This is a genomic window from Bacillus sp. FSL L8-0099, from assembly GCF_038006385.1.
GTDB lineage: Bacteria > Bacillota > Bacilli > Bacillales > Bacillaceae_G > Bacillus_A > Bacillus_A toyonensis.
The window spans coordinates 1,141,812-1,199,482 of the sequence record NZ_JBBOVC010000001.1 but is presented as its reverse complement, the minus strand read 5'-3'; the positions used below and the strand labels follow the sequence as shown (position 1 = coordinate 1,199,482).

The window sequence follows — 57,671 nt, the reverse complement described above, 5'->3', positions numbered from 1 at the left end:
GAAACTGATAAAGTCAATGTAGAAATCATTGCAGAAGATTCAGGTATTGTATCAAAGTTACTAGGCGAGCCTGGGGATACAGTTGAAGTTGGCGCAACTATCGCAATTTTAGATGCAAATGGCGCACCAGTGGCTGTAAGTACACCTGCACCAGTGGCTGAGCAACCAAAACAAGAAACAGCTGAAGCACCGAAAGCTGCTGCTCCAACTGCTGAACAAGCTACGGCTCTACAAGGTTTACCAAATACGAACCGTCCTATCGCATCACCAGCTGCTAGAAAAATGGCTCGTGAATTAGGAATCGACTTAAACGACGTACGTAGCACAGATCCACTTGGACGTGTGAGACCACATGATGTACAAGCTCATGCTGCAGCACCAAAAGAAGCACCAGCTGCTCCAAAAAGTCCAGCTCCTGCTCCAGTTGCAAAAACGGAATTTGAAAAACCAGTTGAGCGCGTGAAAATGTCCCGCCGCCGTCAAACAATTGCAAAACGTCTTGTAGAAGTACAACAAACATCTGCAATGTTAACAACATTTAACGAAGTTGATATGAGTGCAATCATGGAATTACGTAAAGAGCGTAAAGATGCTTTCGAGAAAAAACATGATGTACGTCTTGGCTTTATGTCATTCTTCACAAAAGCAGTTGTTGCAGCATTAAAACAATTCCCATTATTAAATGCTGAAATTCAAGGCGACGAGCTTATCATTAAAAAATTCTATGATATCGGTATTGCAGTAGCAGCTCCAGATGGATTAGTTGTTCCAGTTGTACGCGATGCTAACCAATTAAACTTCGCTGAAATCGAAAGCGAAATTCGTAATTTAGGTATGAAAGCACGTGATAATAAACTTTCATTAAAAGAGCTACAAGGTGGTACATTTACAATTACAAACGGTGGTGTATTCGGTTCTCTAATGTCAACACCAATCCTAAACAGCCCACAAGTAGGTATTTTAGGAATGCACAAAATCCAAGTAAGACCCGTTGCAATTGATGCAGAGCGTATGGAAAACCGTCCGATGATGTACCTTGCACTATCTTACGATCACCGTATTGTTGATGGTAAAGAAGCAGTTAGCTTCCTTGTTGCTGTTAAAGATATGCTTGAAGATCCAAAATCATTATTATTAGAAGGTTGATAGACTAATAGTCTATTAGAGGCTGTAGAATAAATCATTCTACAGCCTTTTTTTATTGCGTTCATACGGGACAAATTTCATGACATAAGCTAATAATGTATGCTTAAAACGTAAGGAGGATTAAAATGAATAACCTTCCAGCTCATGCAAAGCTTAAAGCAAATAAGGATACTTTCTTCCTTCCCGACTCAAACGGGGGTGTCTATTTTCGAAATAACGCCAGTTCATTCCGCATGGACGGTGATGGAATTTATAACTGGATTGAAAAATTAATGCCTATGTTTAATGGTGATCATTCTTTAGCAGAAATAACCGATGGTCTTCCTCTCCCCTATCAACATCGTGTATTTGAAATTGGAGAGATTTTATATGAAAATGGTTTTGTTCGTGATGTAAGTCAAGATGCACCTCATGAATTAAACAGTGCATTACTCGATAGGTATGCTTCGCAAATTGAATTTCTAGAAGCTGATTCTCATTCAGGTGCTTTAAAATTCCAGACGTACCGCGCAGCAAATGTCCTTATACTTGGTTCTGGGGATATGCTTACTTCCTTAGTTTCTTCTTTACTAGAATCCGGATTACCTACATTTCATTACCTTGTCACAGATTATATGGAAACAAATTACGACCGAATTCATGAACTAGTAGAACGTGCATATGAAGTTGATGACAATGTACTTGTTCAAGAAATAGATACTACAATTGACCGCCCCCTGCATGAAGTGTTCGAACCCTTTGACTGGATTTTATACGTTTCTCAAAATGGAGACATTGAAGGCTTAAGAACAGTTCACACGATTTGCAAGGAAGTAGGAAAGAACTTCATACCCGCCATTTGTTTATCAACATTCGGTTTGGCTGGTCCTGTCGTAACAGCTGATCGTGAAGAATGCTGGGAATCAGCTTGGCATCGTCTACATGAAGCTACTTTGCAAAATGAAAATGCATCAGCTCCTTTTTCACCAATTACTGGCGCAATGTTAGCAAATATAATTGTTTTTGAATTATTTAAACACGTCGCTGATGATTCATATCGAGAAAAAGAGCCACAATTCTTTTTATTAAACTGTGAAACACTCGAAGGGACATGGCATCCTTTTATAAAACATCCTCTCGCAACTGATGAAAGTTTTACAATTGATACAATAGAAAATCTTACCGAAAAACTTGTGCAGCGGTCCAACCAACATACTTCAACTGAATTGTTCCGTTTTTTCGACTCATTAACTTCTAAAGAAGCTGGTATATTCCATGTGTGGGATGAACAAAATTCATATCAACTACCGTTATCACAATGCAATATTCAAGTAGCTACACCACTATCCGATGGTCCCGCTTCCCTCCTGCCTCTTATGACTTGCGCTGGTTTGACTCATAATGAAGCTCGCCGTGAAGCTGGTTTAACAGGAATTGAAACATATGTAGCTGAAATCATTCATCGCCTTATTCCTGAACATAACGATATCGGTATTGGTGCTGGGGAAACGATGACAGAAGGTGTATACCGGGCACTACAACAACATTTAAACAATAAACTATATGAGCGGCAATCACATATGCTAGAAGAAATTACAACGATCGACCTAGCTGAAATTCATGATACACATTGTAAGTTTTATTACGATGCTCTCTCTACAATTCATGAAGCACCTAAAATAGCAATGAGTGAAGAGATTCTTAGTTTTCCAGTCGTTTGGGTCGGTGTAAATGATAGATGGTATGGCGCATCCAGTATTAATATGACGTTAGCGTTACGTAACGCACTACAACTATCTCTTCTTCACATTCAAAATGAAGAAACTCCATACAGAGCTACTGTTTTGCCTGAATCATCTATTATTTTATATGACACTGATTCTTTTCGAATAGAAATACAAGCGGACGAAGAAATCCCAGATGTGCAATCTTTACAGCTTGCCTTGCAGCATTTAGGAGAACATAATTTTTATCCATTCGTGTTTGATTTAGCGATTGAATCATTTTTGAAAGAAAATTTAGATGGTGTGTACGGGGTATTAATTGCAAAGGAGGACGGTCTATGACTCAAAATATATTGCTTATAGGAGATGGCCTACTTGCAGACTATGTACATGATCAATTACGCAAACAATATTCCATCATTCGCCAACATACAATTACAGACGAACTCCCTGAAAATATCAACCTCGCTCTCGTATTACATGACGGCTCTCCTTCTACTATTCATCATGATGCTGAGCTTGTTTTTCGTTCCAATCATATTCCGTGGCTACGTGCGTTTACTTCATTTGGTGAAGGTGTTATCGGACCTTATATTCATCCTCTTGCAACGGGATGCACCCATTGTGCCGATGGACGACGCTTTATCGCCGGATTTGATCAACAAGAAATGTGGGAATTACAGCGGAAATATGCGTTGAAATCAGAGCACGTAACGAGGCGTGATGTACGCGCCACCCAAAATGGCATTCTGCAAATGTGCCAGCTCATTCATGCTGAAACGGAGAAAATATTAGCTCACGGACATTCTTCTTTAGAAAATGAACTCATTTTACTAAACTTACAAACACTGCAATGTACGCGGCATTCTTTTCTTCCAGATCCTCTCTGTCCTATATGTAGTAATTTACCTGCTGATACTGCGGATGCGGCACAGATTTCTTTACAACCGAGCTTAAAAACAAGTGCTGAAACGTATCGCTGTCGTTCTATTCATGAACTAAATACATTTTTAACGAGAGACTATTTAGATTACCGGGTTGGTATGTTGAATGGAAAAATGCAGCATTCTTTATTACCATTCGCTGACGTCATTATAAACATGCCGTTAATGTTTGGGAATGAAGGTGTTGCAGGTCGAACCCATTCATTTGCACTGAGTGAAGCAACTGCTATTTTAGAAGGTTTAGAACGATATTGTGGTATGTCACCTCGAGGAAAAAAGACAAATGTGCATGGTAGTTTTCATGATTTAGAGGATCATGCACTGAATCCCCTCACACTCGGTGTACATGCAAATGAACATTATAATCGTGATAGTTTTCCGTTTAAGCCGTTTGATCCTGACTATGAACAAAACTGGGTATGGGGCTATTCTTTATCACAAAACAAGCCACTTTTAGTTCCAGAATCAATCGCTTATTATAGCCTCGGTCATCGGGATGCTTTCGTATATGAAACATCCAATGGTTGTGCAATTGGTGGTAGTTTAGAAGAAGCAATTTTTCACGGCATTTTAGAAATTGTAGAGCGTGATGCCTTCTTGCTCACTTGGTATGCTGAATTACCTCTGTCCCGCCTTGATCTTAGCTCAGCAAACGATACGGAATTACAATTAATGATTCAGCGGTTACGCACGATTACCGGGTATGAATTACACGTTTTTAACGCGACGATGGAACACGGCATCCCGAGTTTATGGGTAATTGCGAAAAATACGCGTGCAAATGGAATGAACGTTGTTTGTGCAGGGGGCTCTCATTTAGATCCTATTCGAGCTATAAAAAGTGCAATTCACGAAATAGCAGGCATGTTACTAATAGCAGATGATGAGCTCGAGCAAAAAAGAGAGTACTACGAAAAATGCTTACAAGATCCTTATCTCGTTAATAAAATGGAAGACCATAGTATGCTGTACGGATTAAAAGAAACGGAAGAACGTCTTCATTTCCTTTTACGTGACGATGCTCCGGTGCAATCGTTCCAAGAAATGAATGCATTACAATCGTTTGATATGGATTTGACATCTGATCTTCATCAACTTTTAAATCGTTTGCATCAATCTGGGCTCGAAGTAATCGTTGTAGATCAAACCGTCCCCCTTATAGAGCAGAACGGATTACATTGTGTAAAAGTCATGATCCCAGGCATGCTACCGATGACGTTCGGTCACCATCTCACTCGTGTTACCGGACTGGATAGAGTTTACACTGTACCGATGACACTTGGATATAGGGCTGAGCCTTTAACAAACGAACAATTAAATCCACATCCTCATCCATTTCCATAGTAAAGGGGGGATTTCATGCAGCTAGATACTTTTTTACATCATCTCCATTTCACTATTGATGAAATTATGCCGAATCATGAGGTAAACTGGGAAGACGCACCGCTTCCTTATAAGTTATATCGAAATGTACCTGTCATCCCTCTCTCTTCAGAAATCCCAATATCTTTGCCGAACTCTTCTACTACACCTACTTTGGATGAGATTGGTCCTTACCTTTTGTATTCATTTGGTATAACCCAATTATGTCAGCTAAATAGCGAGAGGAATTTATTCCGGAGATCTATCCCTTCAGGTGGTGCTTTATATCCGAATGAATTGTATATATATTTAAAATTGGATCATTATCCAGACGGCATTTACCATTATGACGCTGCGCATCACCGACTTATCTTACTTCGCGAAGGAAATTTCGATTCTTATCTTACAGACGCACTCGGCAATCGCTGTAACATACATTCTTGCTTTGGTGCTGCATTTGTATCCACTATGTTTTGGAAAAACTTTTTTAAATACAATAACTTTTCGTATCGTCTGCAAGGATTAGATAGCGGTGTTCTCATCGGTCAATTACTCGAATGTGCGAAACAATTCGGTTACACAAATGGCGTATACTTTCAATTTCTAGACCGTGCAATCAATCATTTACTCGGACTGACCGAAGGAGAAGAAAGTGTGTATGCTGTTATTCCTTTAAGTACAGAACCGAATATAGATTGGTTCCACGATGATTATCGTAAAAATAAAACCGTTACTTCTCATGACTTATTGCAACAAATTCCACCTTTAGCACATGAGCATTTCGTTCGTTCCAAACATGTGGAAGGATATCCAATGATAACAAAAATAAATGAAGCATCTATGATTGAATCGACAGAACACTTCCAAACACTAGCTCATGAAGAGTACTATCAGCATCATGCGCACACTGTACAGCTACCGAAAGTAGAGCGTTTATCGTATGATTTCTTACAACTTTGTAAAGAACGGTACTCCCCTAACGATGACTTTACTTTAACGAAATGGGATGCAGCTGAGCTTGCTACTTTACTACAAGAAGCGAGCCTCTCCTTCCCCTATTACAACGACCTTGATGGCAAGTATATAAATGAAAATGCACGCGTCTCCTTATATGGATGTTTTTATAACGTAAAAACTATTGAAAACGGGGCTTATGCTTATAACAGTAAAACACATTCCATACACCCAATTCGGTATGGAGACCTTCGTTACCCCCTTCAATCTAGTATGACGATGGATAACGTAAACCTTTTTCAAGTACCACTTTGCTTACATGTAGTTGGAAAGAAGGATTACTACACACGTGCATTAGGCTATAGAGGATATCGCATTCACCAAATGGAAGCTGGTATACTCGTTCATAAACTCGTTTTCGCTGCGACCGCTATGGGGATGGGTGGTCATCCGTTACTAAGTTTTGATACAAATTCTTGTGATCAATTGTACGGGATTGATGGTGGAAATGAAACATCACTTATTCAAATTCCTGTTGGGGCGTATCGAGCGCGGAATTGGTTAAAAGGGTCTTTGCATAATTAAAAGCACGCCGTCCACCGGCGTGCTTTTTACTAGATTACTTTAAAGATACTCTTAATTTGTCTTGCAAATAACCAATTTTTCGTACCATAGTTATCATTTAAACTATCTAAATTGATAGTTTGTCCGTTAGCAAACTTTAATTTTAACGTTGTATTTTTGTCATTTGTTTTTAAATTACTATTTGTAATGGCATCATACTTTAATTTTTCAATCTCAACATATTCGTCTTTTTCTTGTCCGATAACGACATGGTCTTGGAAGAAAAACAATACTTCTACTTTCTTACCGAAGCAAAATACATTTTTCGTATAAATTAATGTCGCATTATCAAGTCCGACACATACTTCTTTCATCTCTTCAACAACGTGTCCAAAATCTTCTTCCTGTCTTGCGTTTGATTCCGCAATCCATTCCTCGATTGTTTTCATGTTAATTGCCATACTGCGCCCCCTGGTTCGTTCATTGCTTTGTTAAAAAACAAATACTATATGACAATATAAGCGATACGTACTTTGTTTTCAAGGGTGAACCTTATATTCAAAATAAAGTGAAACTTTAATCAGTAGGAGGGCTGTTCATCCCCCACTGATTATCAGCCCTCACCAATCGGGCGTTTACGAGCAACCCGACTCCCACAAATAGCGGGATAAAGCTAAATTTCAAAGTAATATACTAGGAACACTTATTTCATTATATTTTAAACGTTTGAACGAGGCATTCTTCATCATCAATCATTTGTTTTCGTTCATCAAATTCAATGTTTAACTCTCTATATACTTTCTTCCAAAACGAAACTGCCGGTACATTTTTTAGAAGTTCGATAACGAAATACTGTCCTCGTTTCTCTTCTAGTAAATTTTCAATAACTTGTTTACCGATTCCTTTTCCCCTATATTGATTCAATATGAAAATGTCATTCATACAAAAATCGTTTTCTTTCTTCAAAAATGGACGTTCTAATAGTAATAAAAATCCTACAATACTATGATCAACCTTTATAAAATACGGAGTGATTCCGTCATTTTTCCAAAACATGTGCAAATCTTCGTATTCAAAAAAACCATCCGCTCCGATAGTTATATTCATAGTGAACTTAGAAAGGTCATGAAGGTATAATGCGTACAAATTACGTAATATTTCTTTTTCTGATTCTTGAATTCTTTGAAGTGCTACAACCATTTTTAAAAATCCCCTTTTCTATATGTAACTATTTCCCCCTCTTTATTATTCAATAAAAAAGATTACTTCCCTTTACAAAAAAAGTAGCACTTTAAAAGTGCTACTCCGCTCTCCTTGCTGCTTGCTGAATTGGATCCCAAACGCTGTTATATGGTGGTGCGTAACTTAAGTCGACGTCTTCTAAATCGTGAATGCTCATTTTATTGAAAAGCGCCATTGCAATCACATCAATACGCTTATCTACACCTTCTTCCCCAATTACTTGTCCACCCAACAATTGCTTCGTATCGGAGCGATATAGCAATTTTAAGTAAAGTGGTTTCGCATTTGGATAATAGCCCGCCATATTTGTTGAATCTACTTTAACTGTTTTATACGGGATATTGAGCCCTTTCGCTTCTTTTTCATTTAAGCCTGTTCTCGCGAGTGTCAAATCCATAAATTTAATAATGCCTGTACCTAACGTACCTTTAAATGATCTTCGTTTATCAACCATATTGAGTCCAGCAAGTCGTCCTTGTTTATTGGCAGTCGTTCCAATTGGAATATGATCATGAATTTCTTTTATAACGTGATAATGTGTCGCGCAATCACCAGCAGCATATACGTCTTGCACATTCGTTTGCATATATGCATTTACTTCAATTGCCCCTTTATAATTTGTACGTATATTGGTTCCTTCAAGAAAATCAGTATTTGGCTTTACTCCGACAGATACTAAAACAAGATCTGCTTTATACGTACCTTTATCCGTTTCAATCTCCTCTACTCGCTCTTTTCCTCTAAACGCTTTTACATTTTCATTCGTTACAATTTCAATATGATGTTTATCCGCTTCTTTATGTATATATTCCGCCATATCTGCATCATAAATCGTACCGATATGATCATTTCGCTCAATCATCCTCACTTTTTTACCGAGTTCAACGAATGTTTCTGCCATCTCCAGTCCAATCGCACCGCCGCCAATAATTGTTACGTCTTCAACTTTGTTCGTTTCTAACGTTTTTAATATACGCTCAGCATCTGGAATTGTTTTTAAAAGATGAATGCCTTGTAACTCTCGTCCTTCCCATTCTGGCATAACAGGACGCACTCCCGTCGCAATTAATAAACGGTCATACGTAAATTCAAAAACATCTTTCGTCTCCGTATGCTTTGCGTACACAATTTTCTTTTCCGTATCTACTTTCGTTACTTCATGTCGCACTTTTGCATCAATTCCGTACTTATCACGAAACGTCTTCACGTTACGCGCAATTAATTTTTCCGTCGAAGCAATAGCACCACTAATGACATACGGTAATCCGCACTGAGCGTATGAATAGATTTCACCTTTTTCTAACGTCACAACTTTTGCAGTTTCATCGTTTCTTACAATTTGCATAGCTGCACTCATCCCAGCTGCATCTCCGCCAATAATGACATAGTTCACTTTACCACTCCTTCTTTTTTACATACTCTTTACGCTTTCCATATTTTACAGAAATAACACCTATTACCATTGTAAAGAAATAATATTTCATCTACAAATTTAGTGCACAAACCTATGCCTGAATAGGTAACCGTCGTGTCTTATAAACAACATGTTTAATATGCTATAACAGTAACAATTGAAAGTAGGTGAAACATATATGTGCGCCGGCCTTCTCGCTCAGCTTCCAGAGGAACCGAAAGAACCGAAAGCCGCCTTGTCGCTTGATCAAGAATTTTCTATTAACGCAACCATTTATAGTGCGCGTGCTTGGTTATCTAATGATGAAACTTTCCCACAAACGATTTGGAAAGGCTCTCGCTTCGCTTCAGCATCACACGCAGGCAAGTCCATCTTACCAATCGGTACTGTCAAAATTTTGAACTTATCTGATGATACAATAACCGTTACTGCATCATCAGAATCAGAGGATACTCTCAAAATAGTCGTCCCCCCTCATTCTGAAGGCGTTTTAACATCTAGTGCATTATCTGATGTGCAAGCAAGTACATCAGGAGGAGCAAGTAAAGTCACATTTCTCTTTCACATCTTTTTCTCAAGAGATCCTGGTCCAGCTAAATAATCATAGAAAAGGTACAGTAATACACACTGTACCTTTTTCACGAACGCTATTCTCTTGATTTAATCAATTCAACATTATAAGCTTCAATATCCGTTAGCTTTCCTGTAAAATACGGATTTTCTCTGTACCAAGACTGTTTTGAAAAATACGCTTGCATATCTTTCGTTTGAAATATATTTCCATGTCTTGCGTATATTTCGTTTCTAGCAATTTTCAACTGTTCTTTCGTTACATACGTTAAATCTGCATTCGTTAATTTTCGAATATCACTATCAGGGAAGATAAAACCATTGTATACATACCCAGTCGTAGGTGGCGGAGTAACATTGTAAACGACTGTTTTTTCTACGCTTTTCTTTTCGAATGGAAGGTTATAAGCCGAAAGTGCTGTTACCGTTTCTACTTTTGTCGTTTCCCTTCCGCTGTCTCCATTGCGTTCTAAATAAATCGTCGCACTTCCATCAGTTGCTACGGGACCCCACGTAATTTCTTCTCCGGTCAATGCGGTAACTGGCTTTTGATTCACATATAATGTCGCACCAGGCGCGTTCGTTTGAACTGTAATATATTGCCCTTGCAACGTTAAATCTATCGTTACATTATTTTGACTTTGTTTCATAAGTACAACTTTTTCCTCGCGTGATAGTTTTACATAGTCATTTTTATATTCCACTTGAAACACTTGAGCTCCTGGAAGAAACGGTCCATATTGCTTCTGAAAATTTTTGTCTTCTGTCTTATCGATTTCTTTTCCGTTCATTTTTAAAGATGCACCTTTTTCATTTGAAAGCAAAGTCGTATAATACGTCCTTGCCTTCAATTTATACCGATCAAATATAAAGTAATGTTTCCCGTCTTTCGTTAAAGAAAAATCCGCTCTTTCAATTCCGTCCCCTTGCTTTTCACCTTGCTTTAAATATTGTTTCAATTCATTCACGTAAGACGGATTTTCTTTTATATATGAAAATAGAGGCTTGAAACTCTCTCTCGTTACAATAACCGATGGGTCATCTGTCGTAATAATCTCAGCTAATTTTTCTCCGTCTCTCTCTTGTAAAATCGTAATCATCCGGTCTACTTGTGCCACCTGCGCATAATACGATGATCCATACAAATACAATCCAACAATCGCTATAACAAGTAGTGCTAAAAGTGTAATGCCAATTTTTGTACCGCTCCCCATTTTCTTCTTCACTACTGGAATTTCTCTCTTTGTACCGCAGTTTTGACAAAATTGCACACCATCTACAAACTGCGTTCCACACTTTGTACATACATTCATCCATTCAACCACCTTTGCATTAGAAGCCAGTTAATCCCTGTGTAAAGGCTTGAATTACAGTGCTAATGTAAGACCAAAGTACAATAAATGTTACGATTCCAATGAAAACATTTGCGATAAGAAGTGTGTAAACAAGATCTAATCCGCCATTATCTAATTTTAATATGGCTACAATTATACTAATCCCTATATAAGTTGTAGCTAACGATAATAATATCGGTAAGAAAAAGATTAATAAGAAACTAAAAAGAAAAGTAAGAACTAATATAGCAATAACCGGCGTTGCTATCGTTCCCCATATGCCGAATACTTCAAGAAACGAAAAAGAGGATTTCATCATCTTACCACTTATAAAAATAATGAATCCAACAAACAAAGTTAAAATTAATAAAAAGAAAAATACCGTTACAGATTCTCCAAAAAATGTAGGAGTATATACTTCTGGCACTAGCGTTCTCGTAACAGCTGCACCAGCACTCATCATTCTATAAAAAATACATGCTCCTAAAAAACAAATAAGAACAAGACTGACAATTCCATTTCGCACTTCGACATTGCCACTTTGCATAATCGCTGTCGGTGCTTGAAATGCCTGTTTAAACAACCGAAAATAGCCACTCGTAAACCGCTTTGCTTGCTCTACCGTTTCATTTGGACGAGTTTCCTTCGCTTGCTCTGCATGCGATGATTGCTGATTTTCTTCTTGGACACCACTTGCTACTACTTCTTCGGTTAACGAATGTCCACAATGCCCGCAAAACTTTGCTTCTACTGCATTTTCTGTATGACATGCTGGACATTTCACGCTCTCATCCCTCCTTAAGCATATATCTTATAGGATGTTACAAGTTCAATATATGACTTTGGACATAAAACATGACTACAAGAAACAGATTATGAAATCCTGCTTTTGAAAGAAAATATATAGACTAGCAATCTAGAAAAATAATGCTATTATGAAACAGAGCAACTAAAGTGAAACTTTAAACAGATTGGATGAAAGGCAATGGAATTTGTAAACTCAATTTTTCAAATACTCCTTACAAGCGTGATCCAGTTATTTTCTTTAATTGGAGTCATCATTGTAATCGGATTTCTATTAGGTTATTTAGAATCTCTCACACGAATGTATTGGTCGAGGGCTTTCGGAAGAAAAGGATTTCTTTTGACTGCGTGGATTGGTGTTCCTATTCATGAACTTGGACATGCCATTATGTGCGTACTATTTCGTCATAAAATTGTAGCAACGCAGTTCTTCCCAACAGATACGAGCCAAGGTGCGTTAGGTTACGTACAACATCAATACAATCAAAAAAGTGTATATCAACGAATTGGGAATTTCTTCATTGGAATTGGCCCTATTATTTCTGGTATTACTGCATTAATCCTTTTCATGCGCTATTTCGTACCAGATTCATATTTTTTATTTAATACAACTCTCGAAAAGACGATTGCATCTACTTCTATTACTTTAGAAATGGTTCAAAACATGCTCTTGTCGACGTTCGTATTATTGAAAAGCTTATTTACAATAAACAATTTATTGAACCCTTCCTTTTGGTTATTTTTATTTATCGCTATTTGTATTTCTGCACATATCGCTTTAAGTAAACCAGACATTAAAGGATCCATTGACGGTGTCATCGTCATGTTTATCGTATTGTTTTTATTTAATATAATAGCAGAACTTTTTCAGTACGACAGTAACCAACTCATTGGGAAAGTAATGAAATATAATATGTATCTCATTGCATTTTCTAGTGTGGCACTGCTGTTCTCTTGTATTTCTACACTTGTTAGTTTTGGGTTTTATAAAATAAGAGGAGGGCGTTCATTGTGAAATGCCCCCGTATTAAAAAAGCGCAACTAAGCAACCTGAGTTCTATATTTATATGGACTCAGGCTGCTTAATTTTTTTGAAATCTTTGATAGTTATACAAGTGCATATATTTGCGCACAGCAACTTTAACCTCATCAAACCTATTAATAATTTAAAACATATAAAATACCCCTTTTAGCTTTTTCTAAAAGGGGTGTTTTATTTACATATTTAATCCAGCTTTTAATACCCAATATTTATTTCCATTCATTGTGAGTGAGAATTCAATCCATCCGTTTGGATCTTCACGATAAATAAATACAGGTGTACCCGTTGCTAATGTACCTTGATCATTTTTCGTAACTGACTGACTTTTAATTGTACCATCAAATGGATATGGTACAACGTAATAGGAAGTAGCCAGTTTAACAGTTTTTGTCGTTCCTTGTGAGTATGTTTTATATGGAATATCACTTGATAGAGCGTCGACATTTAAAGAGCTTGGATTTTTAGGTAACTTTTTCGCATATACATAATCTTTTTTCTGGAAAGGTTTAATACGTTCCATTATTTTTACGATTTTAGCAGACCACTCTTGATCTGTTGAATACATGACATTCATGCCTTTTAATGTTGGTCCGTTAAAGTATGATCCGTTTGTTTCTAAGTACTTTTCTCTTACGTAGTTTGCGTTATAAGAAATACTATCACCGAAAGTTGGTAAATATTTCGCATACTTAAATGGATCAGCATCGTAAGCACGTAACCCAAATAGGTTATGTTTACGATATGCAATTTCAGATTTACCATATCCCGATTCTAAAATAGCGTGTGCAGCTAAATAAAGAGCATTGACACCATGTTTAGCTTGAGCTTCAACAAAGTCATTCCCATGTCCAATTAATGGGCTGTCTGGATGATATTTTTTAATATTAGCATCAATTTCTGCACCAGTCACATTTGAAGCGTACGTTAAATCAAGATCTAAATATGTGGTAGCAGTGATGTTATTTTCAGGAATCCAAGCACCGCTCTTGTCGAAATGGTACGTCGTTCCATTGATTGAAGCAGTTCCAGTTTGCATCATACCGTTGGATTGCAAATAATACCATGTATCGCCATCTTGTAGCCAGTCCGTCTTCATTGCACCATTATTTTGTAAATAGTACCAACTTCCATCTATAAATGACCAACTCGTTTGCATTGCTCCACTAGCGTTTAAATAATACCACGTATTATTCACTTGCAGCCATCCGATTTTCATTGATCCATCATTTTGGAGGTAATAACGGTTGTTTCCATCTTGTAGCCAACCAATTTTCATTCCGCCACTTGAATTTAAGTAATACCACTTATTATTATCAAGAAGCCAGCCAGTTTTCATAGAACCATTAGAATTTAAATAATACCAAACTCCTTGATTTAATAGCCAACCCGTTTGCATTGCTCCGCTAGCGTTTAAATAATACCAGACTCCTTGATCTAATAACCAACCCGTTTTCATAGAACCATTAGAATTTAAATAATACCAAACTCCTTGATCTAATAGCCAGCCAGTTTGCATTGCTCCACTAGCGTTTAAATAATACCAAACCCCTTGATCAAACAGCCAGCCAGTTTGCATAATGCCGCTTGAATTTAAGTAATACCATTTATTATTATCAAGAAGCCATCCTTTTTTTATAGTGCCATCTGGATTGAAGTAATACCATTTCCCATTTTGTTGAACCCATCCAGATTGTTTTACAGCATTTACATTTACAGTTGCTGTATTAGAAGTTGTTACAGTTTCAGCTAAACCTGTTATAGGAATAGAAATTATACTAGATGTTAAGACAATTGCTGCAGCTTTTTTAAACATTTCTTCCTAGTGCTCCTTTTATTAATTTTTTAGTTTAATAGTTATCTAACTACTATTGTAACAAGGAAGAGGAAAAAAACAACTATAACATTGTAGGTATTTAATAGTATAATATTCAAATTATTAATATTGAGTTTTTAGGGGGAATTTATAAAGGAACATGTTCATAGAAGGATTGGAAAAAGTTGATTTGTAAAGTCAGCTCGTTAGTTTTTATTGTACATCTTCTTCTTTTTTAATAAGAGGGTGCTGCAAAACCCTCTTATTATTAATAAATTTGATGCTTACTCTCCATTATAAATTTATATACTACACTCTAATTGCTCAAAGAAAATGTTAAATCACATTGTTTTTAATTCTAGTTTTGTTCCAGCTTTTTGCATTCCCTGTTTTAAGTGCTTTTTATTGGACGAAGGTGTGTTGGCAAGCTTGTAATTTTTTGCCCCTAAACGATACCCAGCTCCGAACGAAATAACTATACTAAAAAACAACTACATTTTAAGATTAATCACTTTACCATTAAGAGAAAATTGTTTTGCTTCAACTAACAAAATAGAATCCCAAATCTCTATTATAATATTTACTCCTGTGGAATATTTGCTACTCCATTCTTTCTCATTTTGTAAACTCAATTTAACTTCACTCAGATTTGGATCTTCATAATAAATCGTTGTTAATTCTAAATAATCTACTTTTTCTCTATCATAAAATGCAAATCTACGCTTTTCATCATCTTTAACATAATAAAACGATGACACTTCTATCAATACTAATTTATAATCTTTTATCACTCCATTATCAATTACCTGCAATGTAAATTTAATATTATCATTTAACAAATCTATATGTGTCTCTAAAATGGTAGCGCCCCATAAATCATCTAATATAGACTGTATATTAATACTATTCATGTAGCTTTTCATCCTTTTCTAACGTTTTTTATTTAATGTATGACGTATTTGCTTATAAGACTTTCTTAATCAATTAACACGTGATTTGCCTTTGTATCCTTTATAAGCACTATAGCCACTTATCGCTACAGGAATAAGCCAAGGTGCCTGTCCATCTGGATTTGTCAGCATCACTGGATTATTATCACCATACGTATACCCATTCTGCGTTACAGATGCATCCTCTTCACCCAGATCATGCCCCATACAAAATCCCTTCTTTACTTTATTATATATTTTTCCCATTCCTGTTAGTTCTCATAAAAAATACAAACCTTTTTAATGAGGTTTGTATTTTTTATCTACTATTCAGTTATCTTGTCTTTGTCCATACACCGTTTGCATCTACCCAGTATTTGCTATCAACCCACGTATTTTTGCTCATTTTTCCAGTAGGTGGGAAGAAAGAATACCACTTACCATCTATCTCTTTCCAACCTGCTGCCCTTACTCCATTTTCATCAAAATAATACTTTTCACCCTCAAGAGAAATCCACCCTATTGCCATCGAAGCATCATTTTGCAAATAATAGCCCTTACCATTATTGAACACCGAACCTATTACCGCTTCACCTTTTGTATTAAAGTAGTACCATTTTCCACTATCTTGTAGCCACCCAGTTACTTTTACACCTTTCTGGTTTAAATAATACAGTTTACCGTTTTCTATTCTCCATCCTGTTTTTCCATTCTTCCAGTCAGACATCATTTCACCGTTTTCTTTAAAACCATACCATTTACCATCAATGAAATGTTTTCCTACTACCATTGCACCATTAGAGTGTAAGTAATACCAATTTCGATCTTTTTGTAACCAACCGGTCACCATAGAACCACTAGCGTTTAGATAGTACCATGTATTATTTACTAATATCCAATCTGTCGCCATGGAGCCTTCTGCATTTAAGTAATACCAATGACCGTTTACTAACGCCCATCCTTTCATCATGGAGCCACTTTCTTTCAGATAATACCACTTGCCATCTACTAGCGTCCAACCTGTTTTCATTGCTCCATCTGCACTTAAGTAATACCACTCACCATTTACTAACGTCCAACCTGTCACCATAGATCCGTTTTCTTTCAAGTAATACCACTTGCCATCTACTAGTACCCAACCTGTTACCATCATTCCGTTGTCATTCAAGTAGTATTGTTTTCCATTTTCCTTAAACCAACCTGTCACAAATTCCAATTTTTTCTCATCAAAATAATACCAGTGTCCTTGTGTTTCTCCATATTCCTTGAAATAATTCCAACCAACTACTGGCTCCAATAACGTAATGTTACCACTGCTCAGTTCTTCCATGCTTTCTCTCTCTGAGCTATCTCGTGGCTCATGAACGTTAGAGTTATATGCTATTAAGCCCAAAACTCCTGAATGGATCATATCAATTTCCCAAGTTCCAACCTGCTCAAAATCAAAATAAGTATTTAATACACCTTCATACAAATCTGTTTCCGAATTATATTTTAAATTGACATACTCATAAACTTCTTCTTCCTCTTCATCTAAATAAGGAAGGATATACTTGATGCTTATATCAGAACCTATGCCATTTGGATTATTAACCTTGACGGTAACTTTCACTTTCATTTCATTACCAAAAGAAACCTCACTTGGCGTTACATGAACACTATCGATCCAATCACTCTTGTTTTCTGATTCTGCACCAACTTCTTTACTAAACACCACACTCATCATAACCATGACTACAAGCATCATCGCTTGCATCAAAATTTTCTGCCTCGTACCCATATATATGTAGCCTCCTGCATCCATAAAATTGTGACTTTCAGGGTGGAAAACAGACAAGTCTAGAATAATATAGTAAACTCCCAAACTATCTTACCATTCTTTTTTATTATCCATTAAAAACAGAACATCCGTTCAATCCCCTTACATAAATTAAAGGATAAGAATAAAAAAAACAAGATAGATTTTACATGTAGAAACACTTTCATTTGTAATTACGAAAATATTCCTACAATTACTCGTAAATCATTTACAGACTACCCCTATATCCCTTATATTAAAAGTAACCATATGCAAATACTACACAATGTGTAAAAATCACTTAATAAATCATACATGTGACAAAGGATTAGAAAGGACTTATAAAGAGTAAAAAGTAGTGACCATGAATTCTGATCCTATCAAAAACCTTTTATAAGTTATCATTTTCAATCATTATGAAAAATACCACTATTAATAATTCATGAACAGTTTCTATGCCTTCAATAGCGATCACCATACATAACAATTTCTTTATCATACATGTATCCCGCGTATCCAAATGGATTCTCTGCTGCGATACCTTTTGCGTCACTCTTTAATACGTTCCCCCATGCATCATATTCATAGTTTACGACAACTTGTCCATTTGGGTCTGTCATCGCTACTACGTCACCACTTGGGTTGTAGTGATAGAATAACGTTTGTCCTTGTGCTTTCATTGCTAGACGAACGCCGGCCATTGAGTATACATATTGACGAAGTACGTTTCCACTACCATCTGTCTCGTATAACGGATTAATACTGTCACCATCGTAGAAGTAACGTGTGATTTTTCCATTTACTTCTTTTTCGAAACGAAAAGAGCTCGTTCATGTCGAACGAGCTCTTTTCATCAATTATTTTTCTTATAATTACAATTCTCAACCGGAACACGAGCATGCCCTTCTTCATCCGTACACCATGACTGCGACTGGAATGCAAGAAAGATACCGATCCATTCTTCTTCCTTTTCAAAATGAATGAGTATTCCTCCGTCTTGCCATATACCATCATCACCTTGCCATTTTTCTACATTTCCTTGATTCATATGAATATCATGTATACCGTTTCCTGGTTCAAAATGAAAGTAAGAATCGGGTGTATTTTCTTCTGGCCCCCATCTTTCACCGAACGCGTAAATAATCGTACTTTCTTCTATCGCTCGCTTTATATACCGCTCAATTTTTTCATTTAAATCATTATCAGCTCCTGCTTTTTCAGGTGGTAAAGGGATCATTTGATTTGAGTCAAATAGATTTCCTCTTACATAATCTAAAGCTACTTTCGGTTCATTGTTTTTTATTTCTGTAAAACCGAATGGTAATGTCGGTAAAATATGAATCGCCTCTGACCTAATATTGTTACTCGCAAAATATAAAACTTCCGACGGATAACTTTGCGATTTCACGTTAATTGCAATACGATAATCTACTCCTGCTTCGCCTTGTAAATGAACTTGATAATGAGGTGTTTTCCCTTTTCCAATCTTTGATTGTATAACTGTACCTTTTAACACACCGTAGTTTTTTAGGGGCATACATTTCATCTCCTATTCATTTAGTAGAAGCTTTTCATACTTAAGGCATTATCCATATAAAAAGAAAATCCTCCTTTTTCAGGAGGATTTCTTATTTTCTCAACATATACCAAAAAATAACCTCCACCACTACAAGTAACACCGCACCAAAGATCATTAACGTCGTCTTCTTTAATAGTTCATTTTCACGATACGGGATATTACATAAATAAGCACCTAGTGTAATGCGTGATGGACAAGCGATTGTCGCCACTGACGATGCGGTGTTTTGAAGTGTTGTGACGTATTGCCACGGGAGTGCTACGTTTTGTGCTGTTTGCATTTGTAGTTTTATAAACATCGCATTTGATCCTGCGTTACTACCTGTTAAAAAACCACCGATACCACCGATGAACGGAGCAACGAAAACGAAAAAGGTACCAAATGTTTCACCAGCTGTTTTTGCGAGTAATGAATGCATACCAGATGCACCCATTAGTTCTGAAATGGCGATAAACATCGTCGTCGTAATCGCAAAAGGAATCCATTGTTTTATCGTTTGCAAGAGTGATTGTTTCATAATATGAGATGGAATGCGGAAGAAAATAATTGTAAATAAACAAGTCATGCCGAGCCAAAAACCTGGTGAATATAGCATTTCTAATTTGTAAGAATATGATTTTAAATCAAGGACTGCATATGATCTGAACAAATCATGTAATGGTGGAACGAGGCGAGAAAGTAAAATACAAACTGTTAAGAAGATATAAGGGCTAATAATTTTTATAATGGATACTTCTCTCTCCGTTGCCGCAGCATGTTCTGTTATAAAGGTTTGCTCATTTTTCCCTTTTAGTTTAATGATAAGAAAGCCAAATGCAATGGTAACGATAGAACTTAATATACCTGCTAGTTCAACACTTACGTATGCGTTAGAAAGATAGATTCCGAGAGAAAATAATAGAAAGAATCCTATCCCTTCCTTCCACTTTTCTATAACTGCCTGAAAGCCACCGACAACGTATAAAGAAAGGATGATAAAATATGCGAAAATCGGTATGCTTAATAATGCTGTATTTGTACCAAAAGTTGTGAGCGGCATATTTATAAGCTGCGAACCGATAATCGTACCAGTTGCCATTGCGCCCCATGAACTTGCAAGTAGACCGATAAACGAAAGTAGCACAGCTTGAAACGGTTTATAACCGAGAGAAAGAAAAATAGGAGCTGCAACCATAAAACCAATTCCGAATCCACTTACCGATTCAATTAGTGGGCAAATACCAAAGCACATAAGAAGCATTTGTAATAAACGATCTTGCGTCACTTCTTCTAAAAAACGCGCTACTTGATCGATGTACCCCATTTTGTTCATGAGGTGAAATAAAAAAATACCGGAAAATAAAACATACCCGACAATAAAACAAATTAACCAACCTTTAATCGTTGCATGCACAGTTTCACTTATCCTTAATTGAAACGTTGGCGAGAGTAAAACGATTCCAACAGACACCGCATAAGAAATTAATGAGGACCTTAATGACGTTTGTTTAAATAAAAATAAACAAATGAAAATCATCATAATTGGGATAAGTGCCAACAATATGGCCATGTTATCATCTCATTTCGTTAAAAATACAATTTTTAACTATTATATAACAGATGTAATATTTTTCAATTGTTTTTACAACAGAATCAAAAAGAAGCCGTTTGGCTCCTTTTTGATTCACTCCCATTTTCTATTATCCTCAAAAACCGTCTGCTGTCCGATTATTTTTCCTAACACAACAAACACAATGTAAGCACATATCGCTTGCAGTACAATATTCCCAAGTTTCATTAATGAAAATGAATAAATCCACTGAAATAATTCATTTAATAATACAATCGAAACGATACTAAATAGTTCTATACTAATTGAAAATATACATACTTCTAAAATAGATTGCTCTTGAATCCGATTTAAGTTGGAAAAGATGAATACATACCCTACAAATAGAGCCATCAACTCTATTTTCGTCATGCTAATAAGCCAAGCGTACAGTGGTACAGTTAAAAGAAGATATAGTAGTTTACGTCTTAGCATGCTTTCTCACCCTCTAAATTATATGTATTTTCTGTATATTTTAACATTTATTACGCAAAACAAAAAGAAGAGACTTACGCCTCTTCTTTTTGTTTTGTTGCCTGTATTAATTCACATATTTCTTCTCGTTTTTCATTTTCTAACAGCTCAATAACTTTACTTCCAACGACAACTCCGTCACATATTGTAATCATTTCTTCTACATGTTCCTTTGTTGAAATACCGAACCCTGCCACTACCGGTAAATGCGTATGTGATTTTACTTTTTCTAAGTAACTATGAATTTCCTCTTTAAAGTTTTGACGCACTCCCGTTACGCCCGCTACTGTAACTGCGTAAACGAATCCTTCTGATTCACTCGTAATTTTTTCAATTCTTTCAATAGGACTCGTTACGGTAACGAGTGGAATTAGCGCAATGTTTGCCTCTCGAAGTAACGGGGCAATAATATTTTGTTCTTCATACGGTAAGTCTGGAACGATAATACCGTCCACACCTGCCTCTAAGCATCTCTCAATGAATTGTTCTTTTCCGAATGCGAGTACTGGATTTACATATGTCATGAGTACAAATGGAATTTGCACTTCTTTCCTTACTTCTGCTAACGCTTGAAAAATGCCTTTTACTGTTACGCCGCTATCTAGCGCTCGTTTCCCTGCTCTTTGAATCGTTGGACCATCTGCGACTGGATCTGAAAACGGAATACCAATTTCAACGATGCTTGCTCCTGCTTCATCTAGAAAACGAATTCTTTCTTTTAACTTTTCAAGTCCACCATCTCCGCCCATTACGTACGGAATAAATGCTTTTTTACCATTTTCAAATACTGCTTTAATTTTTTCTACTCCCATTTTTTACACCTCTTCCATATAACGTTTTATACTCTCTACATCCTTATCACCACGGCCAGATAAACAAATGACAAGTCCTTCGTCTTGCTTCATTTTCGGAGCTAGTTTTAAAGCGTACGCGACAGCATGTGAACTTTCTAACGCTGGGATAATCCCTTCTTTTTTCGTTAATAATTGAAATGCTTCTAACGCTTCATCGTCTGTAATGGAATGGTACGAAACGCGTCCAATATCTTTTAGTAAACTATGTTCTGGCCCAACACCTGGGTAATCGAGTCCTGCTGAAATAGAGTGTGCTTCTTGAATTTGTCCTTCTTCATTTTGCAGAAGGTACATCATCGATCCGTGTAAAACACCAACGCTTCCTTTCGTTAAAGTCGCTGCGTGCTGTTCTGTATGAACGCCTTTCCCTGCTGCTTCTACGCCGTAAAGAGCGATTTCTTCATCGTGTACGAACGGATAAAACATGCCCATCGCATTACTACCACCGCCAATACAAGCAACTACTGCTTCTGGTAACTTTCCTTCTAACGCCTCATATTGTTTTTTCGTTTCTTTCCCAATTACACTTTGGAAATCACGGACAATTTGTGGGAATGGATGTGGCCCGAGAACAGATCCCATAATGTAGTGCGTATCATGCACATGTGAAACCCAGTAACGAAGCGCCTCGTTTACCGCATCTTTTAATGTTCCGCTACCTGCCGCTACACTTTCTACTTTCGCTCCGAGTAACTCCATTCGAAACACATTTAATTTTTGACGTCTCACATCTTCTTCCCCCATAAAGATGACGCATTCTAATCCAAGTAGGGCACATACAGTAGCGGTTGCCACTCCGTGTTGTCCAGCCCCTGTTTCAGCGACAACTTTTTTCTTGCCCATTCGTACTGCAAGAAGTGCCTGACCGATTGTATTGTTAATTTTATGAGCTCCTGTATGGTTCAAATCTTCACGTTTTAAATAAATCTTTGCACCGCCGCAATACTTCGTCATATTTTCAGCGAAATAAAGCGGTGTTTCTCTTCCGACGTACGTTGTTAAATAATGATTTAATTCCTTTTGAAACGCTTCATCTTGCATCGATTCTTTATATGCTTCTTCTAGTTCTAATACAGATTGCATTAACGTTTCTGGAACGTATCGTCCTCCGTATATATCGTAGTGGCCTTTTTCATCTGGATATGCGTAGTTCATTTGGAACACTCCTTCGCTTTTTTAATAAATTGTTTTATTTTCTTTAAATCTTTCTTTCCTTCTGTCTCCACTCCGCTACTTACATCGACCATATACGGCTGAATAGTTCGAATCGCTTCTTCTATATTAAGAGCGTTTAATCCACCAGCTAATATCGTTTTCTCTCGCAACTCTTTTGGCATATGCTCAAGTAGTGCCCATGAAAATTTTTTTCCATTTCCTCCGCGAAACTTTTCTTTCGGGCTATCAAACAATATATAATCCGTTTCATATGTTTGAGCGTTTTTCATATCAGCCTCTGAAGTTACTCCTAGCGCTTTTATAGACGGAATATTCAATCTTCTAATTTGATGATTATCTTCATCCCCATGTAGTTGCACATGCGTTAACCCGCATTCATCTGCAATTTTCTGGATCTCTTCTACTGATTCATTTACGAAAACACCGATTTTTAATACGTTTGCTGGAATCTCCTGAATGATTTCTTTCGCTAGCCTTGGAGTGATTTTCCGCTTACTTTCTGCAAAAACAAATCCGAGTGCATCAACTCCGTATTCACAAGCACATTTTGCCGTTTCAACATCAGTGATACCGCAAATTTTCACTTTCATATGTTCACCTTACAATCTTCAAAAAAGGTACGAATAGAAGATGATGTCATGAGTGCTTCTCCAACTAATACACCTTTCGCTCCAGCTCGTTTGACACGAATAATATCTTCTTTTGAATGAATCCCGCTTTCACTAATCCAAAGTAATTTCTCCACGTTTAATCGTTTTCCAAGTTTTTCTGTTTGGCTTAAATCGACTTCGAATGTTTTTAAATTACGGTTGTTAATACCGATAACGTGCGGATTTAATTGGATTGCAATTTCTAATTCCTGTTCATCATGAACTTCAACGATCGCTTCTAATCCTTTTTCTAGTACGTAGCTATAAAGCTCTTTTAACTTTTCTTTCGTTAACGCCGCTACGATTAATAAAATAAGATCTGCACCAGCTTCATACGCCCTATCAATTTGGATTTTATCGATTATAAAATCTTTGCATAAAAGCGGAATGTTACTTTCTGCTCTTGCAGTTTGTAAATCGTGAAACGATCCTTTAAAAAATTGACCGTCTGTTAAAACCGAAACTGCTCCTGCACCGCATTCTTCATAAGTTTTCACTTGTTTTCGTACATCAACGTGTACATTAATATCTCCTTTTGATGGTGATGCTCGCTTTACTTCTGCAATAACAGTAAATTGTTCTAAAGCTTTTAAGAGTGAGTGTGTTTTTCTTTTTTCATTCCCTGGTGTATATGTTTCATATAACTCCGCAACTTCTTTTTTCTTCTGCTCTACAATTTTGTCTAAAATCGTCCCCACCTTAATTCACCCTTTCTAATTTTTCGTTGCTTGCTGTAATTAATAAGTTTAGTTTGGCTAATGCTTTTCCAGAGTCAATGCTATGTGTCGCTAGTTTAATTCCCTCTTCAATCGTTTCCGCTTTTCCGTTTGCGAAAAGTGCAAGCCCCGCATTTAATAAAACGGTATCGCGGTAAACACTCTTTTCTCCATTTAATACGCCGAGCGTAATCTTTGCATTTTCTATTGAATTCCCGCCTCTAATCTCTTCATTTTTCACTTTTGAGAAACCATACTTTTCCGGATCGATACTCATTTCTACTATTTCATTATCTTTTAAAAGGGCTACGTGATTTTCTCCTTGTAATGATGCTTCATCTAAAAAACCACTTCCATTTACGACAAGCGCTTGTTTCCGCCCTAACTTCTGTAATACTTGCGCAACTGGTAATAACATATCTCGTTTATAAATACCGACAAATTGTGTTTCTAAGTTAACAGGATTCGTTAAAGGGCCAATTAAGTTAAAGATTGTCGGTACATTTAATTCTTTTCTTATTTTCATAATGCGCCTTAATGCTGGGTGCATCGCTGGTGCGAATAAGAAAGCGATACCGACATGCTCTAGTAAATAATCAATTTCGCTTGGCGTACTGCTAATATTTACACCGAGTTCTTCTAATAAATCCGCACTTCCTGTTTTACTAGAAACAGCACGATTACCATGCTTTGCCACCTTTACACCTGCTCCTGCTAGTACGAATGCCGATGTTGTACTTACATTGAACGTTTGGGCACCGTCACCACCTGTTCCGCAATTGTCCATCGCGCCTTCTATATGGTTTGAAAACGGCAATGCTTTTTCACGAAGAGCACGAACGAGGCCATATATTTCTTCTGCTGTTTCACCTTTCGCTTTCAGTAATACTAAGAAAGCTGCTACTTCACTTTCCAATATGTTGTCACTTAATAAAAGAAGTCCCGCTTCATACATTTCTTCTTCTGTTAAATGTTGTCCCTCCACTAATTTACGAAGATAGGTATTCATACTCTCTCCTCCTCTTTTACTTCTCCTAAAAAAGCACGTATTAACTTTCCGCCTTCTTCTGTTGCGATTGATTCTGGATGAAACTGTAACCCGAAAAGCGGATAATAATTATGACGAACCGCCATTATTTCTCCATCATCCATAGCATTTGCTAACACATCAAAACATTGTGGTAAACTCGCTTGCTCTGCAACAAGTGAATGGTAGCGCATCGCTGTTAGTGGCTGCGTCACGTACGAAAAGATTGACGTTCCGTTATGTTTCACACGCGATGTTTTTCCGTGTTTAATGTGCTCCGCTCTTACAATTTCTCCTCCAAATGCCGATATAATTGCCTGATGGCCGAGACAAATCCCTAATATGGGAACGTTCTTATAGAAATGACGAATAACTTCGATACAAATACCAGCATCTTCTGGTTTTCCTGGTCCTGGTGAAAGCACAATTCCTTTTGGATTCATCTCTTCTAACTGTTCTATCGTTATTTGATCATTTCTTACGACTACAATTTCTTCTTCGTATTCGCCTAACAGTTGGTACAAGTTATATGTGAACGAATCGTAATTATCGATGAGTACAATCATTTCATTACCTCCAAAAGCGCCCTCGCTTTATTTAACGTTTCTTCATATTCAGCTACCGGATCTGAATCGTAGACGATACCTGCTCCTGCCTGAACATATGCTTTTTCATCTTTTACAACCATCGTTCGAATGGCGAGCGCCATATCAAGATTTCCTGAGAATGAAATATATCCAACAGCTCCGGCATATACATTTCTTTTTTCATGCTCTAACGTATTGATAATTTCCATCGCTCTAATTTTCGGAGCTCCCGAAACCGTCCCCGCTGGTAAACAATACGCTAATGCGTCAAATCCGCTCATTCGTTTTCGCAATGTTCCGTAAACTTCAGATACAATGTGCATGACGTGAGAATATTTTTCTACTTTCATATATTTATCTATCGTCACAGATCCAATTTCACTCACTCTGCCAATATCGTTTCGTCCAAGATCCACAAGCATCATATGCTCTGCTCGTTCTTTCTCGTTTTCTAACAGTTCTTTTTCAATTTCCGCATCTTCCTGCTTTGTTTTCCCTCTCGGTCTCGTACCCGCAATTGGATTTGTCATCACTTTATCGTCTCTAACTGATAACAAGCTTTCTGGTGAAGAACCGAGTACAACATAATCTTGAAAATCGATATAAAACATATATGGTGATGGATTCGCAATGCGAAGCTTGCGGTATAAAGCGAAAGGATCACCTTTACACTCGCTTTGCAAACGCTGAGATAGTACGACTTGGAATATGTCCCCTGCTCGTATATGCTCTTTCGCCGTTTCTACCATCATGCAAAACTCTTTTTCCGTTATAGAAGAAGTGAATGATAATGTTGATTGTATTTCCTTTACTTCCGCTTCTTCTCCTTTTAGCACTTCTTCTTTGTATACTTGCAACCTTTCGTATACTTCTTCATAATCTGCTGAATCATCTTGCCCGCATACATATACAAACGACAACTTTTGGCGTAAATGATCGTAAACGATAAACTCACGATATAGTAAAAGGTGTACTTCTGGAATATTTAATGGATCGTGTAAATCTGCTCCAATGTTTTCATACTGCCGAATGACGTCATACCCTATATAACCAACTGCTCCTCCGCAAAATGGGAATGGGCTCTCTACTTGCGATGATGCAATTCCCCCTTCTAACACTTGCAGTACGTTACCTTGCAACTTTTCTGTTTGCCCATGTGTCGTTCGTTCGACTTCCATACCAATGCTTTTCACTTCTCCATACGGATTACAACCTAAGTAAGAATAGCGCCCTTTATCTTGATGAAGCTGTGAGCTCTCTAATAAAAACTTCTTCTTCCCTGTCATACGTCTATATAAAGAAATTGGCGTAATGCTATCTCCTTCTTCTTCAGCGATTACTAAAAATGTTTTTCCTTGTTCTTTTTGCTTCATAAATTCCTCTTTTGTCATCATGCCTTTCACCTCACTCTGAAAAATAAAAAAGTCCCCTACATATCGAAATATGTAGAGGACGATAAATTTACCGTGGTACCACCTCATGTTGGACGCAAAAGCATCCCGCTTTATTCAGGTACAAAATATATACCTTATCCTTGTAACGGCGGAACCCGGGTTGCCTACTGAATAAAATTGTTCAGCATACCTCTCGTAAGCCCATTCCGTATATGGCACCGTACCGGGCTCCCACCTGTCCCCGACTCTCTAAAACGTCTCCAATATACGTACTCTTCTTACTTAAACGATTTAACATATTTAATTTTTTGTACACAAAAAGGGAGTACTCATCCTATAGAAAGGACGGGTACTCCCGTGGTGCCACCTTAATTCGTTACGAATGTAACGCACTTTACCGTATCAAAAACAATACGTGTCTCTTGTATCGATGAGATCATGTCGCCAAAGCCTACTTCTTTCGTTTCGGTTTGGAAGCTCCGAAGCCCATTCCACATCAATCCCATACTGATTCGCACCAACCATCAGCTCTCTGACATGTTCATCATGTGTACTCTTCTTCATCAACGCTTGCATTTTTTTAAGTTGCACTCATTATAGACTTAACTTTTTTCACAAGTCAATACTTTTTTCGAAAAAAATATTTTTCCCTTCTTTCAATATTATATTGACAAAACAACGTGTTTTTATGTAAATATAATAAATACTCTATTAAAATTAAGGTTTTTTGCTAGAAAGTCATATATCCCAAAAGTAAAGAGCTGTCAAAAAACGCTTAAATTTCAGAAAATTCGTATTTGCGCATGGATTTTTCTGAATAATCATGATAGATTATAAAGTGAAACTTTAATCAGTGGGGGTTTTGTTCATCCCCGATTGATTATTAGCCTTCACCAATCGGGCATTTACGGGCAGTTGATCTCCCACCTAACTTCCTTGCCCAGCCAATTTTAAGGTGTGGGAGTTTTACTGCCCGTTAATGCGGGATAAATATGCAAAATGCATCAAAAGACATGACAAAAGGAAGGGGAACTACATGAGTACGCAGATGTTAACTTTAACTTCTATCTCTATTTACATGCTCGGGATGTTAGTAATCGGCTATTTCGCCTACAAACGAACATCCAACTTAACAGATTATATGCTTGGCGGTCGTACACTAGGCCCCGCAGTAACAGCATTAAGTGCTGGAGCATCCGATATGAGTGGCTGGCTTTTAATGGGCTTACCCGGTGCAATGTTTAGCGTTGGATTAAGTAGTAGTTGGATTGCAATTGGCCTAACACTAGGCGCATACGCAAACTGGCTATATGTCGCTCCTCGCTTACGTACCTACTCTGAAATTGCAAACAACTCTATTACTATCCCAGAATTTTTGGAACACCGTTTCCACGACAAATCTCACATGCTACGCTTAGTATCCGGACTTGTTATTATGATTTTCTTTACTTTCTATGTAGCTTCAGGGTTAGTTTCAGGCGCTGTATTATTTGAAAATTCATTTGGTATGAACTATCATATTGGATTATTCATTGTAGCAAGCGTCGTTGTAGCTTACACATTATTTGGTGGTTTCTTAGCAGTAAGTTGGACAGACTTCGTGCAAGGAATCATTATGGTAGTTGCTCTTATTCTTGTTCCTATCGTAACAATTATGAATGCAAACGGACTTGGACCTGCATTTGATACAATTCGCTCTGTAGATCCAACACGTTTAGATATTTTTAAAGGTGCCTCCACTTTAGGAATGATTTCTTTATTCGCATGGGGCCTTGGTTATGTTGGACAACCTCATATTATCGTACGCTTTATGGCAATTTCTTCTGTAAAAGAACTGAAAAGCGCACGAAGAATTGGTATGAGCTGGATGATTTTCTCTGTTGTCGGAGCTATGTTTACTGGTCTTATCGGTATTGCCTACTATTCACAACAAGAGTTGACATTATCTAACCCAGAGACAATTTTCCTTGAGCTTGGAAAAATTTTATTCCATCCACTTATTACTGGATTTTTATTAGCTGCGATTTTAGCTGCAATTATGAGTACAATTTCATCTCAACTTCTCGTTACTTCAAGTGCTGTAACAGAAGACTTATATCGTACCTTCTTTAAACGCTCTGCTTCTGATAAAGAGCTTGTATTTGTCGGTCGTATGGCTGTTCTTGGTATCGCATTAGTTGGGTGCGCATTAGCGTTTAAACAAAATGATACGATTTTAGCTCTTGTTGGATACGCTTGGGCTGGATTTGGTTCTTCATTTGGACCAGCTATTTTATTAAGTCTATATTGGAAACGCATGACGAAATGGGGCGCACTTGCTGGTATGATTTCTGGTGCCGCTACTGTTATAATATGGACTCAATTTAAATTCTTAACAAACTTCTTATATGAAATGATTCCTGGTTTCACAATTAGTTTACTAGCAATCGTAATCGTTAGTTTACTAACACAACCTTCAAAAGAAGTTGAAGAGCAATTTGAGAATTTCGAAAAACAACATAGTGATAGTCTATAAAAAAGAAATCTCTGCTGTTATCGTAACAGCAGAGATTTTTTTACAGTTCGACAATCTTCTTCTCAAATTTAACAAATTCTTTATGTTTCGTTAAATTTAACATAACACTACTCCTTTATAGTATTAGTATTAGCACTTATACAGAAAGGGGACTCCAACATGTTAGCAGCTTTCCAGCAACAACATATAAGAAAATTTTCACCTATTACAAATACTTCTGCTTCTCGTTTAAACATTCAACCTAATCCACCCAAAATTTCAATTGCTCCTTCTGTTATTTCCGTTATCGGTATTCATATGCAAAAAAATAAGTTGAAAATAAAAACTGGACAAAGTGCGGATTTATCAGCTTCCGTTTTGCCAATGCAAGCAGCAAATAAAGAACTTATTTGGACAAATATGAATTCTGACATCATTACCATATATCCAAAAGGAGATACGGTAACGATTACTGGAAAAAGTGCAGGAAGAGCAGTCGTAATTGTTACAACTGCTGAAGGAAAATTTCGTGACCTATGCGTCATTCATGTACAACCTTATATGACAAACCCAAAGTAAAAGAGTGGCTACGAAGCCACTCTTTTACTTTATTACAATGTGGGGATTTTTACTTTTTACGAGATTGATGAATTGTTCTTTATCTTTAGGAAAAATAATCTCTGTTTTATGTACGCCGTAAACAATTTCAAGTCGATCGAATGATAATGCGTGAGCTGCTATTGGGTTTTTCGTATTTGAAATTTGTTTTATATCTCGTATAAATATACATTTTTTACGAGACCTGATCTAATAGTAATTGTTTCTTCCCCGACAATATATTTTGTTGAAAACCAACTCCAAATAAATACTATTGCCAATGGAATTGTAAAAAACAAAAGAAAATATTCTCTCCCTGCAAATATCGGAGCAAAACAGGCGCCTAAAATAATGAAAAAGATTGAATATAACCATGCGTCTTTTTTTGATGGAAATTCCACTACACTCCCCCCTTCTTCACCTAAATTTCTACAAAACAAAAAGAGAAGTATCCTAACTTCTCTTTTCTCCGCTAACATTATAATTCCTGTGTATACACTGGCTCGTTCACCACATTTTTTGCTGTTCTTTTTTGTTGCTGCAGTAAGAAAACAGATACACCAAACAATACGAGCATGCTGCCGATAATTTGCATTGCGTTTAATTTTTCTCCAAGTAAGAAGAACGCTAGTATAGACGCCCCAACTGGTTCTCCTAAAATACTCATTGAAATTGTTGTTGCATTTACGTAGTTTAATAACCAATTATTAATGACATGTGACACTGTCGGTACAATCGCAAGTAAAAGAAAAATAGTCCAGTCCCACTTCGTATAACCTGTAAAAGGTACTTGCAACACGATATTGTAAATTCCCATGAAAATACCCGCGAATGCAAAAACTGTAAAGCTATAAATCCAGTGTGATACTTTCTTTACTGTGGTTTGCCCGATAAATAAATAACCGACAACCGCTATTACACTTAAAAAGGATAATATATCTCCATAAATTGCTTGTTTACTTAAACCTAAATCTCCCCAACCAATACACATTACACCTAATATAGCGATACCCATCGTTGCAATGGCTGAGTAGGTTGTTCTTTCTTTAAATAGAAAAAAACCTCCAACTAAAGACACGATCGGTTGAAGTGCTAAAATAATTGTCGAGCTAGCAACTGTTGTATGCTTTAAAGACTCAAACCATAAAAGAAAATGTAGCGCTAAAAAGAATCCAGATCCAATTAAAAATCCCCAATCTTTTATTTGAATCTTCTGGAACTCTTCCCGCTTCTTCCAAACAATAGGCAGCATAATAAGTACAATAATCCATAAACGATACATACTTAAGATGGAAGATGGTGCTGAGGACATCTTTACAAAAACTGCTGCGAATGAAATAGCTATAATGGAAATGGCTAACGGTAGTGCAATTGATCTTTCTTGTTTCAAATTCTGTCTCCCCTCTCACCTGTCAAAAATCCCACTTCATTATATCCGTTTTCTTTCCTAACTTAAATACTAATTTTTTAGATTCTTCGTACCATTATGGTAAAATAGAAATTAAGGCACCTATTAGTGAATCGTTCTTTCATTTTCACTATAAGCGTCGCCCTTACAATCATTACAGTAAACTTTTATTTAGGGGGATCTACATGAATCAAACAATAGGGAGAATTGAGGAAATTTCATTTTATAGCGCATCACTTCAAGAAGATGTTACGCTTTTAGTTTACTTACCAGTAAATTACACGCCACTGCACAAACATACAGTTGTAATTGCACAAGATGGTAGAGATTATTTTCAGCTCGGTAAAGCACACCGTGTAATTGAAAGCCTTCGTGAAACTGAAGAAATTGACCGCACAATTATTGTCGGTATTCCATATAAAAACGTACACGATCGTAAGGAAAAATATTTCCCAAGCGATGTAAAGAATGCTGCTTATATTCGTTTCCTTGCTCACGAGCTTGCTCCATATATCGATGAAAATTATCCAACGTATCAAATGGGTAAAGGTCGCGTTTTAATTGGAGATTCTCTTGGCGGTACAGTTTCCTTTATGACTGCACTTATGTATCCGCATACATTTGGTAAAGTCGTTATGCAATCACCATTTGTTGACGAAACAGTAATGAACTTAGCAAAAGAATTCAAAGATCCACAGGCTTTAGAACTTTATCACGTCATTGGTACAGAAGAAACAGCTGTAAAGCGCACTGATGGACAAGTATCTGATTTCGTAGAACCGAACCGTGAGCTTAATACTCTTCTTACAGATAGAAATTTCATCACGCATTACGAAGAGTTTGAAGGTAATCACACGTGGAAGTATTGGCAGGCTGACTTACCGAAAGCCTTCTCTCATATTCTATCAATGAAATAATAGAGAGCAGTGTTCAGAATAATTTGATATAATAGATAAAGAGATTTATTTTTCTCAAAATCTAACTAGACTTACAAAGGGAGGAATTGGAACATGAAATTAGGCATTGTAATTTTTCCATCTAAAATGATTCAAGATAAAGCGAACGGATTGCGTAAGCGTTATGATCCGCACTACGCATTAGTTCCGCCACATATTACATTGAAAACACCCTTTGAGACGCAAGATGAACAATTAGAATCGATTGTAAACGAGCTACATACAATCGCAAATAAAACGAACCCTTTCACCCTTCATGTCGGAAAAGTTGGTTCATTCGCACCTGTTAATAATGTTCTTTATTTTAAAGTAGAAAAAACACCTGAACTTACTTTCTTAAATGAAGAAATGCATAGCGGATTATTCACGCAAGAACGCGAATACGCTTTCGTACCTCATTTAACAATCGGACAAGGTTTATCAGATGCAGAGCATGCTGATGTATTAGGTCGATTACGTATGAAAGATTTCTATTATGAACAACCAATTGATCGCTTCCATCTTCTATATCAATTAGAAAACGGAACATGGACTGTACACGAAACATTCCACCTTGGAAAGGGGAACAACTAATTTGCACGCACAGATCGTACAAACAGACGAACAACTAAGAGATGCATTCTCTGTACGTAAGCAAGTATTCGTGAATGAACAACGCGTTTCTGCTGAAGAAGAGTATGATGAGTTTGAAGAAACATCAACACACGTTGTTATATATGATAATGATGTTCCAGTTGGTGCTGGTCGTTTTCGCACCATTGATGGAATAGGAAAAATGGAACGCATTTGCGTACTAGCTTCCCATCGTAAAAAAGGCATTGGAAAAATTGTAATGGATGCACTTGAAGCATATGCAAAAAAAAACTCGCTATCAAAATTGAAACTTCATGCCCAAACACATGCTGAAGATTTCTATAAAAAACTTGGATACGTAACGAGTTCTGATGTATTTATGGAAGCAAATATTCCTCACATCGTTATGATAAAAGAATTGTAATTTGAAAACAGGAGGTAGCCCCTCCTGTTTTTTACATTGCTATTTTCTTTTTCTTCCGCTAAAGTTAAATGTTGATGCTATAGTTTTGAAGGTGAATATATGACACAAGAAAAATTTTCACAAAAATCGTTAACACACGCTGATATTCCGCGTGCGACATATCATATTCCGAAAACATCTACCCATTTAATTATGGAAGAAGATGCAGATGCGGCGTATTTCCGCGCTCTCGAACAGCAAAATGTTTTTCTAAACGAAAAACAATTAGAAGCTGTGCGAACGACAGAAGGTCCTGTTCTTACATTGGCTGGTGCCGGAAGCGGAAAAACATCTGTTTTAACAACCCGCGTTGGTTATTTAGTAAATGTAAAACAAGTTCATCCACGGAATATTTTATTGCTTACATTTACACAAAAAGCGGCTGAAGAAATCCGAAGTCGTGTAGCAAATTTACCAGGTATGAATCGTGCCACAAGTAGCTATGTTGTTGCTGGTACATTCCACTCTGTCTTTTTAAAATTGCTTCGTAGCCAAGGATATAATCAGCAAATTTTAGCAAATGAAAAACATAAACAAATTATGATAAAGAAAATTTTAAAAGAATTACGTTTAAAAGACGGTTATGATGCGGAAACGATGCTCGCTATGATTTCCCTTGAAAAAAACAACTTAAATCGTCCGAAAGATGTAAAAGCGAAAACACCAGTTGAACAAGAATTTAAAGAAGTATACGAACGTTTTGAAGAGGTAAAACAACGATATAATTATATCGATTTCGACGACATCTTATTAGAAACATATTATATGTTAGAAAATAACGCTCCCTTACTTACTCAATTACAACAACGTTTTCACTATATTGAAGTAGATGAGTTCCAAGATACATCGTATGCACAATATGAAATTGTAAAATTGTTAGCCACGCCAAGAAATAATTTATTTATCGCAGGTGATGATGATCAAGCGATCTATGGCTGGCGAGGAGCAAGTCATCAAATTATTTTATCTTTCCCAAAGGAATTTGATAATACAACGATTATCGCGCTTAATACGAATTATCGATCCAATCCATTTATCGTTGGACTTGGAAATGAAGTTATCAAACTAAATCAAGAGCGTTTTGATAAAGAGCTATATTCTGTTCGTGAAGAAGGTGTACAACCATTTTACGCACGACCAGCTACAACTCTTGATGAAGCAAATCAAATTTTACAGCTCATTCAAGAGAAAGTAGATAGTGGCGAACGAAACTATAAAGATTTTTGTTTACTGTATCGCACACATTCTGTAAGCCGTTCGTTACTTGATCAGCTTACAATTCATAAAATCCCGTTTATTAAACACGGTGCGAGTCAATCCTTTTACGAGCACTCTTTAATTAGACCTGTATTAGATCATTTACGACTCGTGATTGAACCGTTTCGCCTAGAATCTCTTTCTAACATATTGCCAACTATGTATATCGGCCGAGATGAGTGCATTTCCTTTATTGAACGTGAGCAATGGAAATATGGTGAAGGTCGTTTCCCTTCTCTTCTTCATTTCTTATTATTAAATCCGAGCTTGAAACCTTTTCAAGTAAAAAAGGTAAATGAGCGCATTGATTTTATTAAATTTATAAAAGAATTAGAACCGAAAAAAGCATTAAAAGAAATTATTCATGGTAAAGGAAAATATTTAGAGTACTTACAAAGTAACGATCGTTCTTCCTTTACGATGCATAAAGACATCCAAGAAGAAATGTTAGAAGAATTAATGGAGTCTGCAACTCGTTTCACCGATATTCCAGCTTACTTACAATTTATTGACGAGGCGATTCAAGGTCAAAAAGAAATGGAAGCATTAAAAACAATGCCGCAAAAAGACGCCGTTTCGCTTATGTCCATTCATAATGCAAAAGGCCTTGAGTTTCCATGCGTCTTTTTACTTGGAGCGAGCGATGGTATTTTGCCGCATACTTCTTCTTTAAAAGACGCAAATGACCGTGTAACGGAGACTTCTGAAGCATTAGAGGAAGAACGCCGATTACTCTATGTCGCAATTACACGTGCGAAAGAAGAACTTTATATTTCTTCTCCGCAATTTTTCAGAGGAAAGAAATTAGACATATCTCGTTTTTTATATACTACAAGAAAAGACTTGCCTGAAAAGACATCCACTAAATAAGGATGTCTTTTCTCGTACTACTCTCCCTATTCAAATTACCTGCTTTTATCATAAGAATTAACGTAATATCAACCATATCCCGTTCATATTGTAATAGTGTATGTCAGAACTCACGATAAGGAGTGAACATAATGAGCTGCAATTGCAACGAAGATAATCATCACCATGATTTTGATTTCAACTGTGTATCTAATGTCGTTCGTTTTATACATGAATTACAAGAATGCGCAACCACTACATGTGGATCTGGTTGCGAAGTTCCATTTTTAGGAGCACATAACACTGCATCAGTAGCGAATACACGTCCTTTTATTTTATACACAAAAACCGGAGAGCCTTTTGAAGCATTTGCACCATCAGGAAGTCTTACTAGCTGTAGAACTCCAATTTTCCGCGTTGAAAGCATTGATGATGACGATTGTGCTGTGTTACGTGCATTAACTGTAGTATTAGGTGATGGATCCCCTGTACCAATTGATAACGATCCAATTTGTACGTTTTTAAATGTACCAAATGCAAGATTAATATCGACCCCTGCTTGTCTAACGGTTGATTTAAGTTGCTTCTGCGCTATTCAATGCTTGCGTGATGTTACGATTTAAAACTTAATAATAATTTAAGCATGGATTGGGTGGCAGAGAATTCTGCCACCCAATCCATGCTTAAAAGGTATTATTATGTATTTTTTATAAAATTGGGAACTTGTCTAGAACATAGAACCTGTCCTTTTCATTAACTGAAAGTAGAAACAGATAAAGGAGTGAAAAACATGTTCTCTTCTGATTGCGAATTTACTAAAATCGATTGCGAAGCGAAACCAGCTAGTACACTACCTGCCTTCGGTTTTGCTTTCAACGCTTCTGCACCACAGTTCGCTTCACTATTTACACCATTACTATTACCTAGTGTAAGTCCAAACCCAAATGTTACTGTTCCTGTAATAAATGATACAGTAAGTGTCGGGGATGGTATTCGAATTCTACGAGCTGGTATTTATCAAATCAGTTATACATTAACGATTAGTCTTGATAACGTTCCTGCTGCACCAGAAGCTGGTCGTTTCTTCTTATCATTAGGTACGCCGGCTAACATTATTCCTGGATCAGGTACAGCGGTTCGTTCTAACGTTATTGGTACTGGTGAAGTAGACGTATCCAGTGGTGTTATTCTTATTAACTTAAACCCTGGTGACTTAATTCAAATTGTACCAGTTGAATTGCTTGGAACTGTAGACATCCGTGCTGCAGCATTAACAGTTGCACAAATTAGCTAGTAAAAAGCGGTATTTCTAATACAGAAATACCGCTTTTTATATTTATAATAAAAAACACTCACAGTAACATGAGTGTTTCATTCTTCATATTGTTTTATTATGTTCTTCTTTTTCCCGCAATTACATCCCTTTTTCTTCACAAATCCTTGTTGTTGTAATTGTTCTTGATATGCCTGTTGTGCTTGGTGTTGTTGCTGTATGTGATACCACTGCTGCAGGTCATATGAATTTCGCCTTGGATTATTGCTCACAGCAAACATCTCCTCTACTTTAAAATCTGTCAATTTACTATATGAACAACTTCTTATTTCCGTTCCCTCATTCTTTTAAACTCCGCTTTTTCTCGTATTATGAAAATATATTATTCCTCTATAAAATATCCTGTAATTGTTTCAATTATTGCCGCTGCACCTGCAATGGCTAATAATGCAAGTAATGGTTCTGCAACGATAGGAATCCAATTATATAAAACTAATAAAAAAGCACTGACCCATACACCTGTACACCAATAACAACTTAATAATTCGCCAATCCATTTTCTTAATCCTTTACCTTTTACTTTTGTAAAAGTCGATACGCTTCCATCCGGCTCCGTAATCTCTAATTCATCAATAAACGGTCTTCGCAAAAAGGCTGTAATTTTATCATAAACAATTAAACGAGTGAGCCTAAAAGCAGCTAACGCGAAAATAAAAAATAAAAGCCAGCTTGTAAATAGCATGAATCCACCTTCCCTTATCTTCTTTCGCCTATTTAAAAAAAAAGGTCTTGAGATTGTGACCAAATCTCTCCGACTCCAATATCTTATTAATGTAAATACAAACAAGAAGATAAGGAGTGACATTAATGAGTTGTAACGAAAATAAACACCATAGCTCTTCTCATTGTGTAGTTGACGTTGTAAAATTCATCAATGAATTACAAGATTGCTCTAGTTCAACATGTGGTTCTGGTTGTGAAATTCCATTTTTAGGAGCACACAATACTGCAGCAGTAGCGAATACACGCCCTATTATTATATACACAAAAGTTGGATCACCTTTTGAAGCATTTGCACCATCTGGAAGCCTTACTAGCTGTACTTCTCCGATTTTCCGTGTTGAGAGTGTAGATGATGGTAGCTGTGCTGTGCTACGTGTGTTAACTGTAGTATTAGGTGATGGATCCCCTGTACCAATTGATAACGATCCTATCTGCACGTTTTTAAATGTACCAAATGCAAGATTAATATCGACATCTACTTGCATTACTGTTGATTTAAACTGTTTCTGTGCTATTCAGTGCTTACGCGATGTTACTATTTAATAAGTAAACTAAAAAACTATTGGGGTGGTAGAAGCTTTCTACCACCTTTACATATTTAAAAGCCGGCCATATCAATCGATTTGATGTCTTCTATAGATAACCTAACATCTCTCATACTATTTGGTGGCATAATGGATACAATGCCATTACGGTACGATATAATCGATCCTATATATGAGACGGTAGTCGTTTTTATCCTACATCTTATTTTTGGAATGTAATGAGGGCGATTTAATAAAAAATGAATTTTTTCTTCATTATTCATATCCTTAAATGATTTATTGTGCGGGACCGTTCTCACTTGCTGTTGTTCTTCTTGCTCTTCTTGTTTCTCTTGTTCCTCTTCTTCTATTTCTTCTATTTGTTGCTCTTCTTGTTCTATCACCTCTTCCACAGCACTACTTACAACATTTTCGTTTCTATTACTTTTCTCTTTTCGATCCTCATCTTCAAAATTCGTTAATATAATTCTTTTTATTTTCGGTGCAGCAAGTTCCAAATTTACTTGTGCAATATATAACAACGGTTTTCCAACTGTTGAACTTTTATTTTTATTCTTCACACTCGTCCCTCCCACTTCCATACGTTGCTGAATAAATCGTGTACTATTATAGTTATATTCATAACGTGGCAAGAACTTTCGTTAAAAATCGTTCTTTCTGAGAACAATAAAAAAGGACAGCCTCAACGTTTAGAGACTGTCCTTTAAAAACTATAATCAATATTTATCCTAAAATATGATATCCTGAATCAACGTGAATATTTTCTCCTGTTACACCGCGTGCTAAATCACTGAATAGGAATACTGCTGTATCTCCAACCTCTTCTGGCGTTGTAGTACGACGAAGTGGTGCGCGCTCCTCGATTTCTCTTAAGATTGAGTTGAAATCACCTACACCTTTCGCAGATAACGTACGAATTGGTCCTGCAGAAATAGCGTTCACACGAATGCCATGTTGGCCTAAATCGTTTGCTAAATATTTTACGCTCGCTTCTAATGAAGCTTTCGCAACACCCATAACGTTATAATTTTTCACAACGCGCTCACCGCCAAGGTATGTTAACGTTAAAATATTTCCGCCTTCTGTCATTACTTTCTTCGCTTCTCTTGCTACAGCTGTTAAAGAGAATGCACTAATATTTTGTGCAAGTAAAAATCCATCGCGAGAAGTATCTACAAATTCACCTTTTAAATCGTCACGATTTGCAAAAGCAATACAATGTGCTACACCGTGAATTGTACCAACTTCTTGCTTAATCGTTTCAAAGCAAGCTGTAAGTTCTTCATCATTCGTTACATCACAAGGTAATACAAGTGATTCTTGTCCTTCTAATGTGTCCGCTAATTCACGAACATTTCTTTCTAAACGTTCTCCTGCATATGTGAATATTAATTTTGCACCTGCATTATGCAAAGAGCGAGCAATTCCCCATGCAATACTTCTTTGGTTCGCAACGCCCATAACAACAAATGTTTTCCCTTGTAATAGTTCCATGATATATCCTCCCAGAAATACTTATACTTGTTATTAGTACCTGATACTATAATTATAGTACCATAAAACCGCTTAAAGGCAAACAAAAAAGTCATTAACATAAATTTGTTAATGACTTTTTGTTTCTATAAAAAAACGTTCTAATCCTTCTTCCCAAGAAGGCATTTGTAAAAAACCATTTAATCTTAGCATGTTATGTTGAAAGATAGAATATTTCGGCCTCGCAGCCTCCGATCCAAATTCTTCCGTTGAAACAGGTAATACATTCACATTCATATTTGCATAAGAAAATATTTTTTGTGCAAATTCAAACCAAGAACATGATCCTCTATTGGATACGTGATATGTACCGTATAAAGAAGTGTGAATGAGCTTATTAACCATCATATTTAAATCTGCCACGTACGTAGGAGAGCCAATTTGATCCGCTACAACGGTTATTTCATCTTTTTCTTTACCTAATCGCATCATCGTTTTCACAAAATTACTTCCATATTTACCATACAGCCACGATGTACGAACGATAAAGTATTTATTATGTAACTCTTTGACGAACTGCTCCCCCGCATACTTAGAGGCCCCGTATATATTTATCGGCGCTGGATTATGAAATTCCCCATACCCATCCGGTCTTGCGCCCTGAAATACATAATCGGTACTAATGTAAACTAACTTAGCCCCTACTAATTGTGAAGCAACCGCTACATTTCGAGCTCCTATTGCATTTATTAAATAAGCAAGATCTTGTTCTTTCTCAGCACGGTCCACCTTCGTATAAGCGGCACAATGAATGATTATATGTGGTCTTATCTCTTGTACCACTTGTTGAACTCGGGATATGTTTGTTACATCTAGTAACTTTTTATCAAAAGGATATATGTCATATTCTTCAGGACTTAACTCTTCTTGCAGTTGCTTTCCTAACTGACCATTTGCTCCTGTTATGATAACCCGCTCTTTCATTTTCATGCCCCTTACTTTTCTTTTAGTGGTTTCCACCATTCTATATGATTTTCATACCATTCCACTGTTTCTTTTAGCCCTTGTTCAAACGTATACTGCGGTTCCCAATCAAACTCATTCTTCATTTTGTGTGCATCAATTGCATAACGACGATCATGACCTAAACGATCTGTAACAAATTCAATATCTTTTTCTGTTTTACCTAAGAGAGTAATAATTTGTTCCACAACATCTACATTTGTTTTTTCATTATTTCCGCCTATATTATATACTTCTCCTAAACGCCCCTTATGCAAAACGATGTCAATTGCACTGCAATGATCCTTTACATGTAACCAATCTCTTACATTTAATCCATCACCATATAACGGTAGTTTTTTTCCTTCCAGCGCATTCGTAACCATTAATGGAATTAATTTTTCGGGATATTGATACGGCCCATAGTTATTGGAACAACGCGTCACTATAACTGGTAATTTATATGTTTTATAATAAGATAAAGCTATCATGTCCGCGCTCGCCTTACTTGAAGAATACGGACTATTTGGAGCTAATGGGGTTTCCTCAGTAAACTTTCCTGTTTTCCCTAAAGAACCATATACTTCATCTGTTGATACTTGTACGAGCTTAATATGCGGATACTTTTTCACTAATTCTAATAAAGTGACTGTCCCGATTACGTTTGTATCATAAAAAGGGATCGGATCTTCAATGCTACGATCTACATGTGATTCAGCTGCGAAATTTACAACTACTTGCACGTCACGTTCCTTAATAACATGTTCCAGCAGCTCTCCATTTTGAATTTCCCCTTTTACAAAAAAGTAATTCGGATGATCTTGAAGAGACTTTACGTTATTTAAATTTCCGCTATATGTTAATGCATCGAAATTTATTATTTTATATGTTTCATAGCTTTGTAACATGTAATGGACAAAGTTACTTCCAATAAATCCGGCCCCACCTGTTACTAATATATTCATAAACAACTCTCCTACTCAAAAGCTATCTTCACATTCCTGAAGTAACGGTAATATTCGATCTTTATCAGACAAAATAGGACTTGTTACTGGCCATGGAATCGCTAATTCTTTATCGTTCCAAAGCACACCAGAGTCATGATCAGCACTATAATATTCATCTACTTTATACATAACAATAGTATGCGGGACAAGTGTACAAAAACCATGTGCAAATCCTTTTGGCACTAATAATTGCCTGTGGTTATCTGCGCTTAAAATATATCCTCTCCACTGTTTAAAGGTTGGTGAATCTCTTCGCAAATCAACGATAACATCATAGATTGCTCCTTGCATAACTTGAATAAGTTTCGTTTGTGCTTTCGGATTTTTTTGAAAGTGTAATCCGCGAATTGTTCCCGCTTCTGCTGAATAAGAAACATTATCCTGTACAAATGAATACGTAACCCCTAATGTTTCTAGCACCTTCTTATTATAACTTTCAGTAAAAAAGCCACGCTCATCTCCAAATAACCTCGGTTCTAACAATTTTGCATCGGTAAAGTTTGTTTCTACAACTTTCATATTCTCACCTATTCTCCGTTAAACTGTTTCCCAAAGTTCATATCCCGTGCTAACGTATTCGCCCTTTGAAGAGAAGCATGAGTTCCCGCATCCGTCCACCAACCGCTCATTTCATTATAAGTAAGTACTCCTCGTTTTAAATACCAATTATTTATATCTGTAATTTCAAGTTCTCCCCTTGCGGAAGGTTTTAATTCTTTTATATAAGAAAAGACTTTCGAATCATACAAATAAATTCCCGTAACAGCATAAGAGCTTTTCGGCTCTTTCGGCTTTTCTTCAATTTCAATTATTTTTCGGTTTTGAATATGCGCTACACCAAACCTTTCAGGATCTTCTACAGATTGCAATAGCACTTTCGCACCTTCTTTTTGCTTTGTAAACTCTTCAACATACGGATGAATATCATCTGAAAAAATATTATCTCCTAATATAACTACCATACGATCATTTCCGACGAAATCTTCACAAAGACCTAAAGCTTGTGCAATCCCACCCGCTTTATCTTGCACCCGATACGTAAAAGACACGCCAAATTCGTGGCCACTTCCTAAAAAACTAACAACATCCCCCATATGCTCTTTACCTGTAATTATCATAATATCTGTAATCCCACATTGTTTTAGCTTATATACTGCATGATAAATCATCGGATACCGTCCAACAGGAAGCAAATGTTTATTCGTGACTTTCGTAATTGGATATAGTCTCGATCCAGTTCCGCCCGCTAAAATAATCCCTTTCATCCTACATCTCTCCCTTATGATGGAGATAGTATATCTTTATACTGTTCTACAAACACTTTCCGATACTTCTCGTATGTATCGGCATCAAACTCATCTCCGTTATAATGAATACACCATAAATTTGCTTGATTAGGGATACCAATTAGATAGCCAGCCTTTTGAAACTCTAAAGACTGTGAAACGTCATAAAAGTGGAATCCTTGAAATAAATCTTCTCGCCACGGAATATCATACTGCGTTGCCATGAGTAAACCATCGATTGCCTGCACTGACATAAAAGATTGATTTCCATAAAACCCTTGATCTAAATTTAATAATTGATAATTCTGTCTTCTATACTCAATCACTTTCCCCACTAAATTTTTCCCTTCCCACCATATCCCGTTACTCGGTAAAAACTGAGCACCAGCGACTCCAATTAAACCAAGTTTTTCATTTTCTTTAAAAAGAGAAATAAGATTATAAAACATATCACGATTAATAAGGTACGTGTCTTGATGTATATATACTTTATACTTTGCTGGAAATGAAAGAGCACGGTTATATGCACTTGCCATACTTTTTGCATCTCGTATCGGGAAAATTTGCACAGCATAGCCAGGGGGAACAAAAATGTTTCTTATTTGCCTCTCGCATTGCTCGAAAAGCTTTTCATTATTTACACAAACAACGACTAATATTGTGTGATCTTTCATTTTGTAGCCCCTCTATTCTTCCTTATTCACATCTGACATATAGTTTTCTACAAATACTTTTCTATATTTTTCATAGTTTGTCATATTCACATCGAAATGATAATGAATACACCAAGCATCGCGCTGTACAGGTACACCGACTGTATATCCTGCTTTTTTAAATTCAAATGATTGAGATACATCATAAAAGTCAAATCCGTCAAATAAGTCTTCTCGCCACGGGATATCATATTGTGTTGCCATTAACAAACCGTCAATACATTCAACAGGAATAAACGTCTTTGATTCATGAAATGGTTGCTCTAAACTTGCCATATAAAACAAATCGTTCATATAACCAATGACTTTCCCGACAATCCCACGCCCTTCGTTCCATATACCAGTTGGAGGAACATATTGCGATCCAACCATCCCAATCATTCCAAGATGTTCATGTTCCTCAAATAATTGAATTAATCCGTATAGAAAGGCTGCGTTTATAATAAATACATCTTGGTGTAAATACACTTTATACTTCGCTGGATGTGAAATGGCTTGATTGTATCCGCTCGTCATGCTTTTTGCATTTCGAATCGGCATGAATTGTATAGTATACCCAGGAGGTACTGCCAATTTCAATATATGTCGCGCACATTGTGCATACAATTTCCGATCATTTATACATGTAACAAATAATATTGTTTTGTCTGCCGCACTCATAATTGTGATTTTTCTGCTTCAATAATATATTGAAATACAACCGTCTCAGCCATGAAGCCACTTCCAAGACGATACTTTTTACAAATTCCATATAACTCTTCAATAAGTGGCTCATATATTTTATGATCAACATATACACGATCTACTTTACTAATTGAATATCCTGCTTTTAAAAACAGTCTTAACATTTCATTAAAAGTAAAGAAACGAATATGCGTTTTATCTAACAGACCATACTCTGTATACGTCCAGTTTCCAGCGAGTAAGGGGGCTAACACCGAGATGTGAGCAACGTTCGGTATACTAGCTAAAATCACACCATTTTGTTTTATATATGGTTTCACTTTTTCTACCACAGCCCATGGATCAAACAAATGCTCTAATACGTCACCAAATATGACGCAATCAAATTGGCCCTCCTCATACGGCATATCCATTGTCTCTATATCGCCTAAAACAACATGATCTAGCTTTTCTTTTGCTTTTTCCGCTGCTTCTGAAAATGCCTCAATTCCTGATACACGTGTACCATTTTCTTTTATAGCCGCTCCTAATGCACCGCTCGAGCAGCCAATATCAAGAACTTCTTTCCATTCCTTTTTTATATGCTTTAATAAATTTGGATTCGCTGCATTATAATAAAAATCAGATTTTTCTTCATATAAAGAACTTTTTTCCCGATTCATTTCACACGCTCCTTATGTAAATTGAATTTGAAATATACATCTCATATGAACAAAATACACTTTATAACCAATACCATCCCTGCCGATACTCTAATATATAGCCAATCTATCATTATTAGAATCGTGACAAGTTATTTCCTAAAAATAGCATGCATTACACCTTATATTGTTTATCAAAAACACCTCGAAAATATTTACGGTTATACTCGATTGCAGCATTATTCGGAACATAAGAAGCTGCTAATTCATTGTAATAATAAGCTTTGTCTTGCTCCCCTAACTTGCTGTAGCAAATACACATTTGTAAATAAGGAAGCCATGTGTAGCTAGCTGGACTGTGAAACGGACTTTCCTTTGCCAGCGGCACTTCCGTTGCTAATTTAAACCAAAATATCGCTTCATTATACTTTTGTTGATCCATATATATATATCCTATTCTTGTACAATTCTCTCCTCTAGGAACATCGTACCGAAACGATTTTGCACAAGCCTCAACTGCTTTCTCCCACAGTCCGAGCTTCGCATAACAATCCCCTAACTTACCACATGCATAGATTTTCTCTTCATACCATCCTTCATCTTGATTCAGAAATGTTTCATATAAAAGAACCGCATCATTGTATTTTTGATTATCCATAGATTCATTTGCATAATAAAACAAATCTCTCGGACTCAATTCTTCTCCAGCTGCTACAGCATTTTGAAAAATTTTCAAATTACGATCCGTTACTTCTTTTTCCTTTTTATGTGTAATAGCAATGTTGCTATTAAAAATTTCACCGGAAACCGCTAAATACTCATGTACTTTACCAAACCATTGAAACTGTTTTTCGCGCTTTACAAGCCGATACCTTCTTGTGCAATATAAAGGCTTCCCGTTAGAGTCCATTACGAGGTGATAAGGCATCGAAACAGCATCCACATTAGAATCTAATTGGCCCTTTAATTGTTTCAATGCTTCTTGAGCATCTTCTAATAATACGTCATCTGCATCTAGCCATAATATATACTGTTGCGTCGCTTTTGAAAAAGCAAAATTTCTAGCCGCCGAAAAATCATCAATCCACTGAAAATCATATATATTAGGAGTATATTTCTCTACAATTTCTTTCGTTCGATCAACAGAACCTGTATCAACTACTACAATTTCATCAACAATTTCTTCAACCCCATCCAAACATCGAGCTATTGTCTTTTCCTCATCTCGGACTATCATACATAAACTAATTGTAATGCCTTGCTTGTTCAATATAATCACCTTCTTCCAACTCAATCATATGTTATACAAACGCGAAACTTTCCACATTTTTATATTGTTCAAGTTATTTTAGATTTCTTTTCAATAATTCAAATGTCCGTGTCATTTTCTTGCGATTTTGCATCTACTATATAATGAAAGCTTTATGGAGGTGAATTTATGTCAAATAATAATTATTCAGATGGCTTAAATCCTGATGAATCATTATCAGCTAGTGCATTTGATCCTAATCTTGTAGGTCCAACTTTACCACCAATACCACCGTTTACACTTCCAACCGGGCCAACTGGACCTACTGGGCCGACTGGACCTACTGGACCGACCGTACCTACTGGGCCGACTGGACCTACTGGACCTACTGGACCTACTGGGCCAACTGGACCTACTGGGCCGACTGGACCTACTGGGCCAACTGGACCTACTGGGCCGACTGGAGGCACTGGTACAACTGGCGCGACTGGACCTACTGGAGGTACTGGTGCAACTGGACCGACTGGGCCAACTGGGCCGACTGGACCTACTGGGCCAACTGGATCCACTGGCGCAACTGGACCTACTGGGCCGACTGGACCTACTGGGCCGACTGGACCTACTGGGCCATCTGGATTAGGACTTCCAGCAGGATTGTATGCATTTAACTCTGCTACAGTTTCTTTAGCTCTTGGAATTAATGATCCTGTACCGTTTAACACGGTTGGATCTCAGTTTGGTACTGCAATTTCTCAATTGGACGCTGATACTTTCATCATAAGTGAAACTGGATTCTATAAAATTACTGTTATCGCATATACTGCAGCAGTAAGTTTATTAGGTAGCCTTGCAATTCAAGTTAATGGTGTTACTGTACCAGGTGCAGGCACAAGCTTAATCTCAATTGGCGCACCTATCGTTATCCAAGCAATTACACAAATTACAATAACTCCATCAATGGTTGAAGCAGTTGTTACTGGAATTGGATTATCTCTAGCTCTTGGTACAAGTGCATCTATTATTATTGAGAAAATCGCTTAATCTTTTACTTAGCAGTAAAACTGATATTGGTTTTACTGCTTTTTCTATTTCGAATTCAATCATGAAATCTTTGCTATCTACATAATCATATTGTTGTATGACATTTTTCAGGAGGCATAAATATGGAAAATAAATCCGCTGTTCAGCTTTATCTCGAATTGCTAAAGAAGACAATTTTATTTGAAATATGGTTAGAATATGAGGAGTACTTACCTGCATCTCTACATATATCAAAAGAACTTCAATTCGAGCCAGTTACCGTACCACTCCCTTTATTCATTAAGCAATATGCCGAAAATCACAACTTAAAAATTGTAAAGCCAGATGTTTCAAAAAGTGAACGTCATGATGGACTGGATTGGCCAAGAGCAGCACATAGTATGATTGGCCGAGAACGTATGAATCAGTTACATGAGGCAATGGAAACCGTTGTTCGTGAAAATATAGAAGGAGATTTTATCGAAACAGGTGTATGGCGCGGAGGCTCTTGCATTTTTATGAATGGCTTTTTACAAGCCAATAACATTACGAATCGTAATATTTGGGTTGCAGATTCATTTGAAGGTTTGCCAGCACCAAATTTAGAACAATATCCGAAAGACTACGGTGATTATTTACACACATTCGATTATTTACGTGTTTCTTTAGAACAAGTACAAGAAAACTTTAAAAAATATGATTTATTAAATGATCAAGTAAAATTTTTAAAAGGCTGGTTTAAAGATACTTTACCAACAGCACCAATAGAAAAGATTGCAATTGCACGACTTGATGGGGATATGTATGAATCTACGATGGATGGTCTCGTGAACTTATACGATAAAGTTTCAACAGGTGGCTATATTATTATTGATGACTATGGACTACCAGCTTGTGCAGAAGCTGTGACGGACTTTAGAAATCAAAGAAACTTAAAAGCTCCTATTACTAAAATTGATATCTTTGGTGTATATTGGCGAAAAGAATAAGAGAAATTTTGATTATAAGGAGGTTCCATTCCTATTAATCTAATACTTGAATACATGAACCGTTTTAGGAATCTCCTTGTATGTAATAAGCGGTCACATCTTATCCTCTTTCGCTATCAAATAAAACTTTAATTTCCCCATACTCCTCGTTTTGAGGTGAGATTTGTCTGTAAATATCGAGATAATATGGATACTGTATTGGTTTGCCTTTTTACTACAAGGAAGGAGTGTATTTATGAGCGAACTTGAAAAAGAAATAAAATTACTCCCCCCTCCTGAACTCGTCCAATATGTAGGTGGCGATTTTGAAAAGGTCGGTAAAGAATTCCTAAAGCATTTCATTCAAATTGGGGCTTTAAAGTCAAACGAAAAAGTATTAGATGTAGGCTGTGGCGTCGGCCGAATGGCTGTTCCATTAATGAATTACTTAACTGATGATGGAGCGTATTATGGATTTGATTTATTTAAAGAAGGTATCACTTGGTGTAAAAATAATATTACAACTACCCGTAATAATTTTCATTTTGAACACGTTGACATATACAATCAATTTTACAATCCAGAAGGAAAAGAAGATGCCTCTCACTATAAGTTTCCATATGAAGACGCGACATTCGATTTCATCTTTTTAACTTCTGTATTTACGCACCTTCTCCCAACAGAATTAGAACATTACGTATCTGAGATTACACGTGTATTAAAAAAAGACGGGAGATGTTTTATTACGTTCTTTTTAATAAACCCTGAGTCATCCTATTATTTAAATGCAGGACTAAGTACGTTAGGATTTTATCATCAAATTGAAAATTGTTATGTCGTAAATAAAGATATTCCTAATTTCGCAGTTGCTTATCCTGAAACAGATATTTGCGCTTTATTGAATAAATATGGCTTAGAGGTAATGAATAAACCACACTATGGTTTATGGTGCGGCCGACATGAATATACGAGTTATCAAGATATTGTTCTTACAAAAAAAAGCTTCTGAAAGGAAGTTACGTATGACAAATGAAAAAAATCTACCTCTTGTTTCCATCCTTATTCCCACCTATAATAGACCACATTATTTCAAAATCGCTTTAGAAAGTGCTTTGGCACAAACTTATCCAAACATTGAAGTTATTGTAGGAGACGATAGTACGAATGATGAAACTGAAAAATTAATGCATGAAAAATACTTACTAAACCATTCCCATATAACATATATCCGGAATAGTACTACTTTAGGACAATTCCATAATGACCTCATGCTCTTAGAACAGTCTAGTGGCGAATACATAAACTTCTTAATGGACGATGACTTATTCCATAGTAATAAAATTGAGAAAATGATGTTCTATTTCCAACAAGACTTAAATCAAAAACTCGCACTTATTACATCATATCGCACTTGGATTGATGAAAATGGAGATATAATTGAAAACCATCCCGCTGTAAATAGATTGTATAGCGAAGATACCCTGCTAAGTGGGATAGATTTTGGAAACCATATGCTTTTATCTGGACAGAATATTATTGGTGAACCTACGACTGTACTCTTTCGAAGGCGACTATTAACAGAACCTTTTGGTACTCTAAATGAAAGGAACTATTGTTGTAGTGTTGATATGGCCTCTTGGATGGGTTTACTTTCAAAAGGTGATGCATTTTATATCACTGAACCTTTAAGTTCCTTTCGCTTTCATGATGGACAGCAAGTACACCATAAATTACTTGAAGGATCTGAAGATTTTTCACATCTCGTTTTAACCTCAAAAAAGTATGGTTTCTTACAAGATTTCAATGATTATAGAACTAGTCTGCTCAAAGCCTATGAGTGGTGTATGGGTGCATTCGAGTTTTATAAACAATACCCCAATCTCATTCCAGATGCACATATACGTCTTTCTCGTTGTTTAAATATAATTATAAAAGAGCTAAATCCACGATAGCTTTGCATAAGGGAGGAGCTATTCCTCCCTATTATGTATGACTTTACATAAATAGTGGAATAAATGTATGGACAGTCTGCTTATATTACTTTTAGAATGACGTCATCAACATATTTACTAGGCGATAGAAAGGATTACATACAGTGAAAGATACGAATTCTCAATATCAAATAGACTACGTATTACTATTCATTTTATTTGCCATTGGGACTGTTAGTTGCTTTGCTATTGCAAGTGCGCAAACCTCTTTACCACCATTTTTACAAAATGTAAATTTTGCACTCAAGCAAATACAATGGTACTTCATTGGATTTGTCGCTATTAGTGTTATTATGATTATCGATTTCGATCGGTATCAAAAAATTGCTTGGTATTTATATAGCTTTGCAATGATATTACTTATCGGGCTAGAACTTCAGGTTCCAGGTGCCGTTACAATTAAAGGGGCTACCGCTTGGTACAGGCTCCCAGGCATCGGAAATTTTCAACCTTCAGAAATTATGAAATTATTTTTAATTATCGTCATTGGACGAATTATAGCTAATCATAACGAAAAATATTTTTTTCGAACACCTCGTGAAGATTTTATCTTACTCGGAAAAATATTCGCAACGAGTTTGCCACCGCTACTACTTATTGCAAAAGAACCTGATTTAGGAAACACAATGGTAATTTCAGCGATGCTGGCAGCAATGATACTAGTTTCCGGTATACGTTGGCGCTTTATTTTCGGATTAGTCTCCGTTATTTTCACAGCAGGTGTTACCTTAACGTATATTTATATTGCTCATACAGAATTCTTTAAGGAGTATATCTTAAAAGAATACCAATTAAACCGCTTCTATGGTTGGTTAGCGCCTTACGAATATGATTCACAAGGCTATCAATTAAGACAAGCATTCTTAGCTACTGGATCAGGAGAAATGCAAGGAAAAGGTTGGGAAAATGGACAAGTATACTTTCCAGAACCACATACAGACTTTATTTTCACTAATGTCGCTGAACAATTCGGTTTTTTAGGTGCAAGTGTCATTATTTCACTTTTTTTCATACTCATTTTCCGTATGATTCATATCGCTTTGGAAAGTAATGATCCTTTCGGTAGTTATATTTGTGCCGGTACAATCGGAATGTTTACTTTTCAAGTATTCCAAAATATCGGGATGACAATTGGATTACTCCCTATTACAGGGATAACATTGCCCCTTATGAGCTATGGAGGAAGTTCGTTACTTACATATATGATTGCGATGGGATTTATTTTAAATGTTCGCTCAAGAACGAAAACCTTTATGTTTAAATGAACCATACAAAAAGTGGTATATTTTTATTTCTATCCTTTTTTAGATATACTAATGAAAAATATGTTGGAGGTTTACATATGAAATATGACATTATAGGGGATATTCACGGGTGCTTGCAAGAGTTTCAAAATTTAACGACGAAACTAGGATATAACTGGGATAGTGGCCTACCGGTTCATGCCGAAAATCGTAAGCTTGCATTCGTTGGTGATATTACAGATCGTGGTCCCCATTCATTACGTATGATCGAAATTGTATGGGAACTTGTCATAAATAAAAAAGAAGCTTATTATGCTCCTGGAAATCACTGTAATAAACTATACCGATTTTTCCTTGGGCGTAATGTGACAATCGCTCACGGGCTTGAAACAACTGTTGCTGAATATGAAGCACTACCTTCTCATAAGCAAAACATTATAAAAGAAAAGTTCATCACCCTTTATGAACAATCCCCTTTATATCACATACTAGATGAAAAAAGAATAATTGTATGTCACGCTGGGATTCGGCAAGATTACATAGGAAGACAAGATAAAAAAGTACAAACCTTTGTATTATATGGCGATATTACAGGAGAAAAGCATGCTGACGGCTCACCTGTCCGTCGCGACTGGGCGAAGGAGTATAAGGGGCAATCTTGGATTGTATATGGACATACACCAGTAAAAAAACCTCGCTTTGTAAATCAAACAGTCAATATTGATACTGGCGCTGTATTTGGCGGCAATTTAACCGGATTACGTTATCCTGAGATGGAGACTGTTTCCGTCCCTTCTTCCCTGCCTTTTGTCCCTGAGAAATTCCGCCCAATTTCATAACTATCCTTACCTAGGTACAATTCATAAATTACGAGGGGATTGCCGGATTATTTAGCCGTATCTCCTATAAAAACTAGATAAAGTAATTAAAAAAAGATGCAATAAGGTGCATCTTTTTTTTATTACACGACATATAATGTCGCAGGAGGTGACAGAATGAAGAAAAAATCTTCTAAACAAAAAAGAAAATTCCACCCTTTATATCAGCCCATGTATGGAATTAACAACTGGTGCGGCATTCGAGCTGCAGCTATAGAAGAACTAGAAGAACAAGAGTCATCAAAAAAGAGCAAAGCTAAAACAAAATATGTCTCTTTAGAAAATGCTGTAATGAGTCGCATAATCAATCGTAGAAAAGTAAAGATGCAACAAAAAAATAAACATCTCTCTCATCACGATGAACAAATACTGCATTCTGAAGAAAAACAGGAAAATACGGAAGAGAACATTCCTGTAGCAATAAATAAAAAAATACAACCAGAAATTCCAACCGATATTATAAACCAAGTAAAAAAAATAAAAGAAGCATTAACTCCATCAAATAATATACAAACAGAAAAAACGATCATAATTCAGACTCCTGCACCTGAAAATACGAAAGTAAAAAAAGAAGGCCGATATTCACATGCAGAGGGGCTTCACTCTCATGCAGAGGGTACAGTTTCACATGCAGAAGGACTTCTTACACACGCAAAAGCAACTTGCTCCCATGCAGAAGGATCGAAAACAAAAGCAACTGGACATAGTTCGCATAGTGAAGGAAGTGAAACGACAGCAGGCGGCTCTTATTCTCACGCGGAAGGTAAACATACGATTGCTTTAGGCGAAGCAGCACACGCAGAAGGAACCGCAACTATCGCTAATGGATTCTCTTCTCATGCGGAAGGTAATCATACATCAACAGCTCATTTTGCAGGAAGCCATATTATGGGACGATTCGGCACGGCCGAAGAAGCCTATTCTTGGTTTATTGCAAATGGAACAAACGATACCGATCATAATATCGGTGCTAAATGGCTTGCTCATAATGGAGAAATGTACATTGAGGGTGCTTCTTACAATGCAAGCGGAACGGATTTTGCACAAATGTTTGAAACAGCGGACCATAAAGCTATTGATGTCGGTTATTTCGTTACATTTAGTAGCGAAGAAAAAATTCGGATAGCTACTTCAAACGATTCTTTCATTTTAGGAATATCTAGTGCAACCCCCGCTATTATAGGAAATAGTGGTGCTTTAAGTTGGCAAAAGCGCTATAAAACAGATAACTTTGGAAAGCGTCAATATGTACGTACAGAAACACAAGAAATACAACCACTTTTAAATACAGAATGGGATCCAGCTTGCAAATATATAGCAAGAAAAGACCGTTCCGATTGGCTTCCTGTCGGATTAATTGGACAAATGTTAGTACGTGATGATGGCACTTGCGAACCGCATGGATATTGTCGTCCAAATGATGACGGCATTGCTACAAAAGCTGAAAGTGGATTTTTCGTTATTAAGCGTACGGATGATAATCAAATTTTAATATTATTCCGCTAAGAAAAAAGGGACCAAAATTCTTCATTACATAAGAATTTTGGTCCCTTTTTAAGCGTGCATTAATAACTGCTGCATATCGCTTGGAATCGTCGTAGCAAAAGACATTTTCTTTTCTAAAATAGGATGATAAAACGCCAAAGATGTACTGTGAAGTGCTTGTCGTTTCATTTCATCCCTTCTTCCTCCATATAAGTCATCACCAAGTAACGGATGTCCTATATGAGCCATATGCACGCGGATTTGATGCGTTCTTCCTGTCTCAAGTTCAAGAGATACATGCGTCTTTTGCGAGGAACTATGAATCACTCTAAAATGAGTAACTGCCCTCTGTCCATCCTCACAAACTGTTCGTTCAATGATGCTATCTGATTTTCTACCAATCGGTGCATCAATCGTTCCTTCACGTTTTATCATCTCTCCATGAACAATTGCTTCATACGTTCGTTTCACAGCTTTTTGTTGATGTTGTTTCGATAAAAGATGATGTACGAAACGATTTTTTGCAATAAGCATGAGTCCTGACGTATCACGATCCAACCTTGTTACAATGTGCACCGTACTGGCAAGATGCTGCTTATCATAATAAGACAAAAGCGCGTTAGCAACACTTCCCTCTGGATGTTCTCTAGACGGAATCGTTGACATGTTCGCTTCTTTATTGATGACAAGAACTGCATCATCTTCATATACAATGCATAGTGGGATATCTTCCGCAATCATCCCTTCACTTCTTTCTTCCACTGGAAAAAAAACACGTAATTGTTCGCCCGCTTGTAGTTGATGACGAACGCTTGCATATTGACCATTTACTTCAATGGCTCCGCCATGAAATTTTATATCCGTTAAAGCAGCTTTAGAAATCCCTTTTGTTTTCAAAAATTCTCTAACTAAAGTTCCCTCTTCAGCTGACTCTATATCCCATTTCAATGTAAATCTGTTCAATATATAAACCCCTTCTATTTATCTGCAACAAACGAGTCACGGACACGTTTCCAGAATGGGAACGGGCGGAAACGAACAAATCGCACTTTCTCGTTTGCAACGCGATACTGGATTGATTTCACATCTTGATGAACCATCGTTAAATGGTCCACCGTAATTTGTAAGTTCATCCCTGGAGCCGGCTTCAACACACATGTATGATGCTTCGGCAATACAAGCGGCGAGCCTACAGTACGAAACACACGGTTGTTAATGGATGCCATTTCTGCAATTTGAATTGCTTCAATAGAAGGGTGAATAATTGCACCGCCAAGTGCTTTATTATAGGCAGTACTTCCTGAAGGAGTTGAGATACATAGACCATCCCCGCGGAATGTTTCAAAGTACTCTCCCCGTATTTCCACTTCTGTTACTAATGTGCCCTCTGCACTTTTTACAGTCGCTTCATTCATCGCTAAATACTGTGACTCTTTACTTCCATTCACATAGCGAATAATCACTTCTAAAAGCGGATATTCCACCACTTGGAATGGCGTTTTAGCAATCGCAATTACTAATTTCTCTACTTCTGTCGGTAACCAATCTGCATAGAAACCTAAATGCCCTGTATGTACACCAACAAATGCTGTTTCATCCAATCGATTATAATAACGATGAAACGCATATAAAAGCGTTCCATCTCCCCCAACAGAAATTACAATATCGGGTTCCTTTTCATCCATAATGAATCCAAAATCTAGCAAGTACTCTTTCATCGTGCTTGCTAGTGTATCTGATGATTGATCTCCCTTTGACATAATTGTAAATTTCATCGCCAACACCCTTTAGTTTATGATTCGGAATCTTTCGTTTCTTGCTTTCTTGAAAAAGCCTTTTGTGCTTCTTGAATTTCAAGACGAATAGAAGACATTTCTTCATCCAATAAAAACGCCGCTTCCGCTGCACGTTGCAAGCGTATTTTAATATCTTCAGGAAAACGCCCACTATATTTATAATTCAAAGAATGCTCAATCGTTGCCCAAAAGTTCATTGCTAGCGTGCGTATTTGGATTTCTACCAATACTTTTTGTTCCCCTTGAATCGTTTGAACAGGATAACTAATAACAACGTGATAAGAGCGATAACCGCTATCTTTCTTTTGCGTAACATAATCACGCTCTTCCACGATTTCAAAGTCATTTCGTTTTCGGAGATATTCTACAACAGGCTTAATCTCATCAACAAATTGACACATCATTCGAAGGCCCGCGATATCCTGCATATCTTCTCTGAGCCGGTCTAGCGGTACATTTCTCTTCTCCGCTTTATCAATGATACTTGCAACCGACTTTACCCTTCCTGTTACAAACTCAATTGGAGAATGCTCTGTTAACATTGCAAATTGAGTACGCATTCCTTTTAGTTTCACTTTCAGCTCTGCCACCGCTTGATGGTAAGGTGCTAAAAATTCTTCCCAATTTCGATTCATTTCAACCACCACCAAAATCAATCCATTTGCTTATAGAAATACTTTTTCTACAGCAGTTACTAGTTCTTCTCCGTAATTTGCATTACCTTCAATATTTTCAACTAAATATTCTACTTCTTCTTTTAAACCTTCTAATTCCATTTCAACATCATTCACTTGAATAAACATCGCTGTATCTTTATTCATTGCTTCACGCATTGCTTCCCAGCATGTATGCGGAATACTTACATATATGAAAGATGATTCGTTTTCTAAGATATATAAAAATGATAAATTGTCTGAGTCTACAAGTACGTGATTACGCGCACTTAACTCCTTTACCTCTATTTCAGTATTTTCCGCACAAAAAATAAGCGCATTCTCTCTCATTTCTACGCTCTTTACTTGAATTTTATTTTGCATGCTCGAACTCCTCCATCTCAACTTCCTGTCTTACTTAACAGTATTATTGTATCATAACATGGACGCAAACAAATAAAACATTGAACCAAATTTGTGAAAAAGCGATAATGTGTAAAGAATTATTTTTCAAAAGGAGCGCATACAATGACACAAGAAATTGAAATTGAATTTAAAAATATCGTTACAGAAGAAGAATTCCAATCATTATGCAAATCTTTTTCTATTGAAGCTTTCACGAAACAAGTGAATCACTACTTTGAAACGCCCGACTTTTCATTAAAAGAAGCTGGTTCTGCACTTCGTATTCGTCATAAAGGGGAAACTTATACATTAAC

Annotated in this window: 59 protein-coding genes, 2 pseudogenes and 2 other annotated features (2 of these 63 cut by a window edge); of the genes and pseudogenes, 23 read left to right on the top strand and 38 right to left on the bottom strand. The window is 36.7% G+C overall.

What is annotated here, in order from left to right; all coding sequences use genetic code 11:
- From odhB to MHH42_RS06210, 4 genes are all read left to right on the top strand, one after another.
- Positions 1-1,146: the 3' portion of a 2-oxoglutarate dehydrogenase complex dihydrolipoyllysine-residue succinyltransferase gene (gene odhB, locus MHH42_RS06225; RefSeq protein ID WP_000569924.1), read on the top strand. It extends 114 nt beyond the left edge of the window; only the last 1,146 of its 1,260 coding nucleotides appear in the window; its start codon lies off the left edge, out of view; its stop codon occupies positions 1,144-1,146.
- 125 nt (positions 1,147-1,271) lie between these two features.
- Entirely contained in the window at positions 1,272-3,191 is a 1,920-nt protein-coding gene (locus MHH42_RS06220; RefSeq protein WP_340893010.1) for a putative thiazole-containing bacteriocin maturation protein, read from the top strand.
- Positions 3,188-5,137: a TOMM precursor leader peptide-binding protein gene (locus tag MHH42_RS06215; protein WP_016108036.1), complete on the top strand. Its 1,950-nt coding sequence runs from the start codon at positions 3,188-3,190 to the stop codon at positions 5,135-5,137. The genes MHH42_RS06220 and MHH42_RS06215 overlap by 4 nt, the downstream gene beginning before the upstream one ends.
- A gap of 15 nt (positions 5,138-5,152) precedes the next feature.
- A complete protein-coding gene (locus tag MHH42_RS06210) occupies positions 5,153-6,694 on the top strand; it encodes a SagB family peptide dehydrogenase (protein WP_016108035.1) in 1,542 nt (513 codons plus the stop codon).
- 29 nt (positions 6,695-6,723) lie between these two features.
- Here MHH42_RS06210 and MHH42_RS06205 read toward each other — a convergent pair whose 3' ends face one another.
- The 3 genes from MHH42_RS06205 to MHH42_RS06195 form a co-directional block, all read right to left on the bottom strand.
- Entirely contained in the window at positions 6,724-7,134 is a 411-nt protein-coding gene (locus MHH42_RS06205; RefSeq protein ID WP_098637858.1) for a DUF3908 family protein, read from the bottom strand.
- A 250-nt stretch (positions 7,135-7,384) separates the two neighbouring features.
- A complete protein-coding gene (locus MHH42_RS06200; RefSeq protein ID WP_016108034.1) occupies positions 7,385-7,873 on the bottom strand; it encodes a GNAT family N-acetyltransferase in 489 nt (162 codons plus the stop codon).
- Positions 7,874-7,973: 100 nt separating this feature from the next.
- The gene (locus MHH42_RS06195; protein WP_016108033.1) at positions 7,974-9,308 is read right to left on the bottom strand and encodes an FAD-dependent oxidoreductase; all 1,335 of its coding nucleotides are present in this window, start codon (positions 9,306-9,308) and stop codon (positions 7,974-7,976) included.
- A 199-nt stretch (positions 9,309-9,507) separates the two neighbouring features.
- On the opposite strand from MHH42_RS06195, the gene MHH42_RS06190 reads away from it, so the two are divergent.
- On the top strand, positions 9,508-9,930 hold the full coding sequence (locus MHH42_RS06190) for a hypothetical protein (protein ID WP_000332411.1): 423 nt from the start codon (positions 9,508-9,510) through the stop codon (positions 9,928-9,930).
- A gap of 46 nt (positions 9,931-9,976) precedes the next feature.
- On the opposite strand, the gene MHH42_RS06185 is transcribed toward MHH42_RS06190, so the two are convergent.
- Together MHH42_RS06185 and MHH42_RS06180 are read right to left on the bottom strand one after the other, a co-directional pair.
- The gene (locus tag MHH42_RS06185; protein WP_016108032.1) at positions 9,977-11,212 is read right to left on the bottom strand and encodes a TcaA 3rd/4th domain-containing protein; all 1,236 of its coding nucleotides are present in this window, start codon (positions 11,210-11,212) and stop codon (positions 9,977-9,979) included.
- Between the two features lie 19 nt (positions 11,213-11,231).
- On the bottom strand, positions 11,232-12,017 hold the full coding sequence (locus MHH42_RS06180; protein ID WP_098637856.1) for a zinc ribbon domain-containing protein: 786 nt from the start codon (positions 12,015-12,017) through the stop codon (positions 11,232-11,234).
- 201 nt (positions 12,018-12,218) lie between these two features.
- On the opposite strand from MHH42_RS06180, the gene MHH42_RS06175 reads away from it, so the two are divergent.
- Positions 12,219-13,052, top strand: coding sequence for a hypothetical protein (locus tag MHH42_RS06175; RefSeq protein ID WP_000397497.1), 834 nt, complete (start codon positions 12,219-12,221; stop codon positions 13,050-13,052).
- Between the two features lie 202 nt (positions 13,053-13,254).
- Here MHH42_RS06175 and MHH42_RS06170 read toward each other — a convergent pair whose 3' ends face one another.
- The 15 genes and pseudogenes from MHH42_RS06170 to trpE all read right to left on the bottom strand — a co-directional run bounded on the left by MHH42_RS06170 (position 13,255) and on the right by trpE (position 27,664).
- On the bottom strand, positions 13,255-14,892 hold the full coding sequence (locus tag MHH42_RS06170) for a glucosaminidase domain-containing protein (protein ID WP_070172876.1): 1,638 nt from the start codon (positions 14,890-14,892) through the stop codon (positions 13,255-13,257).
- Between the two features lie 491 nt (positions 14,893-15,383).
- Positions 15,384-15,803, bottom strand: a complete 420-nt coding sequence (locus MHH42_RS06165; protein WP_001084723.1) for a YxiG family protein — start codon at positions 15,801-15,803, stop codon at positions 15,384-15,386.
- 69 nt (positions 15,804-15,872) lie between these two features.
- The gene (locus MHH42_RS06160; protein ID WP_000509719.1) at positions 15,873-16,049 is read right to left on the bottom strand and encodes a hypothetical protein; all 177 of its coding nucleotides are present in this window, start codon (positions 16,047-16,049) and stop codon (positions 15,873-15,875) included.
- A 106-nt stretch (positions 16,050-16,155) separates the two neighbouring features.
- Positions 16,156-17,601, bottom strand: coding sequence for a hypothetical protein (locus MHH42_RS06155; RefSeq protein ID WP_016108029.1), 1,446 nt, complete (start codon positions 17,599-17,601; stop codon positions 16,156-16,158).
- A gap of 494 nt (positions 17,602-18,095) precedes the next feature.
- Positions 18,096-18,437 (bottom strand): annotated as a pseudogene (locus MHH42_RS06150) (RHS repeat-associated core domain-containing protein); the annotation flags it as partial.
- Positions 18,438-18,472: 35 nt separating this feature from the next.
- The gene (locus MHH42_RS06145; protein WP_001128599.1) at positions 18,473-19,156 is read right to left on the bottom strand and encodes a DUF2278 family protein; all 684 of its coding nucleotides are present in this window, start codon (positions 19,154-19,156) and stop codon (positions 18,473-18,475) included.
- A 91-nt stretch (positions 19,157-19,247) separates the two neighbouring features.
- On the bottom strand, positions 19,248-20,747 hold the full coding sequence (locus MHH42_RS06140) for an L-lactate permease (RefSeq protein ID WP_016108028.1): 1,500 nt from the start codon (positions 20,745-20,747) through the stop codon (positions 19,248-19,250).
- A 114-nt stretch (positions 20,748-20,861) separates the two neighbouring features.
- Positions 20,862-21,221, bottom strand: coding sequence for a DUF4029 domain-containing protein (locus tag MHH42_RS06135; RefSeq protein WP_000946157.1), 360 nt, complete (start codon positions 21,219-21,221; stop codon positions 20,862-20,864).
- Positions 21,222-21,295: 74 nt separating this feature from the next.
- The gene (trpA, locus tag MHH42_RS06130) at positions 21,296-22,072 is read right to left on the bottom strand and encodes a tryptophan synthase subunit alpha (RefSeq protein WP_000537847.1); all 777 of its coding nucleotides are present in this window, start codon (positions 22,070-22,072) and stop codon (positions 21,296-21,298) included.
- A gap of 3 nt (positions 22,073-22,075) precedes the next feature.
- On the bottom strand, positions 22,076-23,269 hold the full coding sequence (gene trpB / locus MHH42_RS06125; RefSeq protein ID WP_340893003.1) for a tryptophan synthase subunit beta: 1,194 nt from the start codon (positions 23,267-23,269) through the stop codon (positions 22,076-22,078).
- On the bottom strand, positions 23,266-23,880 hold the full coding sequence (locus MHH42_RS06120) for a phosphoribosylanthranilate isomerase (protein WP_016108026.1): 615 nt from the start codon (positions 23,878-23,880) through the stop codon (positions 23,266-23,268). The genes trpB and MHH42_RS06120 overlap by 4 nt, the downstream gene beginning before the upstream one ends.
- Entirely contained in the window at positions 23,877-24,638 is a 762-nt protein-coding gene (trpC, locus tag MHH42_RS06115) for an indole-3-glycerol phosphate synthase TrpC (protein ID WP_340893002.1), read from the bottom strand. Before trpC ends, MHH42_RS06120 begins: the two co-directional genes overlap by 4 nt.
- A 1-nt stretch (position 24,639) precedes the next feature.
- Positions 24,640-25,665 carry an anthranilate phosphoribosyltransferase gene (trpD, locus tag MHH42_RS06110; RefSeq protein WP_016108024.1) on the bottom strand — a complete coding sequence of 342 codons (1,026 nt, stop codon included), beginning with the start codon at positions 25,663-25,665 and terminating at the stop codon, positions 24,640-24,642.
- Positions 25,662-26,249: an aminodeoxychorismate/anthranilate synthase component II gene (locus MHH42_RS06105; RefSeq protein ID WP_000636351.1), complete on the bottom strand. Its 588-nt coding sequence runs from the start codon at positions 26,247-26,249 to the stop codon at positions 25,662-25,664. The genes trpD and MHH42_RS06105 overlap by 4 nt, the downstream gene beginning before the upstream one ends.
- Complete coding sequence (gene trpE / locus MHH42_RS06100; protein ID WP_016108023.1) at positions 26,246-27,664, bottom strand: anthranilate synthase component I; 1,419 nt, start codon at positions 27,662-27,664, stop codon at positions 26,246-26,248. The genes MHH42_RS06105 and trpE overlap by 4 nt, the downstream gene beginning before the upstream one ends.
- A 51-nt stretch (positions 27,665-27,715) precedes the next feature.
- Positions 27,716-27,960: a binding site (T-box leader), on the bottom strand.
- Positions 27,961-28,002: 42 nt separating this feature from the next.
- Positions 28,003-28,240: a binding site (T-box leader), on the bottom strand.
- Positions 28,241-28,700: 460 nt separating this feature from the next.
- Between trpE and putP the strand changes: the two genes are divergently transcribed.
- Positions 28,701-30,179 (top strand): sodium/proline symporter PutP, encoded by a 1,479-nt coding sequence (putP, locus tag MHH42_RS06095; RefSeq protein ID WP_000107200.1) that lies wholly within the window; start codon positions 28,701-28,703, stop codon positions 30,177-30,179.
- A 159-nt stretch (positions 30,180-30,338) separates the two neighbouring features.
- A complete protein-coding gene (locus tag MHH42_RS06090) occupies positions 30,339-30,737 on the top strand; it encodes an Ig-like domain-containing protein (RefSeq protein WP_000878713.1) in 399 nt (132 codons plus the stop codon).
- Between the two features lie 24 nt (positions 30,738-30,761).
- Here the strand turns inward: MHH42_RS06090 and MHH42_RS06085 are convergent.
- Together MHH42_RS06085 and MHH42_RS06080 are read right to left on the bottom strand one after the other, a co-directional pair.
- Positions 30,762-31,156 (bottom strand): annotated as a pseudogene (locus MHH42_RS06085) (PH domain-containing protein).
- A 77-nt stretch (positions 31,157-31,233) separates the two neighbouring features.
- Positions 31,234-32,145: a DMT family transporter gene (locus MHH42_RS06080; protein ID WP_000808238.1), complete on the bottom strand. Its 912-nt coding sequence runs from the start codon at positions 32,143-32,145 to the stop codon at positions 31,234-31,236.
- Between the two features lie 203 nt (positions 32,146-32,348).
- Here MHH42_RS06080 and MHH42_RS06075 point away from each other — a divergent pair, with 203 nt between their 5' ends.
- The 6 genes from MHH42_RS06075 to exsF all read left to right on the top strand — a co-directional run bounded on the left by MHH42_RS06075 (position 32,349) and on the right by exsF (position 37,555).
- Positions 32,349-33,080, top strand: coding sequence for an alpha/beta hydrolase (locus tag MHH42_RS06075; protein ID WP_001076855.1), 732 nt, complete (start codon positions 32,349-32,351; stop codon positions 33,078-33,080).
- 93 nt (positions 33,081-33,173) lie between these two features.
- Positions 33,174-33,692 carry a YjcG family protein gene (locus tag MHH42_RS06070; RefSeq protein ID WP_000765873.1) on the top strand — a complete coding sequence of 173 codons (519 nt, stop codon included), beginning with the start codon at positions 33,174-33,176 and terminating at the stop codon, positions 33,690-33,692.
- Between the two features lies 1 nt (position 33,693).
- Positions 33,694-34,116: a GNAT family N-acetyltransferase gene (locus MHH42_RS06065; RefSeq protein WP_340893001.1), complete on the top strand. Its 423-nt coding sequence runs from the start codon at positions 33,694-33,696 to the stop codon at positions 34,114-34,116.
- A 99-nt stretch (positions 34,117-34,215) separates the two neighbouring features.
- Positions 34,216-36,282: an ATP-dependent helicase gene (locus MHH42_RS06060; RefSeq protein ID WP_000191189.1), complete on the top strand. Its 2,067-nt coding sequence runs from the start codon at positions 34,216-34,218 to the stop codon at positions 36,280-36,282.
- Between the two features lie 131 nt (positions 36,283-36,413).
- The gene (cotY, locus tag MHH42_RS06055; protein WP_070172875.1) at positions 36,414-36,884 is read left to right on the top strand and encodes a spore coat protein CotY; all 471 of its coding nucleotides are present in this window, start codon (positions 36,414-36,416) and stop codon (positions 36,882-36,884) included.
- Positions 36,885-37,051: 167 nt separating this feature from the next.
- Positions 37,052-37,555, top strand: coding sequence for an exosporium protein ExsF (gene exsF / locus MHH42_RS06050; RefSeq protein WP_070172874.1), 504 nt, complete (start codon positions 37,052-37,054; stop codon positions 37,553-37,555).
- A gap of 77 nt (positions 37,556-37,632) precedes the next feature.
- On the opposite strand, the gene MHH42_RS06045 is transcribed toward exsF, so the two are convergent.
- Both MHH42_RS06045 and MHH42_RS06040 read right to left on the bottom strand, forming a co-directional pair.
- Positions 37,633-37,815, bottom strand: coding sequence for a cytochrome C oxidase subunit III (locus tag MHH42_RS06045; RefSeq protein WP_070173007.1), 183 nt, complete (start codon positions 37,813-37,815; stop codon positions 37,633-37,635).
- Positions 37,816-37,916: 101 nt separating this feature from the next.
- Complete coding sequence (locus MHH42_RS06040; protein WP_070172873.1) at positions 37,917-38,276, bottom strand: DUF1360 domain-containing protein; 360 nt, start codon at positions 38,274-38,276, stop codon at positions 37,917-37,919.
- 125 nt (positions 38,277-38,401) lie between these two features.
- Between MHH42_RS06040 and MHH42_RS06035 the strand changes: the two genes are divergently transcribed.
- Positions 38,402-38,860 (top strand): CotY/CotZ family spore coat protein, encoded by a 459-nt coding sequence (locus MHH42_RS06035; RefSeq protein WP_070172872.1) that lies wholly within the window; start codon positions 38,402-38,404, stop codon positions 38,858-38,860.
- A gap of 55 nt (positions 38,861-38,915) precedes the next feature.
- Here MHH42_RS06035 and MHH42_RS06030 read toward each other — a convergent pair whose 3' ends face one another.
- The 10 genes from MHH42_RS06030 to MHH42_RS05985 form a co-directional block, all read right to left on the bottom strand.
- Positions 38,916-39,443, bottom strand: a complete 528-nt coding sequence (locus MHH42_RS06030) for a spore coat CotO family protein (protein ID WP_081339527.1) — start codon at positions 39,441-39,443, stop codon at positions 38,916-38,918.
- A 142-nt stretch (positions 39,444-39,585) separates the two neighbouring features.
- Positions 39,586-40,356: an enoyl-ACP reductase FabI gene (gene fabI, locus MHH42_RS06025; protein WP_000421885.1), complete on the bottom strand. Its 771-nt coding sequence runs from the start codon at positions 40,354-40,356 to the stop codon at positions 39,586-39,588.
- Positions 40,357-40,464: 108 nt separating this feature from the next.
- Positions 40,465-41,319 carry a dTDP-4-dehydrorhamnose reductase gene (gene rfbD, locus MHH42_RS06020; protein WP_000664678.1) on the bottom strand — a complete coding sequence of 285 codons (855 nt, stop codon included), beginning with the start codon at positions 41,317-41,319 and terminating at the stop codon, positions 40,465-40,467.
- 11 nt (positions 41,320-41,330) lie between these two features.
- Positions 41,331-42,302 carry a dTDP-glucose 4,6-dehydratase gene (rfbB, locus tag MHH42_RS06015; protein WP_001024154.1) on the bottom strand — a complete coding sequence of 324 codons (972 nt, stop codon included), beginning with the start codon at positions 42,300-42,302 and terminating at the stop codon, positions 41,331-41,333.
- 15 nt (positions 42,303-42,317) lie between these two features.
- The gene (gene rfbC / locus MHH42_RS06010; protein WP_000869430.1) at positions 42,318-42,863 is read right to left on the bottom strand and encodes a dTDP-4-dehydrorhamnose 3,5-epimerase; all 546 of its coding nucleotides are present in this window, start codon (positions 42,861-42,863) and stop codon (positions 42,318-42,320) included.
- Positions 42,864-42,871: 8 nt separating this feature from the next.
- The gene (locus MHH42_RS06005) at positions 42,872-43,609 is read right to left on the bottom strand and encodes a sugar phosphate nucleotidyltransferase (RefSeq protein WP_000676183.1); all 738 of its coding nucleotides are present in this window, start codon (positions 43,607-43,609) and stop codon (positions 42,872-42,874) included.
- Positions 43,610-43,623: 14 nt separating this feature from the next.
- Positions 43,624-44,304 carry a glycosyltransferase family protein gene (locus MHH42_RS06000; protein ID WP_070172870.1) on the bottom strand — a complete coding sequence of 227 codons (681 nt, stop codon included), beginning with the start codon at positions 44,302-44,304 and terminating at the stop codon, positions 43,624-43,626.
- Positions 44,305-44,316: 12 nt separating this feature from the next.
- Positions 44,317-45,003 carry a glycosyltransferase family protein gene (locus MHH42_RS05995; RefSeq protein WP_001271193.1) on the bottom strand — a complete coding sequence of 229 codons (687 nt, stop codon included), beginning with the start codon at positions 45,001-45,003 and terminating at the stop codon, positions 44,317-44,319.
- Positions 45,000-45,689, bottom strand: a complete 690-nt coding sequence (locus MHH42_RS05990; RefSeq protein WP_001078421.1) for a class I SAM-dependent methyltransferase — start codon at positions 45,687-45,689, stop codon at positions 45,000-45,002. Before MHH42_RS05990 ends, MHH42_RS05995 begins: the two co-directional genes overlap by 4 nt.
- Before the next feature lie 154 nt (positions 45,690-45,843).
- Positions 45,844-46,941 (bottom strand): glycosyltransferase, encoded by a 1,098-nt coding sequence (locus MHH42_RS05985; RefSeq protein WP_033668570.1) that lies wholly within the window; start codon positions 46,939-46,941, stop codon positions 45,844-45,846.
- Between the two features lie 165 nt (positions 46,942-47,106).
- Here MHH42_RS05985 and MHH42_RS05980 point away from each other — a divergent pair, with 165 nt between their 5' ends.
- From MHH42_RS05980 to MHH42_RS05950, 7 genes are all read left to right on the top strand, one after another.
- The gene (locus tag MHH42_RS05980; protein WP_340892998.1) at positions 47,107-47,958 is read left to right on the top strand and encodes a BclA C-terminal domain-containing protein; all 852 of its coding nucleotides are present in this window, start codon (positions 47,107-47,109) and stop codon (positions 47,956-47,958) included.
- 122 nt (positions 47,959-48,080) lie between these two features.
- Positions 48,081-48,926 (top strand): TylF/MycF family methyltransferase, encoded by an 846-nt coding sequence (locus MHH42_RS05975; protein WP_016108015.1) that lies wholly within the window; start codon positions 48,081-48,083, stop codon positions 48,924-48,926.
- Positions 48,927-49,161: 235 nt separating this feature from the next.
- Positions 49,162-49,914: a class I SAM-dependent methyltransferase gene (locus MHH42_RS05970; RefSeq protein WP_097854615.1), complete on the top strand. Its 753-nt coding sequence runs from the start codon at positions 49,162-49,164 to the stop codon at positions 49,912-49,914.
- A gap of 13 nt (positions 49,915-49,927) precedes the next feature.
- A complete protein-coding gene (locus tag MHH42_RS05965) occupies positions 49,928-50,857 on the top strand; it encodes a glycosyltransferase family 2 protein (protein WP_016108013.1) in 930 nt (309 codons plus the stop codon).
- Between the two features lie 143 nt (positions 50,858-51,000).
- A complete protein-coding gene (locus MHH42_RS05960; RefSeq protein ID WP_097854614.1) occupies positions 51,001-52,161 on the top strand; it encodes an FtsW/RodA/SpoVE family cell cycle protein in 1,161 nt (386 codons plus the stop codon).
- 77 nt (positions 52,162-52,238) lie between these two features.
- Positions 52,239-52,979: a bis(5'-nucleosyl)-tetraphosphatase PrpE gene (gene prpE, locus MHH42_RS05955; RefSeq protein ID WP_016108011.1), complete on the top strand. Its 741-nt coding sequence runs from the start codon at positions 52,239-52,241 to the stop codon at positions 52,977-52,979.
- A gap of 156 nt (positions 52,980-53,135) precedes the next feature.
- The gene (locus MHH42_RS05950) at positions 53,136-54,524 is read left to right on the top strand and encodes a peptidase G2 autoproteolytic cleavage domain-containing protein (RefSeq protein ID WP_070172865.1); all 1,389 of its coding nucleotides are present in this window, start codon (positions 53,136-53,138) and stop codon (positions 54,522-54,524) included.
- A 48-nt stretch (positions 54,525-54,572) separates the two neighbouring features.
- Here the strand turns inward: MHH42_RS05950 and MHH42_RS05945 are convergent, their stop codons facing one another.
- Genes MHH42_RS05945 through MHH42_RS05930 form a run of 4 tightly spaced genes read right to left on the bottom strand, consistent with a single transcriptional unit; the run spans position 54,573 to position 57,336 of the window.
- A complete protein-coding gene (locus MHH42_RS05945) occupies positions 54,573-55,466 on the bottom strand; it encodes an RluA family pseudouridine synthase (RefSeq protein ID WP_340892997.1) in 894 nt (297 codons plus the stop codon).
- A gap of 14 nt (positions 55,467-55,480) precedes the next feature.
- Positions 55,481-56,278 (bottom strand): NAD kinase, encoded by a 798-nt coding sequence (locus MHH42_RS05940; RefSeq protein ID WP_000673191.1) that lies wholly within the window; start codon positions 56,276-56,278, stop codon positions 55,481-55,483.
- Between the two features lie 17 nt (positions 56,279-56,295).
- On the bottom strand, positions 56,296-56,934 hold the full coding sequence (locus MHH42_RS05935; protein ID WP_001081482.1) for a GTP pyrophosphokinase: 639 nt from the start codon (positions 56,932-56,934) through the stop codon (positions 56,296-56,298).
- A 30-nt stretch (positions 56,935-56,964) separates the two neighbouring features.
- Complete coding sequence (locus MHH42_RS05930; protein WP_001180013.1) at positions 56,965-57,336, bottom strand: UPF0738 family protein; 372 nt, start codon at positions 57,334-57,336, stop codon at positions 56,965-56,967.
- Positions 57,337-57,480: 144 nt separating this feature from the next.
- Between MHH42_RS05930 and MHH42_RS05925 the strand changes: the two genes are divergently transcribed.
- On the top strand, positions 57,481-57,671 hold the 5' portion of the coding sequence (locus MHH42_RS05925; protein ID WP_000191111.1) for a CYTH domain-containing protein. It continues 388 nt past the right edge of the window; the window shows 191 of its 579 coding nt (coding positions 1-191); the start codon lies at positions 57,481-57,483; the stop codon falls past the right edge of the window.

What these genes read in the sequence shown, in the direction of transcription:
- MHH42_RS06220 (WP_340893010.1), top strand. Translation starts at nt 1,272, where the DNA reads ATGAATAACCTTCCAGCTCATGCAAAGCTTAAAGCAAATAAGGATACT.
- MHH42_RS06215 (WP_016108036.1), top strand. Translation starts at nt 3,188, where the DNA reads ATGACTCAAAATATATTGCTTATAGGAGATGGCCTACTTGCAGACTAT.
- MHH42_RS06210 (WP_016108035.1), top strand. Translation starts at nt 5,153, where the DNA reads ATGCAGCTAGATACTTTTTTACATCATCTCCATTTCACTATTGATGAA.
- MHH42_RS06205 (WP_098637858.1), bottom strand. Translation starts at nt 7,134, where the DNA reads ATGGCAATTAACATGAAAACAATCGAGGAATGGATTGCGGAATCAAAC.
- MHH42_RS06200 (WP_016108034.1), bottom strand. Translation starts at nt 7,873, where the DNA reads ATGGTTGTAGCACTTCAAAGAATTCAAGAATCAGAAAAAGAAATATTA.
- MHH42_RS06190 (WP_000332411.1), top strand. Translation starts at nt 9,508, where the DNA reads ATGTGCGCCGGCCTTCTCGCTCAGCTTCCAGAGGAACCGAAAGAACCG.
- MHH42_RS06185 (WP_016108032.1), bottom strand. Translation starts at nt 11,212, where the DNA reads ATGAATGTATGTACAAAGTGTGGAACGCAGTTTGTAGATGGTGTGCAA.
- MHH42_RS06175 (WP_000397497.1), top strand. Translation starts at nt 12,219, where the DNA reads ATGGAATTTGTAAACTCAATTTTTCAAATACTCCTTACAAGCGTGATC.
- MHH42_RS06170 (WP_070172876.1), bottom strand. Translation starts at nt 14,892, where the DNA reads ATGTTTAAAAAAGCTGCAGCAATTGTCTTAACATCTAGTATAATTTCT.
- MHH42_RS06165 (WP_001084723.1), bottom strand. Translation starts at nt 15,803, where the DNA reads ATGAATAGTATTAATATACAGTCTATATTAGATGATTTATGGGGCGCT.
- MHH42_RS06160 (WP_000509719.1), bottom strand. Translation starts at nt 16,049, where the DNA reads ATGGGGCATGATCTGGGTGAAGAGGATGCATCTGTAACGCAGAATGGG.
- MHH42_RS06155 (WP_016108029.1), bottom strand. Translation starts at nt 17,601, where the DNA reads ATGGGTACGAGGCAGAAAATTTTGATGCAAGCGATGATGCTTGTAGTC.
- MHH42_RS06145 (WP_001128599.1), bottom strand. Translation starts at nt 19,156, where the DNA reads ATGCCCCTAAAAAACTACGGTGTGTTAAAAGGTACAGTTATACAATCA.
- MHH42_RS06140 (WP_016108028.1), bottom strand. Translation starts at nt 20,747, where the DNA reads ATGGCCATATTGTTGGCACTTATCCCAATTATGATGATTTTCATTTGT.
- MHH42_RS06135 (WP_000946157.1), bottom strand. Translation starts at nt 21,221, where the DNA reads ATGCTAAGACGTAAACTACTATATCTTCTTTTAACTGTACCACTGTAC.
- trpA (WP_000537847.1), bottom strand. Translation starts at nt 22,072, where the DNA reads ATGGGAGTAGAAAAAATTAAAGCAGTATTTGAAAATGGTAAAAAAGCA.
- trpB (WP_340893003.1), bottom strand. Translation starts at nt 23,269, where the DNA reads ATGAACTACGCATATCCAGATGAAAAAGGCCACTACGATATATACGGA.
- MHH42_RS06120 (WP_016108026.1), bottom strand. Translation starts at nt 23,880, where the DNA reads ATGAAAGTGAAAATTTGCGGTATCACTGATGTTGAAACGGCAAAATGT.
- trpD (WP_016108024.1), bottom strand. Translation starts at nt 25,665, where the DNA reads ATGAATACCTATCTTCGTAAATTAGTGGAGGGACAACATTTAACAGAA.
- MHH42_RS06105 (WP_000636351.1), bottom strand. Translation starts at nt 26,249, where the DNA reads ATGATTGTACTCATCGATAATTACGATTCGTTCACATATAACTTGTAC.
- trpE (WP_016108023.1), bottom strand. Translation starts at nt 27,664, where the DNA reads ATGATGACAAAAGAGGAATTTATGAAGCAAAAAGAACAAGGAAAAACA.
- putP (WP_000107200.1), top strand. Translation starts at nt 28,701, where the DNA reads ATGAGTACGCAGATGTTAACTTTAACTTCTATCTCTATTTACATGCTC.
- MHH42_RS06090 (WP_000878713.1), top strand. Translation starts at nt 30,339, where the DNA reads ATGTTAGCAGCTTTCCAGCAACAACATATAAGAAAATTTTCACCTATT.
- MHH42_RS06075 (WP_001076855.1), top strand. Translation starts at nt 32,349, where the DNA reads ATGAATCAAACAATAGGGAGAATTGAGGAAATTTCATTTTATAGCGCA.
- MHH42_RS06070 (WP_000765873.1), top strand. Translation starts at nt 33,174, where the DNA reads ATGAAATTAGGCATTGTAATTTTTCCATCTAAAATGATTCAAGATAAA.
- MHH42_RS06060 (WP_000191189.1), top strand. Translation starts at nt 34,216, where the DNA reads ATGACACAAGAAAAATTTTCACAAAAATCGTTAACACACGCTGATATT.
- cotY (WP_070172875.1), top strand. Translation starts at nt 36,414, where the DNA reads ATGAGCTGCAATTGCAACGAAGATAATCATCACCATGATTTTGATTTC.
- exsF (WP_070172874.1), top strand. Translation starts at nt 37,052, where the DNA reads ATGTTCTCTTCTGATTGCGAATTTACTAAAATCGATTGCGAAGCGAAA.
- MHH42_RS06045 (WP_070173007.1), bottom strand. Translation starts at nt 37,815, where the DNA reads ATGTTTGCTGTGAGCAATAATCCAAGGCGAAATTCATATGACCTGCAG.
- MHH42_RS06040 (WP_070172873.1), bottom strand. Translation starts at nt 38,276, where the DNA reads ATGCTATTTACAAGCTGGCTTTTATTTTTTATTTTCGCGTTAGCTGCT.
- MHH42_RS06035 (WP_070172872.1), top strand. Translation starts at nt 38,402, where the DNA reads ATGAGTTGTAACGAAAATAAACACCATAGCTCTTCTCATTGTGTAGTT.
- MHH42_RS06030 (WP_081339527.1), bottom strand. Translation starts at nt 39,443, where the DNA reads ATGGAAGTGGGAGGGACGAGTGTGAAGAATAAAAATAAAAGTTCAACA.
- fabI (WP_000421885.1), bottom strand. Translation starts at nt 40,356, where the DNA reads ATGGAACTATTACAAGGGAAAACATTTGTTGTTATGGGCGTTGCGAAC.
- rfbD (WP_000664678.1), bottom strand. Translation starts at nt 41,319, where the DNA reads ATGAAAGAGCGGGTTATCATAACAGGAGCAAATGGTCAGTTAGGAAAG.
- rfbB (WP_001024154.1), bottom strand. Translation starts at nt 42,302, where the DNA reads ATGAATATATTAGTAACAGGTGGGGCCGGATTTATTGGAAGTAACTTT.
- rfbC (WP_000869430.1), bottom strand. Translation starts at nt 42,863, where the DNA reads ATGAAAGTTGTAGAAACAAACTTTACCGATGCAAAATTGTTAGAACCG.
- MHH42_RS06005 (WP_000676183.1), bottom strand. Translation starts at nt 43,609, where the DNA reads ATGAAAGGGATTATTTTAGCGGGCGGAACTGGATCGAGACTATATCCA.
- MHH42_RS06000 (WP_070172870.1), bottom strand. Translation starts at nt 44,304, where the DNA reads ATGAAAGATCACACAATATTAGTCGTTGTTTGTGTAAATAATGAAAAG.
- MHH42_RS05995 (WP_001271193.1), bottom strand. Translation starts at nt 45,003, where the DNA reads ATGAGTGCGGCAGACAAAACAATATTATTTGTTACATGTATAAATGAT.
- MHH42_RS05990 (WP_001078421.1), bottom strand. Translation starts at nt 45,689, where the DNA reads ATGAATCGGGAAAAAAGTTCTTTATATGAAGAAAAATCTGATTTTTAT.
- MHH42_RS05980 (WP_340892998.1), top strand. Translation starts at nt 47,107, where the DNA reads ATGTCAAATAATAATTATTCAGATGGCTTAAATCCTGATGAATCATTA.
- MHH42_RS05975 (WP_016108015.1), top strand. Translation starts at nt 48,081, where the DNA reads ATGGAAAATAAATCCGCTGTTCAGCTTTATCTCGAATTGCTAAAGAAG.
- MHH42_RS05970 (WP_097854615.1), top strand. Translation starts at nt 49,162, where the DNA reads ATGAGCGAACTTGAAAAAGAAATAAAATTACTCCCCCCTCCTGAACTC.
- MHH42_RS05965 (WP_016108013.1), top strand. Translation starts at nt 49,928, where the DNA reads ATGACAAATGAAAAAAATCTACCTCTTGTTTCCATCCTTATTCCCACC.
- prpE (WP_016108011.1), top strand. Translation starts at nt 52,239, where the DNA reads ATGAAATATGACATTATAGGGGATATTCACGGGTGCTTGCAAGAGTTT.
- MHH42_RS05950 (WP_070172865.1), top strand. Translation starts at nt 53,136, where the DNA reads ATGAAGAAAAAATCTTCTAAACAAAAAAGAAAATTCCACCCTTTATAT.
- MHH42_RS05940 (WP_000673191.1), bottom strand. Translation starts at nt 56,278, where the DNA reads ATGAAATTTACAATTATGTCAAAGGGAGATCAATCATCAGATACACTA.
- MHH42_RS05935 (WP_001081482.1), bottom strand. Translation starts at nt 56,934, where the DNA reads ATGAATCGAAATTGGGAAGAATTTTTAGCACCTTACCATCAAGCGGTG.
- MHH42_RS05930 (WP_001180013.1), bottom strand. Translation starts at nt 57,336, where the DNA reads ATGCAAAATAAAATTCAAGTAAAGAGCGTAGAAATGAGAGAGAATGCG.